This window comes from Streptomyces sp. NPDC001796 (genome assembly GCF_042892355.1).
Classification (GTDB): domain Bacteria; phylum Actinomycetota; class Actinomycetes; order Streptomycetales; family Streptomycetaceae; genus Streptomyces.
Genome location: NZ_JBIAUC010000009.1, coordinates 170,904 through 225,133, shown reverse-complemented (window position 1 = coordinate 225,133; position 54,230 = coordinate 170,904). Strand labels below are relative to the sequence as shown.

Genomic DNA, 54,230 nt, shown 5'->3' with positions numbered 1-54,230 from the left:
TACGTGACGTCGCTGATCGATCCGACGCCGGGGCTGTTCCCGCACCGCTTGCGCGTGCCGATCTTCTGCATGATCGGCGAGTGGACGTTGGTCATCGTGATGTCGCGGTAGTGGACGTCGGAGATCTTCGAGCCGTCCATGGCGACCATGCCGAGGCCGGACTTGTCGGCGCCGTCGATGCGGATGTTCTCGAACCGGTAGTCCGAGAAGTCGCCGCAGGTCTCGGAGCCGAACATCAGGGCGTTGCAGCACTTGGCCCCGAGGGTCGAATCACTCACCTGCACATGCCCGTTGGCCAGCTTGGCACCGAGCGCGTAGTCGCTCTTGAAGACCAGGGCGTCGTCGTTGGCGTGGATGGTGGCGTTGGTGATCGTGACGTTGGTGGTGGAGATGACGTTCCAGCCGTCGCGGTCGCTCGCGGTGTCGATGGTGAGGTGGTCGGAGGTCACGTTCTTGCAGCCGTTGATGAGGGCCGCGAAGTGGCCGCCCCGGCGCAGGGTGAGGCCGTCGCCGATGCGCAGGCCGTCGCACCTGGTCAGCGAGATGATCTTGTCGGCTTCGCCGGACTTGGGGTTGCCGGTGATCAGGTTGCCCGCGCCGTCGATGACGCCCTGGCCGACGAAGCCGATGTCGGTCAGCTTGTCGCCGTGGATCATCGCGTCGTGGAAGTGGCTGTGCCCGTAGTCCTGGTAGGAGTCGTACGGGTTGGACTCGGCCTTGTCGTAGGTGTCGGCACTGGAGCCCTGGAGTGTGGCGCCCTTGTCGAGTCGGAGCGTCACATGGCTCTTCATGTGGATGGTGTTCTTGGACTTGTAGGTGCCGGAGGGGAAGCGGACGGTACCGCCGCCCGCCGAGTTGGCCGCCGTGATCGCCTTGTCGATGGCCGGGGAGTCGTTGGCGGAGCCGTCGCCCTTGGCGCCGTAGTCGCGCACGTCGTACTCGGTGGCGGCGCGGGCGGTGGTGTGCGGGGCGGCGAGGGCCGCGGGATGGGTGAGTCCGAGGACGACGGCCACGACGAAGAGGACGACGGCCGCCGCTCGGCTGCGTCGACCGGTGGGGGGTTTCACGTGACGGCTCCTCACACCAGCTGGTACCCACGGAGGTCGGTGAGCAGGAGGTAGGTGTCCTGCAGGGACCCGGAGGTGTCGCCGAGGGAGCGGTAGATGCCCCACTTCGGGCGCACCCGGTCGGCCAGGAAGGTGTCGACGCCTGTCTTCGACGCGTCGATCACGGTGGAGCCGCCGGACTTGAGGATCCAGCGGACCGAACCCGCCGAGCCGTTGCCGACCTTGATCTGGAAGTCGACGTCGGTCCACTTGTCGTGGAGCGGGTCCAGGTCGGTCCGGCCGACGAGGATGTCGTCGACGGCGAGCTTCAACTCGATGGTCTGCTTGCCGTTCACCCGCCGCAGCGACTGCACGACGATCGGCGAGGTGCCGTTGCCCGGCTGCTTCATCTGCATGATGTGGGTGAAGGTGGTGGTCGCCTTCAGCGAGCTCGGGATGTACATCGAGTACGTGACCCGCCAGGTCTGTCCCTCGGTCCACTTGAGGTAGCTGCTGCTGCTCGTGCGCAGGCCGGTGACCTCCTGGCGCTGGCGGTCGGTCGAGGTGTCGCGGTCGACCATGTGCATGTTGAAGCGCCAGCTGTCGCCGGTGGCGAAGATGTGCGGATGCCCGGCGGGGTGCGAGTCGGCACGGTCGTCCTCGATCGTCTCGAAGGCGCCGAGGCCGTCGCTGCTCGCGGAGGGCGCCCACTTCTGCCGCCAGGAGGCGGCGTCGGCCGTGGCAGCGGTCGGCAGGCCGGCCGCGACCGCCGCCGCACCACCGAGGGCGGCGCCCAGCAGCGCCCTTCTGGACGTGCTCATGACACTAATCACCTCGCAGTTGTTCGTTCATGATCAGGAAGGCACCCAGGCCGTGGAAGTCGTTGGTGGCCCGGGTGCGGCCGACGTAGTACGCGTAGTCGCCGACGTTGGTGCCGATGGAGATGTCGGCGAGATTCGTGCGGCCGTCGGAGCCGACCGAGAGCTTCGCCAGCACGCCCTGGTAGCCGCGGCGCGCGACGGCGGCGTAGTGCGGGTCGATGTAGCCCTGTCGGGCGCCGCGCGACAGGGCGTAGGTGAACATGCTGGAGCAGGAGGTCTCGGTCCAGTCGTCGGGCCGGCTCCCCTTGTCCATCACCTGGAACCAGCGCCCGGTCGCCGGGTCCTGGTACTTCTCCAGGCCCGCGGCCAGCTTGCGGAAGATCGACACCAGTCGGGGGCGGCGGGGCTGGTTCGCGGGGATGGCGTCCAGCACGTCGACGATCGCCATGGAGTACCAGCCGACGGCCCGGCACCAGTGCTCGGGGGCGAGCCCGGTCTGCGGATCGGCCCAACCCGCGCTCCTGGACTCGTCATAGGCGTGCCTGAGCAGGCCGTCGGCGACCTGCAGATGGCTGCCGTAGACGGAGAGCTGCTTGGCCGCCTCGTCGTCGGTGTACGCACTGTCGCCGAACTCCTCGCCGTACTCCACGAGGAACGGGTTCACCATGTAGGCGCCGTCCGCCCAGAGCTGGTGCGCCCGGCTGCTGGTGTCGGCGTGCCAGAAACCGCCGTCCGAGGTGCGGGGATAGGTGTTCAGCCGGTCGCGGATCTTCCGGGCGGCGGTGCGGTAGCGGTCCTGACCGGTCTCGTGGTGGAGGAGCACGAGCAATCGGCCGGCCTGCATGCTGTCGAGGCTGTCGAAGCCCTGGCCGATCGAGCCGTCGCTCTTCACGAAACGGTCGACATAGCTCTTGATGTACGTCAGGTAGCGGGCGTCGTGTGTGCGCCGGTAGACGAGGTACTGGCCGTACAGGTACAGGCCGACCGGGTAGGACCAGCCGCCGATCGTGCTCGGCGTGTAACGGGACGTGGTCGAGTCCACGACCGCGACCGACCAGTCCGGGGCGGCGACGGGGCGCGTGGCGTGGGGTGCCGGAGCCGGGGCGGCCGGTGCGGTGGCCGCCGGCCCGGTCAGTCCGGCGGTGGCGAGCGCGCCCGCCGTCAGTGCGGTTCGCAGGCGTCGTCTCATGACGCTTCCTTTCGATGGGCGCAGGGATGGGCTCGGGACGGGCGCGGGATGGGCGTACGGGTGCGGCGGGTGACGGCGGCCTCGGGCCGGGAGCGGAGGGTGGCGTGTGAGCAGGCCCCGCCCGGCCGCACGCCGCCCTCCGCGAACTCCGCGCGCGCCGTCGACTGCCGTGGAACGGCGAACAGTTCGCGTCACCGGGTCGCCGGCGCACCGGTGGTCCGGTCAGTCGGGGACCTGACCGGCCACGTCCTCCGATGTTTCCCGAATGCTCTGCTCCAGTTGGCAGGCCCGGTGGGCCTTCTCGTTCATGGCTGCGTACCTGCTTTCCAGCGAGTGGGGGGTGGGGTGGGCCCAGTCAGGGCCAGGCAGGCGCGTGGTTCACATAGATGCACCAGGTTCAGCGATGCGTTCGGTGCCGCGATACAGAGTTGCGGGATGGCGTGACTCGGTCAATGGTCCGGACCGATAAGGTCGGATCCATTTCCGGCCATTCTGTGGTTGTCGTCGAGACTTCGCGGGGAACCCGGGGCTCAGGAATGCACGTAGGGTGGTGATCGTTGACGATAGGAGCACCACCCGACGACTGAAGGATCGAGAGCTCGTGAGCAGCAAGGTCCCCCCGATCATCCTGAACAACGGCGTCGAGATGCCCCAGCTCGGCTTCGGCGTCTGGCAGGTGCCGGACGACGAGGCGGAGAGCGCGGTCACCACCGCGCTTCAGGCCGGTTATCGCAGCATCGACACAGCGGCGATCTACGGCAACGAGGAGGGCGTCGGCGAGGCCGTCGCCGCCTCCGGCATCCCCCGCGAGGACCTCTTCATCACCACCAAGCTCTGGAACAGCGACCATGGGTACGACGCCACGCTGCGCGCCTTCGACGCGTCGCTGGACAAGCTCGGCCTGGAGTACGTGGACCTGTACCTGATCCACTGGCCGCTGCCGTCCCGAGGCACGTTCGTCGAGACGTACAAGGCCTTCGAGAAGCTCCACGCGGACGGCCGCGCCCGGGCGATCGGTGTCTCCAACTTCCTTCCGGAGCACCTTCAGACGCTGATCGACGCCACGTCCGTCATCCCGGCGGTCAACCAGATCGAGCTGCACCCGCACCTGCAGCAGCACGCCGCCCGCGAGTACCACGCGGAGCAGGGCATCGCGACCGAGGCCTGGTCGCCGCTCGGCCAGGGCAAGGGCCTCCTCGAGGTGCCGGCGATCGTGGCCATCGCACAGAAGCACGGCCGCACCCCGGCCCAGATCGTGCTGCGCTGGCACGTCCAGCTCGGCAACATCGTGATCCCGAAGTCCGTGACCCCGGCCCGGATCAGGGAGAACATCGAGGTCTTCGACTTCTCGCTGGACACCGAGGACATGGCGGCGATCAGCGCGCTGAACGAGGACCGTCGCCTGGGTCCCGACCCGGCGACGTTCGACCTGGGCTGACCGGCGACCGAACGACGCGCCCCGGACCTCCGCCACAGCGGTTCCGGGGCGCGTCGCCGTGGTCCCGGGGCGCATCGTGGTGCGCGTCCCCGCGTGCCGTCACATAGGCGCTGACCAGGATCAGCGCGCAACCGACCCCCTGCATCGGCGTCGGCCGCTCCCCCAGCACCAGGGCGCCGAGGACGAGCGCGCCCACCGGGGTGAGCAGGAGCAGGACCGCTCCGGTGTGGCTCGGCAGCCGTGGCGAGTTGACGGCCACCAGCAGCCAGCCGACGACCTGGCTGCTCAGCGCGACCAGCGCCAGCCAGCCCAGCGCGGTCCAGGACGGCGTGAGGTCCAGGACGCCCCATGCCGCGCCGCCGACCGCCGAGACGACGGTCGCCGCGCAGATCACCACGGTGTACGTGGTCCGGACATGCCCCCGGAAGCCCCCGCGGCGCAGCAGGAAGAGAAAGCCCGAGTAGCTCAGCGCGGCGAGGACCGCGTGGACCGTGCCCGCGGTGGGATCGCTGCCACCGGCGCCCTTCTCGAACAGCCCGCCGGTCAGTACGACCCCCACGACCAGCACCGGCAGCCAGCTCAGGAACCGGCGGGGCACGTACTCCCGGTCCACCGCCCAGGCAAGCAGCGGCACCACCACGACCTGCACATTGACCAGCACGGTGGACAGCCCGGCGCCGACCTCGGTGATCGACTTGGCCCACAGCAGGGTGTCCCCGGCGAACAGCACCCCACCGGCCAGCCCGTAGCAGAGCTGTCGCCGGGGCGGTGGGCCTTCGCGGCGCCACTCGGGGAGGGCCAGCAGCACCAGGAACGGCAGAGAGATCAGGCAGCGGTACGCCGAGGCGGTGCCCGCCCCGGCGCGGCTGAGCGCGATGAAGACAGGTGACGCGGACAGCGACAGGGCACCGGCCGCCTGACCCCAGCGAGGTCCGCGCGGGACCCGCGGGGCGCGTCGACGCGTGGCGGCGATGTCCGTTCGCGTCACTCGGCGGACTCCTCACGGCAGGCGTGAAAACGTGCTTCGAGTACCCGCCGGCCGATCGGCCATGCGCGGCCTCGCTCACGCGGCCGAGCTGCGGCTTTCGCCGTCGGCGCCCAACCGGGGCCGCTTCTCCGGGCGTTGCAGGGCTTGACGCGAGCATGCAGACGGGTCCACCTTGTAGCGCACTCGGTAAGGAAACTTTCCTAACAGAAGGGTCCCCCACAGTGCGCACTCGACCACTGACCCTCGCCGCGGCCGCCGGCGCCGCACTCCTCGCCACCGCCGTGCTCCCCGCGAACGCCTCCGGAGCCGCCCCCAGGTCCGCCCAGGAAGGCTCGGTCAGCGCGGCCGACCTCCTCGCCAAGGTGACGTCCTGTTCGCAGATATCGAACGGCAAGTACAAGACCGACGAGGAGACCTCGGCCACCGTCCCCGTGTGCGGCAAGAACGGCGCGGTGTTCTGGAAGGCCGACATGGACGTCGACTGCGACGGTCAGGTCACCGGCAAGTGCAACAGCAACACCGACCCCTGGTTCCAGGACGACACCGCGTTCCACCAGTCCGACGGCAAGCCGCTGCGCGCCGACTCGCTGCCGTACGTCGTCGTGCCGAGCGCCAGCAGCATCTGGAAGTACTCCAGCTCCGGCATCAAGGGCGGTGGCGTGGTCGCCGTGATCTACAACAACAAGGTCGAGTACGCGGTCGTCGGCGACACCGGCCCCACGAAGATCATCGGCGAGGCGTCCTACGCCACCGCGAAGGCGCTCGGCATCGACCCCGACCCGGCGACCGGCGGCGCGGACTCCGGCGTGACGTACATCCTGTTCAAGAACTCGCAGGTGTCGCCGATCGAGAGCCACAGCGCGGCGGTCTCCCTCGGTGAGTCGCTGGCCAAGCAGTTCATTCGCAACAACTGACCCCGTGATGCCGGGCGCCCGGTGCCGGGCGCCCGGCACACGTCAGTCGGGCCGGCCGATCGGTCGGGGAGCGCTCTCCGGGTCAGGCCTTGACGGCCGTGTGCATCGTGTGCGCCTGCAGCACGTAGACATCGGGGCGGTGGTACAGGCTCACCTTGTCGTCCGGGTCCAGGAGGCGGTCCAGGGTCGCGCGGTCCGTCGCGTCCAGGCCGTCCGCGAGCTTGTCGCGACGGCGCCGGAACTCGGCGACGACACAGGTGCGGGCCTCGTCGGAGAGCGGGGCGGGCAGCTCGAACAGGAAGGTGCGGGTCACCGGCGCGCGCAGCCCGACGGAGGTCATGAGCCCGGCCCAGTCCTCGGTCTCCGTGACCGCGTCGGGCAGCTCCGCGCGCATCGCGGTGAACCGCTCGGTCTCCACCGCGTCCAGCCGGGCCTCCAGACCCGGGCGTCCGATGCCGATGTCACGCGGGAGCGAGCGCGGGGGCAGGCCGCCCTCCAGCAGGGCCAGGACCCCGCCGGGAGCGAGACGATCCGCGAAAGCGGCCAGCGCCGCGCGCTGGTCACCGAGGTGATGCAGGCTGCGACTCGCCCACAGCAGGTCCGCAGGGTACTCCAACTCCGCGAGTGCACCCGGGAGTTCACCGGCCACAGTGCTGAAGCGGTCGGTCAGCCCCAGCCGGGCGGCCCTCATACGGGCGCGTTCCAGCAGCGGCTCGGAGCCGTCGGCCGCCACGACCCGGGCGTCCGGGAAGGCCTCGGCGAGGACGCAGGTGACGGCTCCCGGTCCGCTGCCGGCGTCGACGATCAGCCCCGGCCGCGCACCGCGCTCGCCCAGCCAGTTCGCGATCCGCCGGTACATGGGGGTGAGCAGTTCGGCCTCCGACTCCAGCAGCGGGGCCATCGCGGCCCAGTCGACGTCGGCGTGCGCGTGATGGTGGTGGTGCTCGTGCGCCATGGTGGTCACCCTCTCTTCTCGGTGCCGTCAGCCTGCGCCGACGCACCGTGAGCGAGCAACTTCCGTTGCCGTTACCGCAAAAACGAGGTGCGCCACCGCCGGCCGGTCGCCGACGATGGCCCCATGGACGACCGAATGGTGGAGCGCTTTCTCGAGGACGGGTTCGTGCGGATCGAGGGCGCCGTGCCGCGGCGGGTCGCGGAGGACTGCGCGCGGCTGCTGTGGCGGGAGACGGGGTACGACCCGGAGGACCCTGGCACCTGGAAGGATCCGGTGGTCTGGGTGGGCGGCATGGCCCAGGGCCCGTTCGCGGCAGCGGCCAACTCCCCGGTTCTGCACGAGGCGTTCGATCTGCTGGTGGGCGAGGACCGTTGGGTGCCCCGGTACTCGCTGGGCAGCTTCCCGCTGCGGTTCCCGCACGAGCGGGAGCCGGACGACGCGGGCTGGCACATCGAGGGCAGCTACCTGCCCGAGGGAGCGAGCTGGCACTACGCCAACCTGCGCTCGAAGGACCGAGCGCTGCTGATGCTGTTCCTTTTCAGCGAGGTGACCGAGGACGACGCCCCGACCCGCATCCGGGTCGGCTCCCACCTGGACGTACCGCCGCTGCTGGAGCCGTACGGCGAGCAGGGCGTCTCAGGGCTGGAGATCGCGCCGAAGCTGGTGGCGGCGACGGAGCGCCGCCCCCTGGCGTACGCCACCGGCCGCCCCGGTGACGTGTACCTCTGCCACCCCTTCCTCGTCCACGCCGCCCAGCCCCACCACGGCACCCGGCCCCGCTTCATGGCGCAGCCGCCGCTGTACCCCGCGGTGCCGTACGAGCTGGACCGGCCCGACGGCGACTACTCGGCGGTGGAGTTCGCGATCCGCCGGGGCCTGGCCCGGGAGGACTGACCCCGGCGGATCGCCTCGGCTCACGGCAGAGGCGGGTAGGCGTTCTGCATCAGCTGCTGGAACTGGGCCGAGAACCAGTGCCCGGACAGCGGTGCGTTCGGCAGGGCGCCCGACATGTTGTTGTTGTTCCGCGGGTTGCCCGTGTACGTCGGGTCGCACATCCGGTCGAAGCCCTTGCCCTCGTCGTTCGGGATCGCGGAGCTGGAGCCGTCGGACTCCCCCGGCGGCTTCATCCACACATAGGCGTCGATCCCGGCGGCCGGGTTGGCCTGCGGACGCTCACCGAGGCCGGCGCCCGCCTGGTTGCACCAGTTGCCGGTGTTGATGCGCCGGTCGTAGCGACCGCCGTTGACGTACGCGTCCACGTCCGTCCTGGGGCCGGGGCCGGTGGGCCGTGCCGAGCCGCCCCAGCCGTTCCTGGAGGTGTCGACCAGCATCCCGATGTTCGAGTTGAAGCCGACCGAGACGAGCTTGTCCCGGAAGGCCTGCGCGTACGACAGCTCGTCGACGTACCGGTTCCAGTCCACCCACTTGGACTGGCGCACCGACGTGCCGTTCACGGTGTCGTTGACGGTGAAGTTGTCCTCCTTCAGGGCGCTGTAGTTCGCCGTGTTGGTGATGAAGCCCGCCACGTCGTCGACCGTCGCGCCCTCGCTGGTGGCCGCCTGCTTGAGCAGGTCGGCCGTCGGGGCGAAGTTGTCGTCCCAGCCGAGCCAGCCGTGGTGCCCGGCGTCCACGTAGTTGTAGACGTTCGGGATGGCGCCGAGTTTGGCGAGGGCGTAACCGACGCCTTTCACGTAGTTGCCGTTGGCCTTCATCGTGTCGCACAGCGGGACGGCCGTGGCGCGGCTGCCGGTGTTGGTGATGAGGTTCGGCAGCGAGTCGAGCTCCACGGTGGTGACGATCCTGAGGGAGGCGTACTTGGGGTCGGAGAGGATCGCCGCGATCGGGTCGATGAACTGCGTCTTGTACTTGTCGATCTCGGTGGGGCCCAGTTCACCGTTGGAGGCGAGGGCCGAGCAGTCCCGTCCCGGCAGGTCGTACACGACGAGCTGGACGACCTCCTCGCCGGTGCCCTTCTGCTTGAGCGCCTCGTCGAGGTGGGCGCGCAGGCCCATGCCGCCGTTCACGCCGTTGATCGCGGCGATGCGGTCGAGCCAGACGCCGGTTGGCTGGTCGGAGACGCGGGTGCCTCCCGGCTCGGCGGCGGCCTTCGCGGACCACTCGGGGTTCACGTACACCTTGGCGCCGGCGTACGGGTTGTCGACACGGCTGCCCGAGCCGCTGCCGCCGCCGCTGCCGCTGCCGCCACCGGCGTCGACGTTGCAGGTGACGCCGTCGAGCGTGAAGGTGGCCGGGACCGCGTTGGTGCCGCTGTAGGTGCCGTTGAACCCGAAGCTGACCGAACCGCCCGTCGTCAGTGAGCCGTTGTAGCTCTCGTTGGCGGCGGTGACGGCGGCCCCGCTCTGGCTGATCTTCGCGTTCCAGCCGCTGGTGACCTTCTGGTTGCCGGCGTACGACCACTTCACCGACCAACTGGACTTGGCGGCGGAGTTGTTGGTGACGGTGACGGCGGCGGTGAAGCCGGTGTCCCACTGGTTCTGCACCTTGTAGTCGACGGTGCAGGGGACGGCGGCGTGCGCGGGGGTGGAGACGGCCGCGGTGCCGATGCCGCCCGCGACGAGGGCCAGGGCGGCCAGTAACGACGTTCTGGTACGACTCATGAGTGCGGGTCCCTGTCTGGTCGTGAACTGTGTGGACTGCGAACTGTCTGGTCTGCGAACTGTGTGGACTATCCGTTGAGGGCGCGCAGGTGGTCGCGCAGCCCGATGCCGTACGACGTGGGCGTTCCGTCGTAGTTGGAGATCAGGGACGGCCCCGACGAGCAGTCCCAGGTGTTCCAGGTCCAGCCGAGGTAGGACAGGTTGCGGTCGTCGAACCACTTCATGACCTGGTCGACGAACCCGTGCGAGCAGGTGTTCTCACCGATCTCCCCGGCCACCAGCGGCACCTGGGCCGCGACCGGGGCGAGCGTGGAGTTCCAGCAGCTCTCGCTCGAGCAGGTGTTGAAGTTGTAGACGTGGTAGGCCGCGACGAGATTGCCCGCCGGGTCGCTGGGCCTGTACGTCAGCCACTGGCTCAGGTCGTTGGAGTACGCGAGCCCGCCGGCCAGGATCACGTTCTTGGCGCCGGTGGAACGCACCGCGTCGACAAGGTCCTGCATGCCGGCGACCTCGTAGGAGATGCCGGGGCAGGTGCCGCCGTCCCTCCAGCACTTCCAGGCGTCCGTGACGCTGGAGGTCGCCCGGTCCGGGTACGGCTCGTTGAACAGGTCGAACGCCACCGCCTGGTCGTCCTTGAACGTGCTCGCGACCGACGACCAGAACGACGGGGCGTACTGGGCGTCCGGCATGGGCTTCTGGCAGGTCGCGTGCACGTCGGAGCAGCCCGCCGAGTTGCCGGTGTACTGGCCGTAGGTCCAGTGCAGCTCGACGACCGGTGTCATGCCGTGCGCCTCGACGCGGGCCACCAGGTCCTTGACGGCCTTGATGTAGTTGGCGCCCGCGTACTCCGGCTTGACGTCGGAAAGACCCAGCCAGCATGCCTCGTTGAGCGGAATGCGGACCGCGTTCGCCTTCCAGTCGGCGATCGCCTTGATCGCCGCGTCGTCCACCGGGCCGTCGAAGACGCCGTAGCCCTGGACGCACATGAACTCGCCGCCGGACCGGTTGACGCCGAGCAGGCGGCGGGCCTTGCCGGTGGCGTCCGCGAGCTTGTTGCCCAAGACGTGCAGGGCCGGTGCCGAGCCGCTCGCCGGGGGCTCGGTCGGGGGCGGCGTAGGCGCCGGCCCGGAGTCGACGTTGCATGTGGTCCCGTTGAGCTTGAACGCCGTCGGGACGGCGTTGCTCCCCGACCAGGAGGCGAGGAACCCGGCGCTGACGCTCGCACCGGTGGCCAGCGAGCCGTTCCAGCTCTCGTTGGTCGCGGTCACCGTCGTACCGGACTGGGACCACTTGGCGTTCCAGCCCTGGGTGACCTTCTGACCGCCCGCGAAATCGAAGGCCGACGTCCAACTGCTCACGGAGGCACCGTTGTTGGTGATCCTCACGGCGCCCTGGAAGCCGCTGTCCCACTGGCTCGTGACGGAGTACTCCACCGTGCACGCGGGTGCGGCGCCCGAGGCCGTGACCATCGGGACGACCACGCTGCCGACGACGGCGACCGCGCCGGCCATGAGTAAGAGTGCTGAACGAGGAGGGTGTCGCATGAGCGAGTCCTTGCAGCTCGGGCGCGCCCGCGACGGACGCGTCGACTGATGGAGTCGCTCCCACTGGTGCCGGTGAAGGTAGCGCCAAGTGACGGCGAAGAACAGAGGAGTAGCTGACTTTCCTTCAGTGCACCGTGTCGAATCTTTTCGACTCTTCAAGCACCTTGACCCCTCTTGCCCCCCTCCCCAATATGGGAGCGCTCCCACTGGTTCAAGGCTTGTTGCTCCTCCCCCCACCTCTGCTCCGAGCCGCAAGGAGGAACCAGCACATGGCACCCAGACGGAGACGCCGCGCCGCGCGCCGACTCTGGACCGCTGTCGTGGCGGCCCTCGCACTCCCCCTGACGATGCTGGCGAACGGCACGAGTCCCGCCCATGCGGCGGCGGTTCAGTGCAGCGTCGACTACAAGACCGACGACTGGGGCTCCGGCTTCACCACCGACCTCACGATCACCAACCGCGGCGCCGACGCCATCGACGGCTGGACGCTGACGTACGACTACTCGGGCAATCAGACGCTGACGAGCGGCTGGAGCGGCACCTGGTCCCAGTCCGGCAAGTCGATCACGGTGAGGAACGCGTCCTGGAACGGCACGATCGCCGCCGGGGCCGCCGTGAACACGGGAGCCCAGTTCACGTACAGCGGCACGAACGCCGCGCCCACGAACTTCGCAGTCAACGGCACGATGTGCACGGGCGCGCACCAGCCGCCGGTCACCGTGCTGACCAGCCCGGCCGCCGGCGCGGTCTACACCCAGGGTGACGCGGTCCCGCTCGCGGCCACCGCGGCCGCCGCCGACAACACGACGATCAGCAAGGTCGAGTTCTACGACGACACGACGCTCCTGGGTACCGACACGAGCGCGCCTTACTCGCTCTCGGTCTCCAGCTTGACCGTGGGCAGTCATTCCCTGGTGGCGAAGGCGTACGACAGCCTGGGGGCGTCGGCGGAGTCCACGCCGGTCGGCATCACGGTCGCCTCGGGTCCCGCCGTGGTGGCCTCGCCGACCCAACTCGGCGTCCAGCAGGGCAAGACGGGCACATTCGGTGTCACGTTGTCGAAGCAGCCGAGCGCGAACGTGACGGTGTCGGTCGCCCGCACGTCCGGCAACTCGGGCCTGACCGTCACCGGCGGATCCTCGCTCACCTTCACGCCGTCCAACTGGAACACGGCCCAGACGGTGACCATCACGGCGGACGCCTCCGGTACCGGCTCGGCCACCTTCACGGCCTCCGCGACCGGCTACGCCAAGGCCACGGTGACCGTCACGGAGCTGGCTGCCACGAAGGCGTACGACGCCCGATTCCTGGACCTCTACGGCAAGATCACCAACCCGGCGAACGGCTACTTCTCCCCCGAGGGGATCCCCTACCACTCGGTGGAGACACTGATCGTCGAGGCGCCGGACCAGGGCCATGAGACGACGTCGGAGGCGTACAGCTACCTGCTGTGGCTGCAGGCCATGTACGGGAAGGTGACGGGCGACTGGTCGAAGTTCAACGGCGCCTGGGGTCTCATGGAGAAGTACATGATCCCGACCCACGCCGACCAGCCGGCCAACTCCTTCTACAACGCCTCGAAGCCCGCGACCTACGCGCCCGAGCTGGACACCCCGAACGAGTACCCGGCCAAGCTCGACTCGTCCGTCCCGGTCGGCTCGGACCCGATCGCCGGCGAGCTGAAGAGCGCGTACGGCACGGACGACGTCTACGGCATGCACTGGCTGCAGGACGTGGACAACGTGTACGGGTACGGCAACGAGCCCGGCAAGTGCGAGGCGGGCCCGACGGCCACCGGACCGTCGTACATCAACACCTTCCAGCGCGGACCGCAGGAGTCGGTGTGGGAGACGGTGCCACAGCCGACCTGCGACTCCTTCAAGTACGGCGGCAGGAACGGCTACCTGGACCTGTTCACCGGCGACTCGTCGTACGCCAGGCAGTGGAAGTTGCGGCGCTCGAGGACTACACCGACCGGCACCACCTGGGCATCGCCGAGACGGCACGCATGTTCGCCGCGGTGAACACGGCGGCGGCCGACGCCGTCATCACCGCCTGGGACGCCAAGCTCCGGTACGGACGCTGGCGGCCCATCACCGCCGTGCAGCTGGCCGACACCGACGGCAACCCCGGGACCCAGGCCGACCCGCAGTGGCAGCCGCTTCTCGTCACGCCACCGCACCCGGACTACCTCAGCGGCCACACCACGGTCACCGGCGCGGTGACGCAGACCCTCAGCGGAATCCTCGGCACCACACGGCTGGACCTGAACATCCCGTCGGAGATCACCGGCACCACCCGGCACTACGCATACGCCGACCAGCTCAACCAGGACATGATCGACGCGCGTGTGTGGGCCGGAATCCACTTCCGTTCGGCGGACGTGGCCGGGGCCCAGACCGGCAAGCGGATCGGCGGCTGGGCGGTGACCCACTACTTCCGACCTCTGCGCCCGCACCGCTGATCCGAGGGGCGCGCGCCTGGCCGGCGCGCGCCCCGTTCGCATCCGCCCTCCCGTCTGCACGTCATCCCTGTGCATCAGGCACCTTTCAGTCGCAGTGCAGGCACCGTGCAAGGGGCGGACCATTCGCGCTGTCCGGCCTTGCGCCGCTGGTAGTGGCGGGCGACGCGCACCCGGTTGCCGCATCGGGCGGCGGAGCACCAGCGGCGGCGCGGATGGGCGGGCAGGAAGAGCATCACGCAGCCGTCGGCCTCGCACTCCCGGACCCGGGCGACCGCCGGATCCGCCAGCAGTTCGGCGGCGGCCTCCGCGAGGCTTGCGGCCAGCCGCAGGCCCGGTGCGCCGTCGCGTCGGCGGGCGGCGACCACGGCATTAGACATGCTCGCTCCAGTCGGATCTCGTACTACCACTCCAACGTCGAGTGCTACGACCACTGGCACGCGTGGCTGCGCCGGCACACCCCGCCCACCCTCATCACCTGGGGAAGCAACGACCCCTTCTTCCCCGAGTCCGGGGCCCGCGCCTACCTCCGCGACCTGCCCGACGCCGAACTCCACCTCTTCGACACCGGCCACTTCGCCCTCGAGACCCATCTGCCGGAGATCGCCCCACTCAGCGCCGACTTCCTCGACCGCGTCTGGAAGTGATCGGATCAGGGTGACCCACGGGGCCGTTGGCGGCCGGTGACATCTCATGCCTTGCGGACCGAGCCGAGCCCCTGGAGGCTCCGGGGGTCGCCGTGCCTCAGTCGCCGTCGCCCGCGCCGGGGCCGCCGTATCTTTCGGCCAGCTCGGACACCGTCCGGGCGATCCGCCGACGCAAATCCTCGGGTTCCAGCACCTCGATGTCGGCGCCCAGACCCAGGAACTCCCCGTGCGCGTGCTCGACGGACTCGATCGGTACGGTGGCCAGAGTCCAGCCGTCGTCCATCTCACGGCCGTTGGCTTCGGCCGCCTTCCCCGCCGGTCCGGTGAGCCGCGCACCCGGGGCCAGCCGGACGACCGCCTCGCCGCGGTACAGCCGGTCGTGGAAGCCCCGCTGGTACGCCGCCCAGTAGGTGGCCAGGTCGAAGTCCTCGGGGACGGTGAAGTCCTCGTCGCTCGAGCTGAGTTCGAGAATCTGGTCGACGCGGAAGGTGCGCGGTCCCGGCCCGGCGACGACGTACCAGCGCCCCGCCTTCAGCACGAGTCCGTACGGCTCCAGACGGCGCTCCACATCGGTGGGTTCCCGCCAGCGCCGGTACAGGACGTGCAGCACGCGGCTGTTCCAGACGGCGTCCGCGACGGCATTCAGGAACGGGGCCTCGTCGGCGTCCGCGTACCAGCCGGGGGCGTCCAGATGGAAGCGGCCGCTGATCCGGTCGGCGTGCACGCGAAGTTCGGGCGGCAGCGCGGCGCGGACCTTGAGCTGGGCGGCGGCGAGGACGGAGCCCAGTCCGAGCGCCGCGGCCGGTCCCGGCGCGCCGGACAGGAACAGCGCCTCGGTCTCGCCCGCCGTCAGTCCGGTGAGCCGGGTGCGGTAGCCGTCGAGCAGTCGGTAGCCGCCCGCGTGCCCGGCGTCGCCGTAGAGCGGAACGCCCGCGGCGTGCAGCGCCTCGACGTCCCGGTAGACGGTGCGCACCGAGACCTCCAGCTCTGCGGCCAGCCGGGCGGCGGTCATCCGACCGCGCGTCTGGAGCAGCAGCAGGATGGAGACGAGCCGACTGGACTTCACTGACACAGGATGTCAGGGAACCGGCCCTAGCGTCCCTGGCATGGCTTTCAGGGAGAAACTCCTCACCGTGCCGCCGCCGATCGAGGTGGCGGGCCGGTGGGTCAAGCGCTACCACGTCACCGCCGACCCGGCCGGCATCGCGCCCGACGTCGAGAAGGCGGCGTACGCGATACTGCCCCAACTGCTGCCCGAGCCGGACGCCACGCCGCCCGCGACGTTCGTCGTGCTGCACCGGGGTGATGACGACGGCGCCTATCTGAACGCGTACAGCTGGGTGTGGGACAACGTCCTGCACTTCCGTGGCGCGGCGGCCGGCCAGCCTGTGGTCGGCTGCCCGGACCGGGACGCCGCTCACTTCGTCCTGACCGAGCGGCCGTGGATCGGCTGTGTCTGGGAACTGCCGCCGGTTCTGCACGAACGGGACGCCTGGGTACGGCATCTGCTCGCACCCGACGTCCCCGATCTCGACGCCTACCTGACCGATTCCCTGCCCGAGGGCACCACAGGAGACCGCTGATGAGCAGCCCGCACGACTTCGACTTCCTCCACGGCGAGTGGCAGATCCTCAACCGCCGCCGGACCGACTTCCTCGACCCCGGCAGCCACTGGGAGGAGTTCACGGCGACGAGCCGTTGCCGGCCGCTGTTCGACGGGGCGGCGAACATCGACGAGATCGACATGCCGCACCTGGGGTCGAAGGGGCTCACCCTGAGGCTGTTCGACCGGGAGACCGAGCAGTGGTCGCTGAACTGGTCCTCCAGCACCAGTGGAAAGCTGTTCCCGCCCGTGATCGGGCAGTTCGACGGCGACCGGGGCGAGTTCCACGGCGACGACACCGTCCCCCAAGTTCTCGACTCCGCTCGAACAGGGGGGACCCCCGTCGGCAGGGACGTGCGGGTCCGGTTCGTGTGGTCCGGGATCTCACCCACCGCCGCCCGCTGGGAGCAGGCGTTCTCGGTGGACGGCGGGGAGACCTGGGTGACCAACTGGGTCATGGAGCTCAGCAGGCCCGTCTGAGGCCACCAGGTCCCCCTCGTCAGAGCCCCACCTTGCGGAACGCCCGCAGGGTGAACACCGGGTCGGGGCGCGGCCGGTCCTGGTCCGGGAGTGCCGCGAGTTCGCCGGCGATCCGCTCGGTGAGCGGGTCGCCGGGGGCCAGGGTGACGAACCAGCCGCGGCGCAGGTCCGCCAGGGTGCGGCGGGGGCTGCGGCCCTGGCCGGTCCCGGTGAAGCGCGCCCCGCCGGCCGGGACCAGGCCGCAGGCGTCGGCGTGCGCCGCGACCGCCTCTGCGGCGTCGTCCGCAGGCCTGCGCGGGCGGAGGGCGAGCACGGCGTCGATGTCGCTGCCCACATTGTGGGAGGCGGCCTTGTCGACGGTGGTGATGTAGACACCGCCCGGCCGCAGTACCCGGGCGCACTCGGCCAGCACGGCCCGTACCGCATCGGGGCCGTCCAGGAGATGCAGCAGCCACACGCTGGTGACCGCGTCGAACGCCCCGTCCGCGAACGGCAGTCGGCGGCTGTCGGCGAGGACTACGGCCCCGGGGAGCCGGGCGGCGGCCCGGCACGCCATCCCGTACGCCAGGTCCGCGCCCACGACCCGCAGCCCGGGCCGCGCGGCCGCGAGCCGCCGCGTGACGATGCCCGTGCCGCAGGCCACGTCGAGCAGCCGGCCGGTACCCTCGGGCATCAGTGTGAGCACGGCGTCGGCCGCCGCGGCGGCCCGGGGTTCCCCGCCGCGCAGGGCGTCGTACTCCGCGGCCTCCTCGTCGTAGTCGAGCACGCGTGCCGTCCGCTCAGTGCGCCCCGTGGCCGGGCGCCAGTTCCTCGACCCTGCGGGCCAGTTCGAAGTCGAGGTCGGTGACCGCGCCGCCCGCGCTGTGCGTGTTCACCGTGAGGGAGACGGTGTTGTAGCCGAGGGTGAGGTCGGAGTGGTGGTCCAGTTCCTCCTGCACCTGGGCGATGTGCACGACCATCGCGGTCGCCGCGAAGTGCGTGCCGAGCCGGTAGGAGCGGGCGATCCGGTCGCCCTCGAGGGACCAGCCGGGCAGCTCCGCCAGCCGGTCCTCGATCTCCTTCTGCGACAGCGGTTCGACGGGCATGACCTGGCTCCTTCCGTACGGCGTGACGCGGGGACGGCCCCACCCTGTCACATCCCCTCCGTGCGGCCCCGTACGCGCGGCCGTGGCCCTCAGGCCCTGTGTGCCACGGGCTCTCAGCGCCGTACGCACTCCGCGGCGAAGTCGTCCGCCAGGACTGTCGTCTCGGCCCGTCCCTCGACGCGCTCCAGCCACTCGTGCGGCAGCCCGTGGTCGCCGTGGTGGGCGCCGAGGAGGTTGCCGCAGATGGCGCCGGTGGAGTCGCTGTCGCCGGAGTGGTTGACGGACAGCAGCAGCGCCTGCCGGACGTCGGGCTCGGCCAGGGCGCAGTACACGGCGATGGCCAGGGCCTCCTCGCCGATCCAGCCCCCGCCGAGCGTCTCCACCTTCTCCGCGGTCGGCGCGCCCTCGGCGGCCAGGTCGAGGGCGCGCCGCAGCGCGGCCGTGGTCTCCTCGTGGCCGGGGTGACGGGCGAGCAGGCGCAGGGCGCGCAGTACGGCGCCTTCCAGGGAGTCGCCCTCCACCAGGTACGCGACGATCGCGGCGAAAGCGCCCGCGGAGTAGTAACCGGTGGGGTGGCCGTGGGTGGTCTGGGCGCACAGCGCGGCCATCAGGAACGCCGTGTCGCCGGGCACCCGGGCGAGCCCGAAGGGCGCGGAGCGCATGACCGCGCCGCAGCCCTTGGAGTCGGAGTTGACCGGGCCGGGGCGGCCCAGTGCGGCGCCGGGGTCGGGTACGAAGTCCTGGGCGAGGCCGGAGAGGCAGGCGTTGCCGGGGGCGCGGCGCGCGTACAGCCACCCCTGCGCGGCGAGTCCGGCGGCGCCGGCGGGCGGGGCGGGCAGGTGCTGGGTGTCGAGCCAGCGGCCGTACGCGTCCCGTACCAGCCGGGACCAGCCGCCGCCGATGCCCTTGTGGCGCTCGCGCGCGTGCGCCTGCCCCAGGCCCTCCACCGTGAACAGGGTCATCTGCGTGTCGTCGGTGACGCGGCCCACGGTGCCCTGCCCGTCGGGAACGAGACCCGTGACGCCCTCGGCGCCGTGGGTGGAGCGGATACGGTCCAGGGAGGCGAACTCGATCGGGTAACCGAGGGCGTCGCCGATCGCGCCGCCGAGGAGCGATCCGCGCACCCTGGCGCGGTAGATCGCGGTCGCCTCCCAGGACGGGTTCAGCCGGTCGTCCATGCACCACTCCTCGACTACGGTCATCCGTATGACCATTGTCGCGTCCTCATCCGCCGCCCCCTCCCCCGCCCCCTCGGAGCAGGGGATCGGCCCGCTGCTGCGTGGGTGGCGGGAACGGCGGCGGGTCAGTCAGCTGGAACTGGCGCTGCGGGCGGGCTCGTCGGCGCGGCACATCAGCTTCATCGAGACGGGCCGGTCACGGCCCAGCGAGGAGATGGTGCTGCGGCTCGCCGAACATCTGGAGGTGCCGGTGCGGGAACGCAACGCGCTGCTGCTGGCGGCGGGTTACGCACCGCACTATCCGGAGACGCCGCTGGACGACCCGTCGATGGAGGCGCTGCGGGCGGGCGTGGAGCGGCTGTTGCAGGGCTACGAGCCCTACCCGGCGCTGGTGGTGGACGCGACGTACGAGGTGGTCGCGGCGAACCGGGGCATCGCGATGTTCCTGGAGGGCGTCCCGGACCGCCTGCTCACCCCGCCCCTGAACGCGATGCGCCTGACGCTGCATCCGGAGGGTCTGGCGCCACGCATCCGCAACCTGGCCGAGTGGCGCGGCCACCTGCTCGCGCAGATGGAGCGGCAGATCGCGCTGCAGCGCTCGCCGGCTCTGCGTGCGCTGTACGAGGAGGTGGCGGCGTACCCGGTCCGGGCCCGGAGCGAGTCCGCGTCCGGACCGGGCGAGGAGAGCGAACAGGTCCCGTACTTCGCGCTGCCGATGCGCATCGAACACGAGGGCCGGGTGCTGTCCTTCGTGTCGTCCATCTCGACCTTCAACACCCCGATGGACGTGACGGTCGCGGAACTGGCCATCGAGACGTTCCTGCCCGCGGACCCGGCGACGGTGAAGTACCTCCAGTCCCGCGGAACGTGATGGGTCGCCGGCGGTGACCGGCGGTACGCGGCCGTCCGCACACCGAGTGTTCTCCGACCCCGTGAGACTCACCCGGGAACATGTCACACTGCTCGCGTACTTCGGCGCGTGGGGAGGCGTGGCGTGAGTGAGCGGCGGGCTGCGCCGACCGTCGGGCAGGTGGTGCTCGGTCGGCGGCTCCAGGAGTTGCGGGAGGCCGCCGGACTTAAGCGCGAGGAGGCGGCGAAGGTGCTGCGCGTCGCCCCGGCGACCGTGCGGCGCATGGAGGCCGCCGAGGTCGCGCTGAAGATCCCGTACGTGCAGGTGCTGCTGACGACGTACGGCGTGCCCGAGGAGGAGATCGCCTCCTTCGTGCGGCTCGCCGAGGAGGCCAACCAGCCCGGCTGGTGGCAGCGGTACCACGACGTGCTGCCGGACTGGTTCAGCCTGCACGTCAGCCTGGAGGGCGCCGCCCGCCTCATCCGGTCCTACGAGCCGCACTTCGTGCCCGGGCTGCTGCAGACCGAGGAGTACGCACGTGCCGTGCTGGAGACCGGGACGATCGGGCAGGGGCGCCCCGAGGACATCGAACGGCATGTGGCGCTGCGGCTGGCCAGGCAGAGGCTGCTCACCGGGGAGAACCCGCCCCATCTGTGGGTGATCATGGACGAGACGGTGCTGCGGCGCCCGGTCAGCATCCGCTCGAAGGTGATGCGTGACCAGCTCGACCGCCTCCTGGAGGCCTCGGAGAACCCCGCGATCACGCTGCAGGTGGCGGAGTACGCCTCGGGCCCGCACCCGGGGACGTACACGCCGTTCGTGCTGTTCCGCTTCGCCGAGCCGGAGCTGCCCGACATGGTCTACAGCGAGTACCTGACCGGCGCCCTCTACCTCGACTCGCGCACCGAGGTCGCCCTGCACCTGGAGGTCCTGGACCACATGTCGGCGAAGGCGGCCTCCGTGACGCGCACGCGGGAGATCCTGCGGGAGTACCGCGACAGGTTCTGAGGCGCCCGAACCCCGCCCGACGGCCCGGTCACGGTAGTTCGTCCGCCCACATGTCCAGCAGGTCCGCGTCCGGATCGGGCGCCGTCCGCGCGGGGGTCCCGTCGGCTCCGGGGAGCGCCTGTTCGGCCCAGATGACCTTGCCCTGGGGCGTGTACCGGGTGCCCCAGCGCTCGGTCATCCGGGACACCAGGAACAGGCCCCGGCCTCCCTCGTCGGTCGTCGCCGCGTACCGCAGGTGCGGTGAGGTGCTGCTGCCGTCGGACACCTCGCAGACCAGCGTCCTGTCGTCGTGGATCAGCCGCACATGGATCGGCGGGGAGCCGTAGCGGATGGCGTTGGTGACGAGTTCGCTCAGGACGAGTTCCATGCCGAAGCCGAGTTCGGCGAGGCCCCACTCGTCGAGCTTGCGGGACAGGGCGACGCGCATCCCGGCGACGGCGGACGGGTCGGGCGGCACGTCCCAGTCGGCGACCCGGTCGGCCGGCAGCGCCCGGGTGCGGGCGATGAGCAGGGCGACGTCGTCCTTGGGCCGTCCGGGCAGCATCTGGTCCAGCACGGCCTGGCAGCTCTCCTCGGGCGAGCGGTCGGGGTGGCCGGCGAGCACGGCGCCCAGCATCTCCATGCCCACGTCCAGGTCGCGGGTGCGGTCCTCGATGAGGCCGTCGGTGTAGAGCACGATCTGGCTGCCCTCGGGGAGGTCGAGCTCGGCCGTCTGGAAGGGCATGCCGCCGAGGCCGAGCGGCGGTCCGGCCGGCAGGTCGGGGAAGGTGACGCCACCGTCGGGGTGGACCAGCGCGGGTGCCAGGTGTCCGGCGCGTGCCATGGCGACGCGGCGCGTGACGGGGTCGTAGACGGCGTAGAGGCAGGTGGCGCCCACGATGCCCGCGGCCGTGTCGCTGCCCGCCTCGTCCTGGTCGATGCGGCCGACGAGGTCGTCGAGATGGCTGAGCAGCTCGTCGGGCGGCAGGTCGAGGGAGGAGAAGTTGTGCACCGCGGTCCGCAGCCGTCCCATGGTCGCGGCGGCGTGCAGTCCGTGGCCGACCACGTCGCCCACGGCCAGCGCCACCCGGCTCCCCGGCAGCGGGATCACGTCGAACCAGTCTCCGCTCACGCCGGACTGGGCGGGCACGTACCGGTAGCCGACATCGAGGGCGCTCTGCTCGGGCAGGGCCCGCGGCAGCAGGCTGCGCTGGAGGGTGACCGCCAGGGTGTGCTCGCGGGTGTAGCGGCGGGCGTTGTCGATGCTGACCGCGGCGCGGGCCACCAGCTCCTCCGCCAGTGACAGGTCCTCCTCGTCGAAGGGCTTCTGCTGGGTGGAGCGCCAGAAGTTGGCCATGCCGAGCACGACACCGCGGGCCTGGATCGGGGCGGCGATGAGCGAGTGGATGCCGTAGTCCACGACCTCCTTGGTGCGCTCCGGGTCCTGCGCGTGCCAGCCCGCGGCGGTCGCCAGGTCGGTCACCAGCTCGGCGCGGCCGGTGCCGTAGCCGCGTGCCTGCGGCGTGGAGGGCACGAAGTCGAGCAGCCGGCCCCTCTCGTAGAGCGGGTGGTCGTCCCGGACGCCGCGCACGGCGGTGCGCCGCATGTCCGTGGCCGTGGGGCCGGGCTCCTCGCCGTGCAGCACGGCGTCGGCGAGGTCCACGGTGACGAAGTCGGCGAAGCGGGGGACGGCGACCTGGGCCAGCTCGTCGGCGGTGCGGACCACGTCGAGTGTGGTGCCGACGCCCAGTCCGGCGTCGTAGAGCAGCTTCAGCCGCTCCCGTGCGACCTCCGCCCTGCCGGACACCGCCTGCAGCTCGGTGGAGTCGCGCAGGGTCACCACCGTGCCCTTGGGGCCTCCGTCACGGTCCGTGGGCCGCTGGTTGACCGCCAGCAGCCGTTCCCCGGCGAAGAGCACCTCGTCTGTCGCCTCGCGCCCGGAGACCAGCAGCGCCACCGTGGCGGGGTCGAGGACCGCCAGCTGCGACACGCGCTGCCCCTCGGCGTCCAGCGGCAGCTCCAGCAGCCGTCTGGCCTCGTCGTTGGCGAGCAGCAGCCGCCCGTCGTCCCCGATGATGAGGACTCCCTCGCGCACCGAGTGCAGCACCGCGTCGTGGTGCTCGTACATGCGGGTCATCTCGTCGGGGGCCAGGCTGTGGGTCTGCCGTCGCAGCCGCCTGCCGACGAGTGCCGTGCCGCCGGTGGACACCACGAGCGCGCCGGCTCCGGCGCCGAAGATGATCGGGAGCTGCCGGTCCACCTCGTTGGTCACGTTCTTGACCTTCAGACCGGCGGAGACGAGGGCCACCACCTTGCCCTGGGGATCGTCGACGGGAACGGTGGCCTGGACTTCCTCGCCGAGCGGGCCGTGGACGCTCTCGGTGTAGACCTTCCCGGCGAGCGACGGTCCGATGGTGCCCACGAACCGGTGGCCGATCCGGCTCGGCAGGGGGTGGGTGTAGCGGATGCCCTTGGTGTTCATGACCACGATGAAGTCGACACCGGCGGACTTGCGCCCCTGCTCGGTGAGGGGCTGGAGCACCTTCGTCGGATCGGGGGTGCGCAGCGCCTGCAGGATGCCCGGAGAGTGCGCGAAGGTCTGCGCGACGGCTATGGAGCGGCGCTTGGCCTCGGAGCCGGTGTCCCGCTGCGACTGGAGCACCAGGGCGACCACGGCGCAGACCACGAGCAGCACGACCAGCGCCACCTGCAGGACGAATACCTGCCCGGCGACGCTTCGTGGACTTCTGCCGATCAAGGACCGCATCGATAGGCGCCGAAATCGAGCGTTTCCGCTCGCCATGCGACATTTCTAGCACAGCGTTCCCCCCGGTCCGCCAAGGCGGCAGGTTCACGCCAGATCCTACGCCGCCGTCCAAGGGCCGCTCGGCCCGGTCGCGGAGCGCCCCGACGGGCCCGGGTGACCGCGCCCACCTGCACGAACGGCGCCGCTCGGGCGACCTTCAGGGCCGTCGGGCCCTCGCGGGATCAGCCCCCGGTCCCCCCGAAATCCCCACACCGGTCCGGCCGGAAGACCCTCGCCGCGGATCCGGCCGTGCGGCGCGCGCACGCGAGACCGCCGGAGCGGCAGGTCGCCGGCGCGGGGCGCGCCGGGCTCAGGCAGCGCCCCCCTTGGTGTCCCTGTCCTCGTCGACGATCTCCGCATCCACCACGCCCTCCTCGTCCTGCGGTGACGTGTGCTGCCGGGCGCCTTCCGTGGACGTCTGCGGGGACTGGGCGTACATCGCCTGGCCCATCTTCTGGCTGACCGTGGCGAGCCTGTCCACGCCGCCCCGCAGGGCCGCGGTGTCGGCGCCCTCCTTGAGCAGGTCCTTCAGCTCGGCGACCGCCGCCGTCACCTCGCCCTTCGTGTCCGCCGGCACCCGCTCCCCGTTCTCCCGCAGGAAGTTCTCCGTCTGGTAGACGAGCTGCTCCGCCTGGTTGCGCGCCTCCGCCGCCTCCCGGCGCCTGCGGTCCTCCTCGGCGTACTGCTCCGCGTCCCGCATCATCCGGTCGATCTCGTCCTTGGGGAGCGCCGAGCCGCCGGTCACCGTCATCCTCTGTTCCCGGCCCGTCGCCAGGTCCTTGGCCGAGACGTGCATGATCCCGTTGGCGTCGATGTCGAAGGTCACCTCGATCTGCGGCACCCCGCGCGGCGCCGGCGGCAGCCCGGTCAGGTCGAAGACGCCGAGCTTCTTGTTGTACGCGGCGATCTCCCGCTCGCCCTGGTAGACCTGGATGCCGACCGACGGCTGGTTGTCCTCGGCGGTGGAGAAGATCTCCGAACGCTTCGTGGGGATCGTCGTGTTGCGTTCGATCAGCTTGGTCATGATGCCGCCCTTGGTCTCGATGCCGAGGGACAGCGGGGTCACGTCGAGCAGCAGCACGTCCTTGACGTCTCCGCGCAGGACACCGGCCTGGAGTGCCGCGCCGACGGCCACGACCTCGTCCGGGTTGACGCCCTTGTGCGGGTCCTTGCCGGTGAGTTCCCGCACCAGGTCGGTGACCGCGGGCATCCGGGTGGAGCCGCCGACCAGGATCACGTGGTCGATCGCGGAGAGCTCCACGCCGGCATCCCCGACCGCCTGGTGGAAGGGTGTCCGGCAGCGGTCCAGCAGATCGGCCGTGAGCTCCTGGAACCGGGCGCGGGTCAGCCTCTCCTCCAGGTGCAGCGGACCCTCGGCGGAGGCGGTGATGTAGGGCAGGTTGACGGTCGTCTCGGTGGAGCTGGACAGCTCGATCTTGGCCTTCTCCGCGGCCTCCCGCAGCCTCTGCACCGCCATCTTGTCGGCGCCGAGGTCGATGCCGTACTGGCCCTTGAACCGCTGCACCAGATGGTCGACGACCCGCTGGTCCCAGTCGTCGCCGCCGAGGTGGGTGTCACCGTTGGTGGCCTTGACCTCGATCACTCCGTCGCCGATCTCCAGCAGGGAGACGTCGAAGGTGCCGCCACCGAGGTCGAAGACGAGGACGGTCTGCTCCTCGCCGCGGTCGAGCCCGTACGCGAGGGCCGCCGCCGTCGGCTCGTTGATGATCCGCAGGACCTTCAGCCCCGCGATCTCCCCGGCCTCCTTGGTGGCCTGCCGCTGGGCGTCGTCGAAGTACGCGGGCACGGTGATCACGGCGTCCGTGACGTCCTCGCCCAGATACGCCTCGGCGTCCCGCTTCAATTTCTGCAGGACGCGCGCGGACAGCTCCTGCGCCCGGAAGCGGGTGCCGTCCACGGAGCCGTGCTCCGGGAAACGCCAGTGCGCGTCGCCCATGTGGCGCTTCACCGAGCGCGCGGTGCGCTCGACGTTCGTCACGGCCTGCCGCTTGGCGACCTCGCCGACGAGCACGTCGCCGTTCTTGGCGAAGGCCACGACCGACGGTGTGGTCCGCGCGCCCTCGGCGTTGCTGATGACGGTGGGCTCACCACCCTCCAGGACGGCCACCACCGAGTTCGTCGTCCCCAGATCGATCCCGACCGCACGTGTCATCGCCGTCCCCTTCCGCCAGGGCGCTGCCCGCACTCCATCACAAATCTTGAGTGGCCCCATGTCAATGCGCGCGACGGGGGCTCCCGATGCGATGCCGGGTACCCGGAAACGAGAGTGCCGCGCCCCCCTCGGCGGGAAGCGCGGCACCTCCGGGTACGCGGGGTGTCAGGCGAGCTTGGCGTCCAGCGTGATCGTCGTACCGGCCAGCGCCTGGCTGACCGGGCAGTTCTTCTTCGCGTCCTCGGCGGCGGCGACGAACGCGTCGTTGTCGATTCCGGGGACGGTGCCCTCGACGGTGAGGTGGATGCCCGTGATGCCCTCACCCGGCTGGAAGGTGACGTCGGCCTTCGTCTCGAGCTTGGTGGGCGGGGTGCCGGCGCCGGCCAGGCCGTGCGACAGCGCCATGGAGAAGCAGCTGGAGTGGGCGGCGGCGATCAGCTCCTCGGGGCTGGTCTTGCCGTTCGCGTCCTGGGAGCGCGAGGCCCACGTGACCGGCTGCTGGGCGATGCCGGATGAGTCGAAGGTGACGACGCCGTTGCCCTCGAGCAGGTTGCCTTCCCAGACGGTGTGAGCGGTGCGCGTGGTTGCCACGGTTCTTCCTTTCGATGGGGTCCCCGTTTCCGGGGTTCCGTCGCTCCCATCCGATCACACCCGGCCCCCGCGGGCCCAGTTCCCCGCCGCGTCGCCGTCCAGCCCGCCGTCAGGCGGCGCGTTCGCCCTCCTCGGCGGCGGGACGCGGCACTTGGGGGCCCTCGCACTCGCCCAGCCAGCGGCGGAAGACCTCGTGGACCTGCTCGGCGCCGACCAGTTCGGCGCCCTCCTCGACCGGTGCGGACAACTCCACCGGCCACAGCAGGAAGGGCCGGCCCTGGGCGCCGCCGAGCCCGCCGTGCGAACCGATCTGCTCCTCGAAGGCCAGGACCTCTCCCTCGGCCGGGTCGTACCAGGAGTTGACCATGATGTCGGCGGCGTGCGGGAAGGAGTGCGTGCGGCGCACGGCGTGGGCGGCACCCGGTCCGAAGCCCGTGAGCGGACCGGTCTCGTCGGCGAGCCGGTCCACCGGGATCTCGGCGCCGAACGCGCCCAGCACCACCCCGCCGTGCTCCTCGCTGCGGACGAGGACGAAACCGACGCCGGGATGGTTGGCGAGCGTCGACAGCAGCGCGGGGTACCGGCGGTCGATCTCCTCCTTGCTCATCCGGTGCGGCACATCGGGGAAGGAGACGAGCCCGAGGTTCCCGGAGGCGAGCACGATGGGCTCCGAGTGGCGGCGGGCGACCCTGTGGTGCTCGGCCTTCTCCTCGACGGGCCGGCGCAGCGCGGCGCGTACGGCGGCACGCGCCTCGGCCCCGCTGTGAGTACGCTCCACCTTGCGCGGCACGTGCAGCCCGCAGCCGGCCCGCACCAGGTTGGCGAGGCTGAGCCCGTACCGGGTGCGGAAGGTCTCGCCCGGGCTCTGCCCGTGGTCGGACAGGACGACGATCCGGTACGGGCGCGGGGCGTGCTCGGCGACCTGCGCGAGCAGCGCGAGCGAGCGGTCGAGCCGGTGCAGGACCTTCTCGGCGTCGCGGCTGTGCGGCCCCGAGTGGTGGGCCACCTCGTCGTAGGCCACCAGGTCCGCGTAGATCGCGCTGCGCCCGGCGAGCATGTCGCCGATCACCGCGGCGACGACCACGTCCCGTTCGACGACGGTGGCGAAGGCGCGCACGAAGGGGTACAGGCCACCGCGGCCCACACGCGGCCGCTGCCGCTTCAACCTGGCCCGGGTGGACTGGCCGATCTCGCGGGCGACCTCGGCGGCGAACGACATGGCGGTGCGGACGGCGTTGGCCGGGTCGCTGAAGTACGCGAAGTAGCCGACGCGTGAGCGGTTCTCCCTGCCCCGCCGGGCGGAGACGGACAGCACCAGCGCGAGTTGGTCGGCGCCGCCGCTGAACAGGTTGCCGCGGCTCGCGCCGTCGACGGTGAGCAGACCGCCGTCGCCGGTCCGCTCGATGGCGCGGCGCTGGAGTTCCGCGGCGCTCGTCGGGCGGTTGCACACGACGACCTCGCGGGTCTCCTTCTCGTACCAGCGGAACGCGGGAACGTCGTGGTTGGAGCCGTGCAGGATGCCGAGCTGGCTGGCGCCGGTCTGGCTGGACCAGTCGGTGCGCCAGGCGGTGAGCCGATGGCTGGGGCCGCCGTCGCGCGGGGCGAGCCAGGAAGCGACGGTCGGCATCAGGCCCTTGGCCACGGCCTCCCGCAGCACGTCGTGTCCGACGCCGTCGAGCTGGACGAAGACCGCGCCGGGGGTGACACGGCCGGAGCGGCCGTCGCCGCGTCTGCGGCGGCGGTCGGCGAGCCGGTACAGCCTTCTGCGGTACGCGTCGTCGTCCCGTACGGCGATGGCGGCACCGGTGGCCGAGGCGACGGCGGACATCGCGGCGGCGACCACCACGGCGGTCTCGGGGGCGGCCTCGGCGTCGCCGGAAGGGGTGACGCGGAGGGCGACGAGCAGGAGGGAGCCGTTGAGGAAGAAGACGAGCAGGCCGAGGACGAGGGCGGGGACGAGCAGCAGAAGCCGTACCAGCAGGGGCCACACCAGGGACGACAGCAGACCGAAGACACCGGCGCCGGCAGCGGCCGTGACCGCTATGCGGGTCGCGCTGTCGCCGCCGGGGGACTCGAGCCGGAAGTCGGGCAGGACGCCGGCGAGGACGAGCATGGTGGCGGTGGAGGCGGCCCACACGGCGATGCTGCGACCCACACCGCTGAGCAGCTTCCGCCAACGCCCGTGCCCCACGCCCAGCTCACCTCACGTCATGGCCCTGCCGCCCTCTCGGATGCGCCCCCACCTTGTCACAACGCCGGGAGGCCCCGGTCAGCGGCCGTCGTAACCCGCCGTCGGCAGCGACAGGCGGCGGTGGATCCGGGCTTTCATCCCGGCGTCGTACGACGGTTCCGCGCGGCCGACCGTCTCGACGCGGACGCCTCGCCGGGCGCACTCCGCGGTGAACTCGTCCACCGAGGTCAGGGCCCGCTCCAGAACGCGGCGGCTGGGGGCCACGAACAGGTCGACCAGCCCCGCCTCCACATCCGTCCACAACGCGCAGTGGTCGGGGCGCAGGCCGCGGACGAGGAGTTCCCGCGTCACCACGTAGCCGCGCTCCGCCGCCCAGCGCGCGCACATCGCGTGCTGGCTGCGGGAGTCGACGAGGAAGGGTTCCGCGTCCAGCTCCTCGAGCGGCGTCAGGCTGGCGATCGCCGTGACCCGGACCGTGCCCGGCCGGACGCGGGCGTCGCGTGCGCCGGCGGTGCCGTGCGCCTCTCCCATGGGGTCCCCCCCTCACCTCAGGGTTTCCCCGCCGACCCTACCCCTGCCCGTAGGCTCGGGGGGAGTCGCGCGAAGGAGGCAATGGAGTGCCGGTGGAGGTCACGTGGTGGGGTCACGCCACCTGCACGGTCGAGGACTCCGGAGTACGGGTGCTCACCGATCCCCTGTTCGCGCGCCGCCTCGCGCATCTGCGGCGGCGCCGCGGTGCCCCGCCGCCGCCCGAGGCCGCGGTCGCGGACGTGACGCTGGTGTCGCATCTGCACGCCGACCATCTGCATGTCCCGTCGCTGGCCCGGCTGGCCCCGGGCAGCCGGGTACTGGTGCCGAGCGGCGCCACGGCCCAGGTGCCGGGGTTGCGCAGGCTGGGCCGTCTGCGGCTCACGGAGGTGGCGCCCGGGGACCGGGTGCGGGTCGGTGACCTGGTCGTACGGGTGGTGCCCGCACGGCACGACGGGCGCCGGCTGCCGGTGGGGCCGCACCGCTCCCCCGCGCTGGGGTTCGTCGTCGAGGGGGACGCGCGGACGTACTTCGCCGGTGACACCGGGCTGTTCGAGTCGATGGCCGACGAGGTGGGCCCGGTCGACGTGGCGCTGCTGCCGGTCGGCGGCTGGGGGCCCTACCTCGGCGAGGGGCACCTGGACGCGGGGCGCGCGGCGCAGGCGCTCGCAAAGTTGATGCCGCGCAGCGCGGTGCCCGTGCACTACGGCACGTACTGGCCGATCGGGATGGACGCCGTGCGCCCCCACGAATTCCACGCGCCGGGCGCCGAGTTCGCCCGCCTCGCCGCGCGGTACGCGCCGGACGTCAGGGTGCACCTGGTGTCCCACGGTGAGAGCGCCCGCCCGGAGGTCGCCCGGTGATGCACCTCGCCGCCACGACCACCCTCGTGCCCACGGAGTCCACCCAGCAGGCCGTCGGCTATCCGTCGTTGTTCCTGCTGGTGCTGATCGGGGCGCTGGTGCCGGTGGTGCCGACAGGGGCGCTGGTCAGTTCCGCGGCGGTCGTGGCCTTCCACCGGACCGCGCCCTACTCGCTCGCCCTGGTCTTCGTCGTCGCGGCGCTCGCGGCCTTCCTCGGGGACGTCGCGCTGTACTGGCTCGGCCGGCGCGGCATGCGGTCGAAGAACGGTTCACGCTGGCTGGAGAACCTCCGCGGCCGCGCCCCCGAGGACCGGCTCGCCCAGGCCCAGGAGAAGCTGAACGAGCACGGGATCGCGGTGCTCACCCTCTCCCGGCTGGTCCCGGCGGGCCGCATTCCGGTGATGCTCGCGTGCCTGCTGGCCCGTATGCCGCTGCGGGAGTTCGCCCGTGGCGACGCCCCGGCCTGCCTGGCATGGGCCGCGACGTACCAGCTGATCGGCATACTCGGCGGCTCGCTCTTCCCGAAGCCGTGGGAGGGTGTGGTGGCGGCGATCGTGCTGACGGTCGTGATCAGCGCGGCACCCGGCCTGTGGCGCCGGATGCGCAGGGCCGCCACCTCGTAAGTTCCGGGCTCCGGCTTCACTGAAGGACCCGTGACGCCCCCACCGGCAGGTCCCACAGGTCCTCGCGGGCCAGCCCGGCCTTCTCCCAGGCCGCCCGCACCCGGGTCAGCGGTTCCAGGACCGGCTCCGCCGACAGCACGAACGTGGCCCAGTGCATGGGCGCCATCCGCCGTGCGCCCAGGTCGAGCGTCGCCCGGACCGCCTCCTCCGGGTCGCAGTGGACGTCGCTGAGCCACCAGCGCGGGTCGTACGCACCGATCGGCATGAGGGTCAGGTCGATCCCCGGATAGCGCTGACCGATCCGTTCGAACCAGTGCCCGTATCCGGTGTCGCCCGCGAAGTGGACCCGCTGCCCGTCGGGCGCCGTCAGCACCCAGCCGCCCCACAGCGAACGGCACGTGTCGGTCAGGGTGCGCTTGGACCAGTGGTGGGCGGGCACGAAGTCGAACCGGACGCCCTTGACCTCGGCGGCCTCCCACCAGTCCAGCTCGGTGACGCAACGGAACCGCCGGCGGCGGAACCACGCGGCGAGCCCGGCCGGTGCGAGCACCGGGGTGTCGCGCGGAAGGCGGCGCAGCGTCGGGGCGTCGAGGTGGTCGTAGTGGTTGTGGCTGATGACGACCGCGTCGACGCGCGGCAGGGCGTCCCAGTCGATGCCGACGGGCGTGATCCGGGCGGGTGTGCCGAGGATGCGCCGGGACCAGACGGGGTCGGTGAGGACCGTCAGCCCGCCGATCCGCACCACCCAACTGGCGTGGCCCGCCCAGGAGACGGCGACCGTGCGCGCGTCGACCCGCGGCAGCGGGCCCGGCTCGTACGGCAGCCGGGGAATGTCCTTCAGGCCCTCGGGGGCGGGCCGGACCGCGCCCTCGCGGGCGAAGCGGGCCATGGCCTTGAGGCCGGGCAGCGGTGTGGTCAGCCGGTCGATGAAGGAGCGCGGCCAGATACGGCGCTCTCCGAGGGGGCGGGGCGCTGCGAGCGGCGGCGCCACCAGCGGCGCGGGGTCCTGACTCAGCAGGGGCGTGGACGCGGGCGCACCGGTGTCCTGGTGTGCCGCAACGGTGCTCGTGGTCGACTCTGACTGCTGCGTCATCGAGGAGGCTCCCATCGCTGAGCGTCGTCGCGGAGATCGGCGAAGGCCGATCCCACATGGGTCAACGCGCGTTGTACGTGTGGCAGTTCCAGCGGTTCCGGTGAGGTGAGGCACTGCGCCCGTTCTGCGGCGGTCGCGCCGAGGAGGGGGCCGGTGGACAGACGGACGCGGAGCGCAGCGAGGTCGTCCCCGAAGCGGTGACCGCCGGGCGCGGGCATGCCGAGCCGGGCTGTGAGGAGGTCCTCGAGTTCCTGCGCGTCACCGACGCCGCGCACGTCGAGCGCGGCGCGCAGCGGCTCCAGGTCGGCGTAGAGGTGGCGGCCGGCCTGCGGGGGCAGGACGAGGGCGCCCGCCGCGACGACGGCCCGGCGCACGGCGTCGGCCACGCGCGCGTGGAGCGCGGTGCCGACGGCGAGGCGCTGGGTGACGTCGGCGGGCTCGTCGAGCACGTACACGGCCGCGGCGGCGACCGGGTCGGCGATCCGGGCGCCGAGCGCGGTGAGCACGTCCAGGGCGCGGGCGCGCAGTCCGGCGCCGTCGTCGGTGGCCGGGAAGCGGGCGACGGCCGCGGGCCAGCCGGGCGGCAGGAACGGTCCGGCGAGGTCGGTGACGACGGTGACCCGGTCCGGCAGCATCTCGGCGGGGCTGAGCAGCACGGTGTCGTGCGGCCGGTGCACGGTGTCGCGCCAGGTCTCGTCGCTGACCAGGTGCAGCCCCTCGCCGGCGGCGGCCTCGACGGTCTCGTGCACGAGTTCGGGCGGGGCGACGGTGGCGGTGGGGTCGTCGGCGACGGCGAGCACGAGGAGGCGGGGGTCGCCGCCCTCGGCGCGGATTCTGCGGACGGTCTCCAGGAGGGCGTACGGATCGGGGACGCCGCCGCACTCCATGGGGGTCGGCACATGGAACACGGACCGTCCCAGCGCCCGGACCTGGGGCGCCCACCAGGCCGGGCAGGGCCGCGGGACCAGTACGTCGCCGCCGAGCGCGGCGGTGACGGCGACGAACAGGGCGGGGGCGCCGGGGGCGGCGGCGATGTCGTCGCGCTCGGCGGGCAGTCCGCGCCGCGCGAAGTACCCGCAGGCGGCGTCGAGGAGGGCGAGCAGTCGGGAGGGGCCGGAGTCGTCGTGGTCGGCGGCCTCGGCGAGCGCCGCGGACAGGCCCGGCAGGAGGGGCAGCCCCTGCTCGGGCAGGGGCGGTCCGTAGCGGACGGGGCCGTGCCCTTCCGGTTCCGTCCGCCGCATGCGTGCCTCCGCGCAGTCCCTGGTGCCGTCGCCGGGCCCCCGCGCTCCGGCTCGCTCCACGCCCTCGACCCGCGGCCGCCACCCGCTGTCGCACTCCTGTTCCTCTACGGTGTCGAAGACGCCCTCGGGCTCTGAGTACCCAGGGTTCGGGCCGGTCATGGGCGTCCGGCCGGGTTGCCCGGATCACAAGGTCAGGTGTTCGGATCACGGGTGCGGGTTCAGGCGTGGCCGGACCGTCCGCGCCCCCAGACCCGGTGGAGCGCGGCACCGAACGCGCCCGCGATCAGGAGACCGCCGGCGGCCAGGGCGGGCACCGAGTCGGTGAAGGCGCCGCCTTCCCCGGCGTGCACGCCTTGCTGAGCGCCGACGGGAGGCTGTGCCGCGCTCTGCTTCCCCTGGTCGCCCTGCTGCCTGCCCGTGTCTTGCTTGCCCTGGCTGTCCCCCTGCCCCTGCGGCTTGCCCTGGCCGTCGCCCTGCTGCTTGCCCTGGTTCTCGCCCTGCTGCTTGCCCTGGTTCTCGCCCTGCTGCTTGCCCTGGTTCTCGCCCTGCTGCTTGCCCTGGTTCTCGCCCTGCGACTTGCCCTGGCCGTCGCTCTGCTGCTTGCTCTGCCCGTCCCCCTGCTGCTTCCCAGACCCCTGCCCGTCCCCCTGCTGCCTCCCGGACCCCTGGGACTGACCCTCACCCTGCTGCTTGCTCTGGCCATCCCCCTGCTGCCTCCCAGACCCCTGCCCGTCCCCCTGCTGCCTCCCGGACCCCTGAGACTGACCCTCACCCTGCTGCTTCGCGGACCCCTGGGACTGCCCGTCCCCCTGCTGCTTCCCAGACCCCTGCCCGTCCCCCTGCTGCTTCCCAGACCCCTGCCCGTCCCCCTGCTGCTTCCCAGACCCCTGCCCGTCCCCCTGCTGCTTCCCAGACTGCTCCCTCTGCCCCTCCTCCTGCTGCCTGCCGCTCGGTGAGGCATCACCGTCGTGGTGGTGGCCGTGGCCCTCCCGGCACACGGTGAACGAGACGGTCCACGGTCTCTCACGGCCGCCCGGGCCCCCCGGGCACCGTCCGTCCACGCCCCACGACGCCTCGCGGCCGGCCAGGTCGGCGACGACGTTCACGCTACCGCCGGCCGGGACGCGGGCCGTGCCGCGGTAGCGGACACCGCCCCGGCGTTCGGTCCAGTCATCGTCGTCGTCGCGGTCGACCCGGTGAAGCCGCACCCTGCCCCCCTCGAAGGCCTGGGAGGCGCCCTCGATGGCGTCGGGCAGGCCGGCGCCGACCGCGTCGCAGGACACCGAGACGGTGACCGTGTCGCCGGGCGCGACGGAGCGTGGGGTGATGTCGGCGGACGAGTCGGCTGACGCGTTCGGGGCTGCGGCACCCAGGGCGGCACCGGTCAGAGCGGCGGCGGACAGGACTCGGGCAGTGCAGCGCATGGGGCGGGCTCCTTCGGCCGGGTTCCTCCATGACAGCCCGCCCGGCCGTGGACCGCGCGCGGCCGTGCCCCATTCGCGCGACCTGCACCGCCGTGCGGGTGACGGACAGGCCGCGCGCCGAGGGGTCAGCCGGCCAGCGAGACCAGCTCCCGCTCCAGGCCGCGGCCCCGCTTCTCCACGACGCCCGCGGCGACGTCGGCGAGTTTGCGGTTGGCGCCCTGGGAGATGCGGCGCAGTACCTGGAAGGCCGTCTCGGCGTCGCAGCCGAGGACGTGCATCACGATCCCGCACGCCTGGTCGACGACGGGCCGGGAGCGCAGGGCGGCGCCGAGCTGGTCGAGTTCCGTGAGGGCGGCACGGTAGGAGCGGTCGCGCACCAGGCAGCCCACGGCGAGGTCGCCGAGCACCCGGGCGGGGCCGTGCGGGGCGCCCTTCAGGGTCCCGGGCCGGAAGCTGTAGAGGCTGAGCGTGACGGCCAGCCCGGACCGCCGGAAGGGGATCGTGACGCTGGACCGTACACCGGCGTCGAGGGCGAGGGCGCGGTACTCCGGCCAGCGCTCCTCGCGCAGCAGGTCCAGGGCCTCGACCGGCTCGCCCGACTCCAGCGCCGCGGGGATCGGCCCGTCGCCGCCGCGGAGCTGGACGGTGACGAGCGGGGCGAGATCGGGGTGGGTGACGGCGGCGGGCCGGTCCGTACCGCCCTCGACGCCGCCTTCCACGACCGTGGTGCTGGCGCCGCAGCAGTCGGGGGTGCACCGCGCGGCCTGTTCGACGAGCTCCGACAGTCGGCGCCCAGGGAGGGCGGACTCGGGGGACTCGGCCGCCAGGTGGTGACCCTCCGGGTGGTAACCGAGTTGTCCGGTCTCCGGCATCCTTCACCTCCTCTTCGGGCGGCTGCCCGCTCACCCCGGTGGAAAACGGCGTCCGTGGGGAGGTGGCCGGTTCCGTGCGCAGCCCCCCGGCAAGCAGGGCGTCCGGGTTAGGTTCGTGGCATGACGCAGACGGACGAGTTCGGTGAAGAGCTGGCGGATTTCGTCCGCCGGGTCGCGGCGCTCAAGGCGGCCCGTGCCATACCCACGGACGACCTGCCCTCGGTGCTCGACGCTGCGATCTTCGAACTCGACCATGTCGCAGGTCAGTTGTGGCCGTGGTACCAGCGGCTGTCCACGAGCGCCGGGGCCGCCCCGGCCGGTTCCGGTGACCGCCAGGAGCAGCAACTGCTCAAGACCCTCTTCCAGCGGCTCCCGGTGCCGGTCGCGCTGGTGGACCGCGAGACGGTGGTGCGGCGGCTGAACTTCGCGGCCATCTCCTTCACCGGGGTCCGCGCGGGCTATGCGACGGGCCGCCCGCTGACCGGGCTTCTGGCGCACGCCGACCGGGCGGCGTTCCGTTCGCAGGCGGCCGCGGTGGCGCGCGGAGAGGGCGACCGCAGCATGACGGTACGTCTGCCGCAGCATCCGTCGGTGCCGGTACGGGCGACGCTGGTCGCGGTGCGGCCGAGCGGGGAGCCGCGCACGGCGGTCATGGTGGTGCTGCAGCCCGCGGACACCCGGGTGCCGGCCGGCGAGCACACCCCGCCCGGCGGCATCCCAAACCTGAACCTGACCGAGGCCGCTCGGCACGCGGCGCTGATGGACCTGCTGGACGCGATGACGACGGCCCTGCTGACCGCGCCGGCCGGGGCCGTCCTGGAGCAGGCGGCCCGGGTGCTGCGCGGCCGGTTCGCGGACTGGGTGGTGGCGGACGCGGGAGACGGGCGCCTGACCCGCACGGCGGTACTGGGACCGCCCGGTGAGGACGTGGACGCGCTGGTCGCGCAGGACCCCGCCGGGTGCCCCCTCGTCATCGAGGCGGCACGCGGTGGATCCACGGTCCTGCGGGTGCGGCCGGAGGACCCGGAGGCCTTCGGGCGTGACACCTCGGGTGCCCCCGTCCTCGTCCGCGCGAACGTGACGTCCCTGCTGTGTGTGCCGCTCACCGACGGGAGCACCGTGCGGGGAGTGCTCACACTGTTCCGCAGTGGGGCCCGGCCGGCGTTCTCGATGGCGGAGGCACAGGCGATGGACATGATGTCCCGTCACATGGCGCTGGCCCTGCGGGCCGTCGGCTAGACGGCGTCCCGCATCACCTGCTCGCGCAGCCGGGAGCAGCAGCGGCTGATCAGGCGGGAGACGTGCATCTGCGAGATGCCGAGCTGCTCGGCGATGCTGCTCTGGGTCATGTCGTCGAAGAAGCGCATGTACAGGATGGCGCGTTCGCGCTCCGGGAGGGCCTTGAGGCGGGGCTTGACCGCCTCGCGGTCCACGACGGTGTCGAGCGCCGGGTCGGGCGAGCCGAGCGAGTCGCCGAGCGAGTATCCGTCCTCGCTGCCAGGCAGTTCGGCGTCCAGGGAGAGCGCGGTGAAGCTCTCCAGGGCCTCGAGGCCGACCAGGACGTCCTCCTCGCTCATGTTGGCGTGCTCGGCGATCTCGGCGACGGTGGGCCTGCGGCCCGAGACGGTCTGCGACAGGTCCTGGGCGGCGAAACGGACGCGGTTGCGCAGGTCCTGGACGCGCCGCGGCACGTGCAGGGTCCACATGTGGTCGCGGAAGTGCCGCTTGATCTCACCGGTGACGGTGGGGACGGCATAGCTCTCGAAGGCGTGCCCACGCTCGGGGTCGTACCGGTCCACGGCCTTCACCAGGCCGAGGAACGCGACCTGACGCAGGTCCTCGAAGCTCTCGCCACGGCTGCGGAAGCGGCCCGCGAGCCGTTCGGCCATGGGCAGCCAGGCCTCGACGATCTCATCGCGGAGCGCGTCGCGCTCTGGGCCCTGGGGGAGCGAGGCGAGCCTGCGGAAGGCCTCCGTGGTGTCGGGGGCGTCGTCGTGGGGGTGGTGCTTCACGCTAGCTCGGTTCTGCATGGTGCGTCGCAACTCCCTTGCTGGTGCCTTGCTGGGTGCCTTGGGTGGACGGTCACCGTGGGAGGGGGCGGGAGGGTGCGACAGGGCACACCGTGGCGTGATTCACCGCTCCCACGGACGTGCCTCCTGTCCGAAGCACTGACTCGCGCCTGCCCGGGCGTATTGGCCGCAAACACCGGTCTTCGGAAAGTCTTCGGCCCAGTCCCGGCGCGCTGCGGACGACACATCACACGGGAGCCGTGCCGCCTGCCCCGGCGCCCTGGACGGCTCGCACACCGGGGCCCTGGACTGCTCGCATGCGTGCCGCCCGCCCCCGCGCCGACACCTCGTGGCGTCCGCGCGGCCCCGGGGCTCACCGGTGGGCAGCAGGTTTTCCCCGCACCGGCCGGGTGACTCGACAGGTGCGATCCGTACGCCCCCTCTTCCCACGGGAGGTTCCCGATGGCCACCAAGGTCGCCGACCACGTCCTTGCGCGTTTGCGCGAGTGGGGCGTGGAGCAAGTCTTCGGCTACCCCGGCGACGGCATCAACGGGCTGCTCGCCGCCTGGGGCCGCGCCGAGGACAGGCCGCGGTTCCTGCAGGCGCGGCACGAGGAGATGGCCGCGTTCGAGGCGGTCGGCTACGCCAAGTTCAGCGGCCGTCTCGGTGTGTGCGCGGCCACGTCGGGACCCGGCGCCATCCATCTGCTCAACGGCCTGTACGACGCCAAGCTCGACCATGTGCCCGTGCTCGCGCTGGTCGGCCAGACCCACCGCACGGCGATGGGCGGCTCGTACCAGCAGGAAGTCGACCTGCACACCCTCTTCAAGGACGTCGCCTCGGACTTCGTGGAGACCGTGATGGTCCCCGAGCAGCTGCCGAACGTCCTCGACCGCGCGATCCGCACCGCGTACGCGCGCCGCGCCCCCACGGCGCTGATCATCCCCGGTGACGTGCAGGAACTGGACTACTCGCCGCCGACGCACGAGTTCAAGATGGTCCCCTCGAGCCTCGGCCGCAGCGCCTGGACGGCGGTCCCCTCGCAGGAGTCCCTGGAGAAGGCCGCGGAGGTCCTCAACGCCGGCGACAAGGTGGCCATCCTGATCGGCCAGGGCGCGGCCGGCGCGGTGACCGAGGTGCAGCAGATCGCCGAGCTGCTGGGCGCGGGTGTGGCGAAGGCGCTGCTGGGCAAGGACGTGCTCAGCGACGAGCTGCCGTACGTCACCGGCTCGATCGGTCTGCTGGGCACCCGTCCGTCGTACGAGCTGATGCGCGACTGCGACACCCTGCTCACCATCGGCTCGTCGTTCCCGTACACGCAGTTCATGCCGGAATTCGGCAAGGCGCGGGCCGTGCAGATCGACATCGACCCGCACATGATCGGCATGCGCTACCCGTACGAGGTGAACCTCGTCGGCGACGCCAGGGCGACGCTCCAGCGTCTGATCCCGCTGCTGGACAAGGACCGCGGCCGGGAGTGGTTCGAGACCGTGTGCGCGAACGTGTCGCGCTGGCACGAGGTGATGCAGAAGCGGGCGGAGCTGTCCGCGGACCCGATCAACCCGGAGTACGTGGCCCGTGCCCTGGACCCGATGCTGCCGCACAACGCGATCATCACCTCCGACTCGGGTTCGGTCGCGAACTGGTACGCACGGCACCTGACGATGCGGCCCGGTATGCGCGGGTCGCTGTCCGGGACGCTGGCGACGATGGGCAGCGGGGTCCCGTACGCGATCGGCGCGAAGTTCGCCCACCCCGACCGGCCGGTGATCGCGCTGGTCGGTGACGGCGCGATGCAGATGAACGGCCTCGCGGAGATGATCACGGCGGCGAAGTACAAGGACCGCTGGGAGGACCCGCGGCTGGTGGTGGCCGTGTGGAACAACCACGACCTCAACCAGGTGACGTGGGAGATGCGCGCGATGGAGGGCGCCCCGTCGTTCCTGCCGTCGCAGGAGATCCCGGACGTTCAGTACGCAGCCTTCGCCCGCTCCCTCGGCCTGACCGGCATCCGGGTGGAGAAGCCGGAGGACGTCGAGGCGGGCTGGCGCGCGGGGCTGGAGGCGGACGGCCCGGCGGTCGTCGAGTTCCTGACCGACCCGGCGGTGCCGCCGATCCCGCCGCACGCCAGCTGGGAGCAGATGCAGGCCACGGCGGCCTCGATCCTGAAGGGCGACGCGGACCGCGCCGGGATGATCCGCCAGGGGTTCAAGGCGAAGGTGCAGGAGTTCCTGCCCGGACGCGGCAACAAGGAGTCGTGAGGAGCCGTATCGAGACCCGGACACGGCCGAAAGCGGACGATCGCCTGCGGGGCGGCCGTGTCGACCGGCGCCCCTCGGGTACACGCGGGGCCACGCGACATATGGAGGGACTCATGCAGCGAGGCAGCGACCGGCTGAACGTCCACCGCGACGACGAGATGAAGCACGAACTCCAGGGGCTGCTGCGCTCGGGCCACCCGACGCGGACCGAGGAGTGGCACGACCCCGAGCCGACCGCCGACGACGACCCGGCGGTGTGGGCCGGTCCGGTGATTCCGGGCGGCGCGCGGTCCGTGGCCGATGTGCGCTTCGAGCTGGCGCGGATCCTGGGGCGTACGGCGTTCCCGGGCCGCCCGCCCGAGCTGATCGACGCCCTGCGCCGCCACCATGCCCCGGACGCGCTGGTCGCCCCCCTGGAGCGGCTGCCGCGCTCGTCGCGCTACGCCAACGCGCAGGAACTCGCCGAGGCGATCGTGGGCGGAGAAGGGGCGGGCCGGAGCGCATAGGCGTCCGACGCGCGGGTACTGCGGGCGTCGTCCCGCCGACACATCCGCCCCCTGACGGCCGGGGGAAGCAGGAAAGGACAGCAGGCGATGGCTGATTTCGTCAGGGAGGTCATGACGCAGGGCGTCGTGGCGGTCCTCCCGGACGCCTCACTGGTGGAGGCGGCGCAGCTGATGCGCGCCGAGGACATCGGGGACGTCCTGGTCGCCGAGGACGGGCACGTCGTCGGTGTGCTCACGGACCGTGACATCGCGCTGCGGGCCGTCGCGGACGGCGCCGACCCGCTGACCGTGAGCGCCCGTGCGGTGTGCACCCCCGACCCGGTGGTGGTCGGTCCCGACGATCCCGTGTCCACGGCCGTGGACCTCATGCGCGGGCACGCCGTCCGCCGGCTGCCGGTCGTCGAGGACGGCCGGCCGGTGGGCATGGTGAGCCTGGGCGACCTGGCCGTCGCGCAGGACCCGACGTCGGCGCTCGCGGACATCAGCCAGGCGGAGCCCGGAGGCGGGCGCGGCGGGGTGCCCGCGTGAGCCGCCGGGGCCGGGCCGACCGGGTCAGCGCGTACGGCGCCACCGTGGACGTCGGCGACGCGACGACCCGCTACCTGCTGTACGGGCTGCTGCCGTTCTGGTTCGCGCCGGGCCTCGCCGACTGGCTGATGCACCGGCGCACCGGGATCGAGGACACGTCCGGCACGAAGGAGTCGTTGATCCACGCGCTGATGATGACCGAGGTGGGCGTGCCCATCGCGCTCACCCTGCGCTACGAGGTCAACCCGCTGCTGCTGTGTGTGCAGTTGGCGGGCACCGCGGTGCACGAGGCGACCGCGCTGTGGGACGTGCGCACCGCCGAGGACAGCGACCGTGAGGTCAGGCCGGTGGAGCAGCACATCCACAGCTTCCTGGAGTCGCTGCCGTTCGCGGCGCTCGCCGCGCTCGGGTGTCTGCACTCCGACCAGGTGCGGTCGCTGCTGCGCGGCGGCCGGGGCGACCCGCGCGCCTGGCGGCTGGTGCGGCGGCGCCGGCCGCTGCCCCGGGGCTATGTCATGGGAATCGCGGCGGCGATCGGTGCGTGTGTGGCCCTGCCGTACGGCGAGGAGTTGCTGCGGTGTGTCCGGGCCGCCCGGCGCCGGGCGCGCGACGGGAAGGCGCCGGAGGAGGCGGGCGACGAGGCCGTGTGGCAGGCAGCCGTATGGCACGCACAGGCACAGAAAGGACTGTGAACATCATGCGTATCGCGTTCCTGACCGCGTCCGAGGGCGTGGAGCAGGTGGAACTGACCGAGCCGTGGCAGGCGGTGAAGGACGCCGGCCACCAGCCGGTCCTGGTGTCGACGAAGCCGGGCCAGGTGCAGGCGTTCAATCACCTGGACAAGGCGGACACGTTCCCGGTGGAGGCGGTGGTCGGTGAGGTGCAGGCCGAGTCCTTCGACGGGCTGGTGCTGCCGGGCGGGGTGGCGAACCCCGACTTCCTGCGGATGGACGAGCAGGCGGTGGGGTTCGTCCGTGCGTTCTTCGACCAGGGGCGGCCGGTAGCCGCGATCTGCCACGGCCCGTGGACGCTGATCGAGGCCGACGTCGTACGGGGCCGCACCCTGACGTCGTGGCCGAGTCTGAAGACGGACATCCGCAACGCGGGCGGTACCTGGGTCGACGAGCAGGTGCACATCGACCGCGACGGCAACCTGCTGATCACCAGCCGGAAGCCGGACGATCTGAAGGCGTTCGACGAGGCGATCCTGGCGGAGTTCACCGGCCAGAAGGGCTGAACTACTGAACGATTGAACGACTGAACGAGACCGGCGGAAAGGACCCGCCCCGCGGCCCCCATCGGGCCGCGGGGCGGGTCCTCGCGCAGGCGGTCAGCGGGTCGGTTCGGCTTCCTGGGCCTCTTCACAGGTGCCGCGCTCCCGGGCGCCGTCGCGGGTGCGGCCGGCCGCGGTCGGGCGGCGCGGATGGCGGCGGAGGTATTCGCCCTCCAGTTGCGCCATCCGGTCGTTGTGCGCGCGCAGCGCGTCGTTCGAGCCGTAGAGCAGCGTGTCGTGGCGCGTGCGGTGGATCGTCTCCAGCTCCTTCATGAGCTGCTGGTCGGTCAGCCGGCCCGGGTCGACTCCGGTCATTGCTGGTACCCCGCTCGTCGTGTTCGTCGGTGCGGTCCGGGTACCCGCCCGGAAAAGCAATACCCCGAGCGGCATCCGGGAGGGAGCCATGGATCTCGCCTTTCTCCATCCACTGTACGAACATCCCGGCCCCTGGGCCTCCGTATACGTCGACACCTCCCGGCATACGGAGTCCACGCCTCATGAACGCTCCCTGACCGCTCAGTCCCTGTACCGGGAGCTCGCCGGGCAGGGCGCGGACGAGCCGACGTGCCGGGCCGTGCAGTCCGCGGTCGAGGATCTGGCCCACTCCCCCGAGCCGCACGGCAGGGCCCTGTTCGCCCGATCGGGCGAGGTGGTACTCGATCCGCCGCTGGCCGCGCCGCCGCAGGGCTCATCCGCGCTGTGGGCCACGCTGCCGCACACGGCGCCGCTGCTGGAGCTCGCGAACGAGGAACCGGTGTGCGTGGTGGCGTACATCGACCGCAAGGGCGCCGAGTTCGAGCTGCGCGGGGCGCTGGGCAGCCGGGAGGCCGGGTCGGTGACCGGGAAACAGCATCCGCTGCACCGGACGAGCAGCGCCGACTGGTCGGTGCGCCACTTCCAGCTGCGCGTGGAGAACACCTGGGAGCACAACGCGGCGGAGATCGCGGACGCGCTCGCCGTCTGCCAGGAGGAGACCGGCGCCGACCTGGTGGTCCTGGTCGGCGAGGAACGCGAACGGCGCTCGGTGCACGAGCGGCTGCCGCGCCGGCTCCAGGACCAGGTGGCCGAGACGACGCACGGTGCGGGCAGCCGACTGCTCGACGAGGAGGTGGAGCGGATCCGCACCGAGCATGTGCGGCGCCGCGCCGAACAGGAGCTCGAGCGCTTCCTGGCCGCCCGGGCACCGGACGAGGAGGGTCGTGCGGGCGCGGTCGAGGGCGTGCCGGCGGTGATCGAGGCGGCACGCGAACACCGTATCGACGAACTCCTGATCAACCCGGACGGCCCGGACACCCGCCGTGAGGTGTGGATCGGCGAGGACCCGGACCAGGTCGCGGTGCGCCGCACGGACCTCAAGGCGGTGGGCGAGCGGCACGCCTGGTCGGCCCGCGCGGACGACGCGCTGCTGCGTTCCGCGGTGGAGACGGGCGCGGCGGCCGTCTCGGTGACGGCCGCCAGGAGCCAGGAAGGTCCGGTGGGTGGAGTGGGCGCGCTGCTGCGCTGGGCATAGGCGGCACGCTGGGCGCATGCCGGCATGCGCCGCGCGTACTCCCGGCGCGCGCCTAGCGTGCGCGCTCCACTCTGCGTTCGTCCCACACGGGCTCCGATGTCTCCCGTACCCGTCCGTCGGCGCCGAAGACGAGGTAGCGGTCGAATGAACGGGCGAACCAGCGGTCGTGGGTGACGGCGAGTACCGTGCCCTCGAAGCTGTCGAGCCCGTCCTGGAGCGCCTCGGCGGACTCCAGGTCGAGGTTGTCGGTCGGCTCGTCGAGCAGCAGCGCGGTCGCCCCCTCCAGTTCGAGGAGCAGGATCTGGAACCGGGCCTGCTGGCCGCCCGAGAGCCGGTCGAAGTGCTGCTCGGCCTGGCCCGTCAGCTCGTAGCGCCGCAGCCGGGACATGGCTGCGCCGCGGTCCTGGGCGTGCTCCTTCCAGAGGATGTCGAGGAGGGTGCGCCCCTGGAGCTCCGGATGGGCGTGGGTCTGGGCGAAGTGGCCCGGTACGACCCGTGCGCCGAGCTTCCACTGCCCGGTGTGGGTGACGTCGTCACCGGCGAGGAGGCGCAGGAAGTGCGACTTGCCGGAGCCGTTGGAGCCGAGGACGGCGACCCGTTCGCCGTAGAAGACCTCGAGGTCGAACGGTTTCATCAGCCCGGTGAGTTCGAGGCCCTGACAGGTCACGGCCCGTACGCCGGTACGGCCGCCCTTGAGCCGCATGGTGAGGTTCTGCTCGCGCGGCGGCTCCGGCGGCGGGCCGGCCTCCTCGAACTTCCTCAGCCGGGTCTGGGCGGCCTGATAACGGGACGCCAGCTCATGGCTGACGGTCGCCGCCTGGCGGAGGTTCAGCACCAGCTTCTTCAGCTGGGCGTGCTTCTCGTCCCAGCGGCGGCGCAGCTCCTCGAAGCGGGCGAACCGCTCGCGGCGGGCCTCGTGGTACGTGGCGAAGCCGGCGCCGTGCACCCAGGCGTCGGCGCCGGCCGGCCCGGGCTCCACGGTGACGATCTTCTCGGCGGCGCGGGCGAGGAGTTCACGGTCGTGGGAGACGAACAGGACCGTCTTGCGGGTCTCGGCCAGCCGTTCCTCGAGCCACCGCTTTCCGGGTACGTCGAGGTAGTTGTCCGGCTCGTCGAGGAGCAGGACCTCGTCGCCGCCGCGCAGCAGGGCCTCCAGGACGAGCCGTTTCTGCTCGCCGCCGGAGAGGGTGCGGACCTGGCGCCACTGCGCCCTGTCGTAGGGGACGCCGAGTGCGGCGGTGGTGCAGATGTCCCACAAGGTCTCGGCGTCGTAGCCGCCGGCCTCGCCCCAGTCGGCGAGCGCCTGCGCGTAGCGGAGCTGGGCGGCCTCGTCGTCGACGGTCATGATGGCGTGCTCGGCGGCGTCGACGGCACGGGCCGCTTCGCGGATGCGGGGCGGGGCCACCGAGACGAGGAGGTCGCGCACGGTCGTGTCGTCGCGGACGGACCCGACGAACTGTCGCATGACGCCGAGGCCACCGGTGACGGTGACGGTGCCGGCGTGGGGCTTCAGCTCTCCGGAGAGCAGGCGCAACAGCGTGGTCTTGCCTGCGCCGTTGGGCCCGACGAGTGCGACGACGGTGCCGTCGCCGACACGGAAGGACACGTCGCCGAGCAGGGTCCTCCCGTCGGGGAGGTGGTACTCGAGGTGCGCGGCTTCAAGGTGTCCCATGGGGCGCATTGTCATCGGCGGCGCCGAAGCCGGGCAAAGGGTTTTCGCCCCCGCCCTGCCCTTCCGGTCCCCGGGGGCTGCGTTCCCGGACCCCCGCTGTCGGCCTTGCGGCCTCGCCCTCAAAACCCCGAGCTCTTCGAGGGGGCAGGGGCCCCGGACGGGCTGAAGGAACGCAGACCCCGCCAGGGGCTCCGCTCCTGGAACCCGACGGGGACTGCGTCCCCTGCCCCCTGGCCGGGTTGCGCCCGGGGCCCCTGGCGGGTTGAAGGGCGGAGCCCCCGAAGGTGGGACGGGTAGGGGCGGCGGGGGCGAAAAGCCGTCGTCGGGGTACCCGCAGGGCCATGAGTGCTGATGTCGACCTCACCACCCAGCCACCCGGCCCCCACCCCCTGCGCGACCGCCTCCTCGGCCTCGACTGCCGATTGTTCGAGTCCGTCGCCGCCCGCCACTGGCCCGGCGCCGACCCCCTGCTCCCCCGCCTGAGCCGGGCCGCCAACCACGGCGTGCTGTGGTTCGCCACCGCCGCCGCCCTCGCCGCCACCCGCAGCCCCCGGGCCCGCCGCGCGGCCGCCCGCGGTGTCGCCTCCCTCGCGCTCGCCTCCGCCACCATCAACACCCTCGGCAAGCGCTCGGTCCGCCGCCCCCGTCCCGTTCTCGATCCGGTCCCGGCCGTGCGCCGGCTCAAGCGGCAGCCGATCACCACGTCCTTCCCCTCCGGCCACTCCGCCTCCGCCGCCGCCTTCGCCACCGGTGTCGCCCTGGAGTCGCGTGGCTGGGGTGCCGCCGTCGCGCCGCTCGCCGCCGCCGTCGCCGTCTCGCGCGTCTACACCGGTGCTCACTTCCCGAGCGACGTCCTCGCGGGCGCCGCCCTTGGCGTGGGCGCCGCCTACGCCGTACGGGGCCTCGTCCCGACCCGCGATCAGCTGCCGCCGTCCGACCGCCGGCGCTCCCACGAGGCCGCCGCCTTGCCGGAGCCCGTCGCGCCCGCGCTCGGCGACGGCACGGGGCTCGTGGTCGTCGTGAACAAGGGCGCGGCGACCTGGGACCGGGTGCGGGCGCTCACGGAAGCGCTCCCCGGCGCGGAGACCGTGGAGTGCGAACCGGCCGAGGTGCGCACCGAGTTGGAGAAGGCTGCCGCCCGCGCCCGCGTGCTCGGCGTCTGCGGTGGCGACGGCACGGTGAACACGGCGGCCGGCGTCGCCCTGCGCCACGGCCTCCCGCTCGCGGTGCTCCCCGGCGGCACCCTCAACCACTTCGCGCTGGACCTCGGCGTGGAGGACCCGCGTGACCTGGTGGGCGCCCTCACCCGGGGCGACGCCGTCCGGGTCGACGTGGGCCGGTTCACCTCGGGTGAGACGCAGGGCTGCTTCCTCAACACCTGCAGCCTCGGCGTGTACGCGGAGCTGGTGCGCGAGCGGGAACGCTGGTCCCCCCGGATCGGCGGCTGGCCGGCCGGTGTGCTCGCCGCCTGGCGCGTTCTGCGCGCCGACCGCCACCCCCTGGCCGTACGAATCGGCGACCGCACGCACCCGCTCTGGCTGCTGTTCGCGGGCAACGGCACGTACCACCGTATGGGCCTGGTGCCCGGCCGCCGCTACGACCTGGCCGACGGGCTGCTCGACGTGCGGGTCGTGCACGGCGGGCGCCGGCCCGCCGCCCGTCTGCTGGCGGCCGCGTTCGCGGGCCCGCTCTCGCGCTCACCGTTCCACGCTGCCCTGCGGGTCCGGCGACTGCACCTGGACGGAGTCGCCCCCGGCACCCTCCTCGCCTACGACGGGGAGGTCACCGCCGTCCAGGGCGAAGTGACCCTCGAGACCCTGCCCGAGGCGTTGACCGTCTACCGGCCGCTTCCCGCCGACTGAACCCTGTGCCGCCCGTGTTCAGGGGGCACCCCGGTACCTACCGCGGTCACCAGGCCGCGTCCACATTGCAAGACGGCCGTCTCATCATTCGGCTGGATCGCTTACCGTGACGCGTACCGCCCGCGGCGACGCCCGGGTCCGTACGAGGGGAAGAGGATCGTCATGCCGAAGGAGACGGCCGTCTACACGCACGGCCACCACGAGTCCGTGCTGCGCTCGCACACCTGGCGGACCGCCGCCAACTCCGCTGCGTACCTCCTCGGCTCGCTGAAGCCGCACATGAGGATCCTGGACATCGGCTGCGGGCCGGGCACCATCACCGCGGACCTGGCGGCCCTGGTTCCCGACGGTCATGTCACCGGCGTCGACCGCGCCCCGGAGATCCTGGACCAGGCCCGGGCGGCGGCCGACGCCCGCGGGGTCACCAACGTGGACTTCGCGGTCGCGGACGTGCACGCGCTGGACTACGCGGACGACACGTTCTGCGTGGTCCACGCCCACCAGGTGCTCCAGCACGTGGGTGATCCGGTCCAGGCGCTGCGCGAGATGTACCGGGTCACCCGGCCGGGTGGTTTCATCGCCGCGCGCGACGCCGACTACGGGGCCATGACCTGGTATCCGGCGTCCCAGGGCCTGGACGACTGGCTGGACCTGTACGAGCGCGTCGCCCGCGCCAACGGCGGCGAGCCCGACGCGGGGCGGCGCCTGAAGTCCTGGGCGCTGCGGGCGGGCATCAAGGACGTCACCGCCACCTCCGGCACGTGGACTTTCGCCACCGCCGAGGAGCGGGCCTGGTGGAGCGGGCTGTGGGCGGATCGCACGCTTGCCTCCGCCTACGCCGAACGGGCGACGAGTGGTGACCATGCGACCGTCGAAGACCTGAGGGCCGTTTCGACCGCCTGGCGGGAATGGGGCCGGCACGAGGACGGATGGTTCTCGGTGCTGCACGGAGAAATTCTCTGTCGAAAAGAGGTCTGATTCCCGCTGTTGGGGAAACTTGAATGGCAGGAGGTGTGACTATGGTTCCGATCCTGCTCGTTCTTCTTCTGGCCGTGATTCTCTTCGGCGTCGGATTCGCCGTGAAGGCTCTGTGGTGGATCGCCCTGGCAGTGCTGGTCGTCTGGCTGGTGGGCTTCTTGGCCCGCGGCACTACAGCGGCCGGCGGGCGGGGCCGATGGTATCGCTGGTGAATCAGGTGCCCGGGCGGTGATCCGCCCGGGCACCCGATTCCCGTGATCCTTCGGCGATCACTCCCGCGGAAGCAACGATCCAAGCGGCCCGAGGTCCAGATTCAGGTCCTCGGGCCGCAGTCCGTAGCGCTCCCGCAGCTGGGCCATACGGTCCTCGAGCAGCATGAGGGTGAGCCCGATGCGCTCCTCCTGGTCCTCGGTGAGCTCACCGGTGTCGAACCTGCGCAGCGCCTGTCGCTCCATGAGCTGGCGCAGCAGCTCGACGACGGTCAGCACGAGCTTGACCAGGTCACGCTCCACGGTGTCGGGTTCCAGGTCGAGCCGATTGCGTCCCTCGCTCATGTCACCGCTCCTCCGGCCAGGGGGCCGGCACCTGGGCGCCGACCGAGCTGATCAGCGCGTTGAGGTCGATACGGACGAGGTCCACGTCCGCGATGCGCAGGGTGAGGTCGCCGGTGATGACGACGCCGCCGGCCAGCAGCCGGTCGAGCAGGTCCACCAGGGCGACCTGACGGTGCTGAAGTCCGTCGACGGTCACGGCCCCTCCCGCCCTTCGACGCCGCTGAACGAGTACGCCGCCCAGGGGCCGGTGAGTTCGACCCGCACTCCGGTAATTCCGCTTTTCTCCTGCTCCACTTTTGTCACGAACGCCTCGGACCCGGAACGCGGCACAAGATAGGCGGCGTTGAGCACATTGCGACCGGAAGAACCGGAGAGCGCAGGATTCTGCGGGGCGTGCAGCCGGAAATCCTCGGCGCAACCGGAAAGATTCTCGTGCAGTTGGCGCGCGAACCGTTCGGTGTTCTCCTGCATTTCCTCGTGGGCCTGCCGGCGCACACGGCGCTGGCGCAGGTAGTCACGGCCGGAGACCGGTTTCCGCGGCGGCTGGGAGGCTTTGCCTGCCCCTTCCGCCTCTGCCGGACTCTCCGTTCCTTGCGTCTGTCCTTGCGTCTGTTCCGTCTCCGCGTACACCTTGACGCCCCATTCGACCCGGCCGTCCAGACGGTCGAGGGCGCGGTGGAAGTCGTCCGCGCGCTCCTGGAGCATCGCGCGCACGCCGCTGTCGTCCCTGAACACCGTGGCGAGCCGCAGCGGCAGGGGCGTGGTGACGGTGGTGAGCGCGTCCACGACGCCCTGATGGGCGCGGGCGGTGGCGGCCAGCCAGTCCAGGTCCTCCAGACGGGCGCGCAGCGCCTCCTCGGCGAAGTCCCGCTCCGGGACCGTGCTGACGACGGCGACCAGGCCGTCGTGCGCCAGCTGCCTGGGCGGCACGCCCGCGACGCCCGCCGGGCCGTCCTCGAGCGCCGCGTGAAAGGGGCGGCAGACGGCGTACACGTACCGCAGTCCGTTCACTGTGCCTCCTTCTCGCCGCGCGCGCCCTCCAGTTCGGCCAGCCGGTCGCGCAGCTCGGTGTTCTCGCGGGCCAGTTCGTTGTTGCGGGCGCGCGACGACAGCGCCGGGTCGGTCTCCCACCAGTCGATGCCCATCTCCTTCGCCCGGTCGACGGAGGCGACGACGAGGCGGAGCTTGATGGTGAGCAGCTCGATGTCGAGCAGGTTGATCCGGATGTCGCCGGCGATCACCACGCCCTTGTCGAGGACGCGTTCGAGGATGTCGGCGAGGTTGGCTCCGCTGCCGGCGCCGTACGGCTCGGGAAACCGGCCGGGCGTCGTCATCGACGGCCCCCGCGCGCGACGTCCCCGGGCTCCTCGTCCGCGTACTCGTCGCCCTCCGCGTCCTCGTACCCTTCCGCGTCCGCGTCCTCGTAGGATCCTTCCTCCGCGTCCTCGTCCTCGTAGGATCCTTCCTCCGGGTCCGCGTCGGGTCCTTCTTCCTCCTCCGCGTACCCCTCCGGATCCTCCTCGTCCGCGTAGGGCTCGTCGCCCTCTTCGTCCTCTCCGCCCTCCAACTCGGCGCTCTCGTCCTCGTCGCGGGATTCCTCGTCGCGGGATTCCTCGTCGCGGGATTCCTCGTCGCGGGATTCCTCTGCCTCCTCGTCCGCCACCGCGTCCTCGTGGCTGCGGACCACCTCGCCGTCACGGATCTCGCCGCGCCAGCCGTCCTCCGCCTCACCCTTCAAGGTGATGAACCGGGCGAAGTTCTTCAGATCCAGCCTGACCCGGCGGCCCTGCGCCCGCCACAGATTGCCGGTCTTCTCGAACAGGCCGCTCGGGTAGTACTCCATGACCAGCAGAACCCGGGTGAGGTTCTCGCCCAGGGGGTGGAAGGTCACGACACCCTTCGCGGTGCCCTTGGCGCCCTCCGACGTCCACTGGATGCGCCGGTCGGCGAGCTGCTCGGTGGTGTGCGCTTTCCAGCTGCGGTTGGACCAGAAGATTTTCGCCTGCCAGTCGGAGTGGGTGTCGTCGGCGCTGTTGGCGCTCTTGACGCCCTTGGCGAAGGTGGAGAAGTCCTGGTACTGCGTCCACTGGTCGTAGGCGGTGCGCAGCGGCACGCCGACGTCGACGGATTCCATGATGACGGTGGGCTTCTTGCCGCCCCCGCCCTTCTTCCTGCCCTTGCCGCCCCCCAGGTTGCTGACGGCTTCCTTGACGTTGTCCTTGGCGCGGGAGGCGCCGAGTTCCAGGGCGGAGCGCAGCGGTCCCTTGCCCTCGGCCAGCTTGCGGCCGCCGTCGAGCGCCAGCTTGGCGAAGCCGGGGCTGTTGCCTTCGGCGATGTCGTTGAGCTTGACGGTGGTCTCGCCGAGCTTGCGGCCGAGGCCGGTGAGCAGCTTCGTGGCCCGCGCGGCGAGGTACTCCTGGGCCTCGGCCTTCAGCCGGTCCGCGGCCTCGCTGCGGGCGAGGTGCGTCAAGGGGTTGTCCGTGGCCGCGCCCGTGGCCTTGCCGGCCGCGGAGGTGGCCGATCCGAGGGTGTCGGTCATCGGTCGTCACCGCCCTTCGAGGAGCCCGCGCCGCGGGCGCCGGCGGTCTTCTTCGCGGCCGTCCTGCGGGCCGCGCCGGCCGAGCCGCCCACCGCCTTCTTCGCCGGGGCCTTCTTCGCTGCGGTCTTCTTCGCCGCGGTCTTCTTCGCCGCGGTCTTCTTCGCCGGGGCCTTCTCGGCCGCCTTCCTGCCGGACGGCTCCTCCCGCCGGCTCTCGCGGTCGCTCTCACCGCGCGGCGGGCGGTCGCCTCCGTCCCGTTCGGTGCGGTTGCCGTCCTCCCGCTCATCGCGGTCGTCGTCCCGCGCCGCGCGGTCGTCGTCCTCGTCCCGGTCCTCGCCGGAGCCGCCCTCGGGCAGCTCGTCGCGCATCCGGGCGGTACGGTCGTGCAGCCGGTCGGCGAGCGCGTTCATCTGCCGCTCGACCATGGCCCCGGTGGCGGCCTTGCCGACGCCTCGCAGTTCCTGGCGCAACTGGTCGCCGATCTCCTTGAACTGCGGAGCGTTCATGAGCTGCTGGTTCACCGCGTTCGCGAGCGTCCGCGGGCTGAGGTTGAGCTTCTTGCCCGCCACCAGGGAGCCGACCGCGAGCGCCATTTTCAGCTTCTTGGTGCGTCCCAGAAAGTATCCGGCCCCTACGGCGAGGCCCAGTGCGGTTCGGTTCATGTCACGTCCCGTTGCCTGTGGTGTCGCCGGAGCGCAGCGCGATCTCCAGCCGGTCGAGCAGTTCGTCCTCGCGCCGGTCGAACTCCTCCTCAGTGATCTCGCCCGCCCCCAGTTGCTCCTCGAGGCGGGCGAGTTCGGCCCTCACGGCGGCGGGGTCGTAGTAGATCCGTTCCGCCTCACGGAGCACCTGTCTGATGGCCCAGGCGCTGCCGCGCACGGGGGCGAACGGCAGCATCAGCACCTCACCGATCAGTCCCACGGTGTTCTCCTTCCGCTCGGGCCGAAGGCCCCGCTAATGAGCGCCGGCGTCGATGCCCGCGGTGGTCCCCGCCGGCTCGGCGGGCCCCGGCTCGACGAAGCTGTACGGGGGCAGCGGCCCGTTGACGCGCACGTCGAGGTGGGGGTGCGCCTTGCGGAGCTGTTCGACGGCGGCCAGGAACGAGTCCGCCGTCTCACGCGCCACCAGGAACGACACGTTGGCGAGCCAGCCGGTGGACTCGGGGCCCACGCTGACGGCCTCGGCGGCCGGCTCCAGGGCACGCTGGAGCTCCCTGGCGTCCTCGGCCTCGCGGCTCTGCACCGCGGCCGCCACCATCTCGCCGAGCTTGAGCTTCTCCTCGTAACTTCCGCCGCCGGCCTTGCGGTTGGCCTCCGCCAGAGACCGGACCTCGGGGTTCTCGGCCATCACGTGGTGCAGGACGGCCTCCTCGTCGTGGCTGGCCTTGATGTTGTACTCGACCTTGCCGTCGAGGGTGCCGAGCCGCTCCCGGTAGTGGTCGGCGCGCTCTTCGAGGACGCCGGTGACGGCGTCGTCGTCCGGAGCGAGGCTGCCGAACCGCATGGGCAGGACGGGACCGCCCGCTGCCGCCTCGCTCAGGACGTTCTGGTGGGCGAGCAGGTCACGGCGCTTGGGGCGCAGCCCTTCGGGCGCGTCGCTGACGATCGCCGCCAGTTCGCCGCGCTTCAGGATGCGCACGGTGCGGGCCGGGTCGCCGACCCCGCCCATGCCGTCGGGGAGCGAGGGGTGGTCGGCCGCGGCGATGCCGTAGACGTACGTGCTCACTCCTGCTCCTCCTTCTTCTCGCGCGAGGCCGTCGACTTACGGGTGCGCCGGCTCGGTTCGCCCTGGGCCTCCCCGCGGGCCTGCCGGAAGGCGTCGGAGATGGTCTCGGCGGCGCCGGACAGCGCCCCCTTGGACTTGCCGCGCGCGCCGGACTCGGTCATCTCCCCGACCAGGTCGGGCAGTCCGGGGTCCTTGCGCGGGCCGGCCTCCAGGTCGAGCCGGTTGCACGCCTCGGCGAAGCGCAGATAGGTGTCGACGCTGGCGACGACGACCCGTACGTCGATCTTCAGGATCTCGATGCCGACGAGGGAGACACGGACGAACGCGTCGATGACGAGCCCTCGGTCGAGGACGAGTTCCAGGACGTCGTACAGGCCGCTGGAGCCGCCTCCGGAAGTTTGCTGTGCCGGGACAACGGTCATGCCGACCGGTCCTCCTTGTCTGTGTGTGTCGGTGCGTGCGGCGGGCTAACTGCCGCCGCCCCTGCGTGTGTCGGCCCTCCCGCGCTCGTAGCGGCGAACCTTCCGGTATCCGGTGAGCTCACCGTCGGCGGACACGTCCACCGAATAGCTCGCGAGCAGACTCATGGTGTCGGGGACCCGGGCCAGTTCCAGGACCTCGATCTCGAGAGTCCAGCCGTCCTCGGTGGGTTCGAAGGACGACACGGATTCGGCGGCCAGTCCGGTGAGCTCCGTGAACTGGGCGCGCGCATGGCGGAGCACCTCCATGGGGCTCGGCCGGCCGTCCGCCCGGTCGCCGTCTTCGGGAGAGTTCTGTTTCTGTGTACGTGGTGTGTTCGACATTGCCACCTCGAACACCGGGTGGCCCCAAAGGCATTGGCCAAACCTTCGGATGCCCGGGCCCTCAGCCGCGCAGGTCGTCGAGCCGCCGCCGGGCACGTACGAGGGAACGACCCCGGGGCGGCACGTCCGCCCAGGGGTCGGTGCGGGCCTGGTCCACCGCGTCGGCCACGGTCCAGCGGCGGGCGTTCAGATCCGGGTCGTCCAACTGACCCCAGGACAGCGGCGTGGCGACCGGTGCGCCGGGCAGCGCCCGTACGGTGAAGGGGGCGACCGCGGTCTGCGCGTACGCGTTGCGCTGCACGTCGAGATAGAGGCGGCCGCCGCGATCCTTCTTGCGGGCGGCGGTGGTGAGCAGGTCGGGGTGGGCGGCGGCGAGGACCTCGGCGATGTCCCTCGCGAACCGACGTGCCTCGTCGAAGTCGTGGTCGCCGCTGATCGGGACGACGACGTGCAGGCCCCGCGAGCCGGTGGTCATCAGGCCGGACGGCAGTCGCAGTTCGTCCAGCAGCTCCCCCGCCAGCCGGGCGGCTGTGCGCACTTGGCCGAAGTCGTCGTCCGCCGGGTCGAGGTCGAGCACGATGCGGTCGGGCGACTGGAGCCGGTCGGCGCGCGAGAGCCAGCGGTGCAGGGTGAGGCAGGCCTGGTCGGCGAGGTAGAGGAGGGTGGCGGTGTCGTCGCATACGGTGTGGCAGACGGTGCCGCCCTCCTTGGGCAGTTCGACGCGGTGGATCCACTCCGGGTAGTGCTCCGGGGTGTTCTTCTGCATGAAGCGGGGCCCGGCCACGCCGTCCGGGTGCCGC

55 protein-coding genes and 2 pseudogenes (2 of these 57 cut by a window edge) are annotated in these 54,230 nt (G+C 71.8%); 22 read left to right on the top strand and 35 right to left on the bottom strand.

Annotated elements, in window-relative coordinates; genetic code table 11:
* The 3 genes in view from ACFYZE_RS20695 to ACFYZE_RS20685 are tightly spaced (at most 11 nt apart) and all read right to left on the bottom strand, a layout consistent with a single transcriptional unit that may run on beyond the window.
* Nucleotides 1-1,067: the start of a glycosyl hydrolase family 28 protein gene (locus tag ACFYZE_RS20695; RefSeq protein ID WP_388995838.1), read on the bottom strand. Its footprint begins 2,170 nt before the window's first position; the window shows 1,067 of its 3,237 coding nt (coding positions 1-1,067); it begins with the start codon at nt 1,065-1,067; its stop codon lies off the left edge, out of view.
* Nucleotides 1,068-1,078: 11 nt separating this feature from the next.
* Nucleotides 1,079-1,867 carry a heparin lyase I family protein gene (locus ACFYZE_RS20690; protein ID WP_388995835.1) on the bottom strand — a complete coding sequence of 263 codons (789 nt, stop codon included), beginning with the start codon at nt 1,865-1,867 and terminating at the stop codon, nt 1,079-1,081.
* A 4-nt stretch (nt 1,868-1,871) separates the two neighbouring features.
* The gene (locus tag ACFYZE_RS20685) at nt 1,872-3,056 is read right to left on the bottom strand and encodes a glycoside hydrolase family 105 protein (RefSeq protein WP_388995832.1); all 1,185 of its coding nucleotides are present in this window, start codon (nt 3,054-3,056) and stop codon (nt 1,872-1,874) included.
* Between the two features lie 601 nt (nt 3,057-3,657).
* Between ACFYZE_RS20685 and ACFYZE_RS20680 the strand changes: the two genes are divergently transcribed.
* Nucleotides 3,658-4,494: an aldo/keto reductase gene (locus ACFYZE_RS20680; RefSeq protein WP_388995830.1), complete on the top strand. Its 837-nt coding sequence runs from the start codon at nt 3,658-3,660 to the stop codon at nt 4,492-4,494.
* Here ACFYZE_RS20680 and ACFYZE_RS20675 read toward each other — a convergent pair.
* Entirely contained in the window at nt 4,433-5,482 is a 1,050-nt protein-coding gene (locus ACFYZE_RS20675) for a DMT family transporter (RefSeq protein ID WP_388995827.1), read from the bottom strand. The genes ACFYZE_RS20680 and ACFYZE_RS20675 overlap by 62 nt on opposite strands.
* Before the next feature lie 221 nt (nt 5,483-5,703).
* Here ACFYZE_RS20675 and ACFYZE_RS20670 point away from each other — a divergent pair, with 221 nt between their 5' ends.
* Entirely contained in the window at nt 5,704-6,396 is a 693-nt protein-coding gene (locus ACFYZE_RS20670) for a glycoside hydrolase family 75 protein (protein ID WP_388995824.1), read from the top strand.
* A gap of 82 nt (nt 6,397-6,478) precedes the next feature.
* Here the strand turns inward: ACFYZE_RS20670 and ACFYZE_RS20665 are convergent, their stop codons facing one another.
* Nucleotides 6,479-7,351 (bottom strand): class I SAM-dependent methyltransferase, encoded by an 873-nt coding sequence (locus ACFYZE_RS20665; protein ID WP_388995821.1) that lies wholly within the window; start codon nt 7,349-7,351, stop codon nt 6,479-6,481.
* A 123-nt stretch (nt 7,352-7,474) separates the two neighbouring features.
* On the opposite strand from ACFYZE_RS20665, the gene ACFYZE_RS20660 reads away from it, so the two are divergent.
* Entirely contained in the window at nt 7,475-8,245 is a 771-nt protein-coding gene (locus ACFYZE_RS20660; protein WP_388995818.1) for a phytanoyl-CoA dioxygenase family protein, read from the top strand.
* A 20-nt stretch (nt 8,246-8,265) separates the two neighbouring features.
* On the opposite strand, the gene ACFYZE_RS20655 is transcribed toward ACFYZE_RS20660, so the two are convergent.
* A complete protein-coding gene (locus tag ACFYZE_RS20655) occupies nt 8,266-9,969 on the bottom strand; it encodes a glycoside hydrolase family 6 protein (protein WP_388995815.1) in 1,704 nt (567 codons plus the stop codon).
* A 68-nt stretch (nt 9,970-10,037) separates the two neighbouring features.
* A complete protein-coding gene (locus ACFYZE_RS20650) occupies nt 10,038-11,480 on the bottom strand; it encodes a cellulase family glycosylhydrolase (RefSeq protein WP_388995812.1) in 1,443 nt (480 codons plus the stop codon).
* Between the two features lie 302 nt (nt 11,481-11,782).
* On the opposite strand from ACFYZE_RS20650, the pseudogene ACFYZE_RS20645 reads away from it, so the two are divergent.
* Nucleotides 11,783-13,462 (top strand): annotated as a pseudogene (locus ACFYZE_RS20645) (glycoside hydrolase family 48 protein); the annotation flags it as partial.
* Nucleotides 13,463-13,521: 59 nt separating this feature from the next.
* Nucleotides 13,522-13,977 (top strand): vanadium-dependent haloperoxidase, encoded by a 456-nt coding sequence (locus tag ACFYZE_RS20640; RefSeq protein WP_388995809.1) that lies wholly within the window; start codon nt 13,522-13,524, stop codon nt 13,975-13,977.
* 74 nt (nt 13,978-14,051) lie between these two features.
* Here the strand turns inward: ACFYZE_RS20640 and ACFYZE_RS20635 are convergent, their stop codons facing one another.
* The gene (locus tag ACFYZE_RS20635) at nt 14,052-14,210 is read right to left on the bottom strand and encodes a CGNR zinc finger domain-containing protein (RefSeq protein ID WP_388995806.1); all 159 of its coding nucleotides are present in this window, start codon (nt 14,208-14,210) and stop codon (nt 14,052-14,054) included.
* On the opposite strand from ACFYZE_RS20635, the gene ACFYZE_RS20630 reads away from it, so the two are divergent.
* Nucleotides 14,190-14,621: an alpha/beta fold hydrolase gene (locus tag ACFYZE_RS20630; RefSeq protein WP_388995804.1), complete on the top strand. Its 432-nt coding sequence runs from the start codon at nt 14,190-14,192 to the stop codon at nt 14,619-14,621. The two genes, ACFYZE_RS20635 and ACFYZE_RS20630, sit on opposite strands and share 21 nt — an antisense overlap.
* A 97-nt stretch (nt 14,622-14,718) precedes the next feature.
* On the opposite strand, the gene ACFYZE_RS20625 is transcribed toward ACFYZE_RS20630, so the two are convergent.
* The gene (locus tag ACFYZE_RS20625; protein WP_388995801.1) at nt 14,719-15,687 is read right to left on the bottom strand and encodes a helix-turn-helix transcriptional regulator; all 969 of its coding nucleotides are present in this window, start codon (nt 15,685-15,687) and stop codon (nt 14,719-14,721) included.
* A 40-nt stretch (nt 15,688-15,727) separates the two neighbouring features.
* Between ACFYZE_RS20625 and ACFYZE_RS20620 the strand changes: the two genes are divergently transcribed.
* A complete protein-coding gene (locus tag ACFYZE_RS20620; protein ID WP_388995799.1) occupies nt 15,728-16,204 on the top strand; it encodes a hypothetical protein in 477 nt (158 codons plus the stop codon).
* Entirely contained in the window at nt 16,204-16,704 is a 501-nt protein-coding gene (locus ACFYZE_RS20615) for a hypothetical protein (RefSeq protein WP_388995796.1), read from the top strand. The genes ACFYZE_RS20620 and ACFYZE_RS20615 overlap by 1 nt, the downstream gene beginning before the upstream one ends.
* Before the next feature lie 19 nt (nt 16,705-16,723).
* Here ACFYZE_RS20615 and ACFYZE_RS20610 read toward each other — a convergent pair whose 3' ends face one another.
* The 3 genes from ACFYZE_RS20610 to ACFYZE_RS20600 all read right to left on the bottom strand — a co-directional run bounded on the left by ACFYZE_RS20610 (nt 16,724) and on the right by ACFYZE_RS20600 (nt 18,967).
* The gene (locus ACFYZE_RS20610; protein WP_388995793.1) at nt 16,724-17,470 is read right to left on the bottom strand and encodes a class I SAM-dependent methyltransferase; all 747 of its coding nucleotides are present in this window, start codon (nt 17,468-17,470) and stop codon (nt 16,724-16,726) included.
* 13 nt (nt 17,471-17,483) lie between these two features.
* Nucleotides 17,484-17,789 carry a 4a-hydroxytetrahydrobiopterin dehydratase gene (locus tag ACFYZE_RS20605; protein WP_200417958.1) on the bottom strand — a complete coding sequence of 102 codons (306 nt, stop codon included), beginning with the start codon at nt 17,787-17,789 and terminating at the stop codon, nt 17,484-17,486.
* Nucleotides 17,790-17,902: 113 nt separating this feature from the next.
* On the bottom strand, nt 17,903-18,967 hold the full coding sequence (locus ACFYZE_RS20600; RefSeq protein ID WP_388996072.1) for an ADP-ribosylglycohydrolase family protein: 1,065 nt from the start codon (nt 18,965-18,967) through the stop codon (nt 17,903-17,905).
* Nucleotides 18,968-18,995: 28 nt separating this feature from the next.
* Between ACFYZE_RS20600 and ACFYZE_RS20595 the strand changes: the two genes are divergently transcribed.
* Together ACFYZE_RS20595 and ACFYZE_RS20590 are read left to right on the top strand one after the other, a co-directional pair.
* Complete coding sequence (locus ACFYZE_RS20595) at nt 18,996-19,838, top strand: helix-turn-helix domain-containing protein (RefSeq protein WP_388995790.1); 843 nt, start codon at nt 18,996-18,998, stop codon at nt 19,836-19,838.
* Between the two features lie 123 nt (nt 19,839-19,961).
* Nucleotides 19,962-20,825, top strand: a complete 864-nt coding sequence (locus ACFYZE_RS20590; RefSeq protein WP_388995787.1) for a helix-turn-helix domain-containing protein — start codon at nt 19,962-19,964, stop codon at nt 20,823-20,825.
* Nucleotides 20,826-20,853: 28 nt separating this feature from the next.
* On the opposite strand, the gene ACFYZE_RS20585 is transcribed toward ACFYZE_RS20590, so the two are convergent.
* From ACFYZE_RS20585 to ACFYZE_RS20565, 5 genes are all read right to left on the bottom strand, one after another.
* Nucleotides 20,854-23,571 (bottom strand): SpoIIE family protein phosphatase, encoded by a 2,718-nt coding sequence (locus tag ACFYZE_RS20585; RefSeq protein WP_388995784.1) that lies wholly within the window; start codon nt 23,569-23,571, stop codon nt 20,854-20,856.
* Nucleotides 23,572-23,920: 349 nt separating this feature from the next.
* Complete coding sequence (dnaK, locus tag ACFYZE_RS20580; protein ID WP_388995781.1) at nt 23,921-25,783, bottom strand: molecular chaperone DnaK; 1,863 nt, start codon at nt 25,781-25,783, stop codon at nt 23,921-23,923.
* 165 nt (nt 25,784-25,948) lie between these two features.
* Nucleotides 25,949-26,374, bottom strand: a complete 426-nt coding sequence (locus ACFYZE_RS20575; protein WP_263232982.1) for an OsmC family protein — start codon at nt 26,372-26,374, stop codon at nt 25,949-25,951.
* 109 nt (nt 26,375-26,483) lie between these two features.
* Nucleotides 26,484-28,565, bottom strand: coding sequence for an alkaline phosphatase family protein (locus ACFYZE_RS20570; protein ID WP_388995778.1), 2,082 nt, complete (start codon nt 28,563-28,565; stop codon nt 26,484-26,486).
* 78 nt (nt 28,566-28,643) lie between these two features.
* A complete protein-coding gene (locus ACFYZE_RS20565; protein ID WP_388995775.1) occupies nt 28,644-29,096 on the bottom strand; it encodes a hypothetical protein in 453 nt (150 codons plus the stop codon).
* A gap of 86 nt (nt 29,097-29,182) precedes the next feature.
* Here ACFYZE_RS20565 and ACFYZE_RS20560 point away from each other — a divergent pair, with 86 nt between their 5' ends.
* Together ACFYZE_RS20560 and ACFYZE_RS20555 are read left to right on the top strand one after the other, a co-directional pair.
* Complete coding sequence (locus ACFYZE_RS20560; RefSeq protein ID WP_388995772.1) at nt 29,183-29,956, top strand: MBL fold metallo-hydrolase; 774 nt, start codon at nt 29,183-29,185, stop codon at nt 29,954-29,956.
* Nucleotides 29,956-30,579: a DedA family protein gene (locus ACFYZE_RS20555; RefSeq protein WP_388995769.1), complete on the top strand. Its 624-nt coding sequence runs from the start codon at nt 29,956-29,958 to the stop codon at nt 30,577-30,579. The genes ACFYZE_RS20560 and ACFYZE_RS20555 overlap by 1 nt, the downstream gene beginning before the upstream one ends.
* A 16-nt stretch (nt 30,580-30,595) precedes the next feature.
* On the opposite strand, the gene ACFYZE_RS20550 is transcribed toward ACFYZE_RS20555, so the two are convergent.
* The 4 genes from ACFYZE_RS20550 to ACFYZE_RS20535 all read right to left on the bottom strand — a co-directional run bounded on the left by ACFYZE_RS20550 (nt 30,596) and on the right by ACFYZE_RS20535 (nt 35,209).
* Nucleotides 30,596-31,672: an MBL fold metallo-hydrolase gene (locus tag ACFYZE_RS20550; RefSeq protein WP_388995766.1), complete on the bottom strand. Its 1,077-nt coding sequence runs from the start codon at nt 31,670-31,672 to the stop codon at nt 30,596-30,598.
* A complete protein-coding gene (locus ACFYZE_RS20545) occupies nt 31,669-32,913 on the bottom strand; it encodes an aminotransferase class I/II-fold pyridoxal phosphate-dependent enzyme (protein ID WP_388995763.1) in 1,245 nt (414 codons plus the stop codon). The genes ACFYZE_RS20550 and ACFYZE_RS20545 overlap by 4 nt, the downstream gene beginning before the upstream one ends.
* A gap of 218 nt (nt 32,914-33,131) precedes the next feature.
* Complete coding sequence (locus ACFYZE_RS20540) at nt 33,132-34,337, bottom strand: hypothetical protein (protein WP_388995760.1); 1,206 nt, start codon at nt 34,335-34,337, stop codon at nt 33,132-33,134.
* 125 nt (nt 34,338-34,462) lie between these two features.
* Complete coding sequence (locus tag ACFYZE_RS20535) at nt 34,463-35,209, bottom strand: ANTAR domain-containing response regulator (protein WP_388995757.1); 747 nt, start codon at nt 35,207-35,209, stop codon at nt 34,463-34,465.
* A gap of 120 nt (nt 35,210-35,329) precedes the next feature.
* On the opposite strand from ACFYZE_RS20535, the gene ACFYZE_RS20530 reads away from it, so the two are divergent.
* Entirely contained in the window at nt 35,330-36,448 is a 1,119-nt protein-coding gene (locus ACFYZE_RS20530) for a GAF domain-containing protein (RefSeq protein ID WP_388995754.1), read from the top strand.
* Here the strand turns inward: ACFYZE_RS20530 and ACFYZE_RS20525 are convergent.
* On the bottom strand, nt 36,445-37,239 hold the full coding sequence (locus tag ACFYZE_RS20525) for an RNA polymerase sigma factor SigF (RefSeq protein ID WP_388995751.1): 795 nt from the start codon (nt 37,237-37,239) through the stop codon (nt 36,445-36,447). The genes ACFYZE_RS20530 and ACFYZE_RS20525 overlap by 4 nt on opposite strands.
* 441 nt (nt 37,240-37,680) lie before the next feature.
* Here ACFYZE_RS20525 and ACFYZE_RS20520 point away from each other — a divergent pair, with 441 nt between their 5' ends.
* The 5 genes from ACFYZE_RS20520 to ACFYZE_RS20500 all read left to right on the top strand — a co-directional run bounded on the left by ACFYZE_RS20520 (nt 37,681) and on the right by ACFYZE_RS20500 (nt 41,751).
* Nucleotides 37,681-39,480: a thiamine pyrophosphate-requiring protein gene (locus ACFYZE_RS20520; RefSeq protein ID WP_388995748.1), complete on the top strand. Its 1,800-nt coding sequence runs from the start codon at nt 37,681-37,683 to the stop codon at nt 39,478-39,480.
* A 113-nt stretch (nt 39,481-39,593) separates the two neighbouring features.
* Nucleotides 39,594-39,986 (top strand): DUF2795 domain-containing protein, encoded by a 393-nt coding sequence (locus ACFYZE_RS20515; RefSeq protein WP_103843324.1) that lies wholly within the window; start codon nt 39,594-39,596, stop codon nt 39,984-39,986.
* Between the two features lie 87 nt (nt 39,987-40,073).
* A complete protein-coding gene (locus tag ACFYZE_RS20510; protein ID WP_388995745.1) occupies nt 40,074-40,514 on the top strand; it encodes a CBS domain-containing protein in 441 nt (146 codons plus the stop codon).
* Nucleotides 40,511-41,206 (top strand): diguanylate cyclase, encoded by a 696-nt coding sequence (locus ACFYZE_RS20505; protein WP_388995742.1) that lies wholly within the window; start codon nt 40,511-40,513, stop codon nt 41,204-41,206. The genes ACFYZE_RS20510 and ACFYZE_RS20505 overlap by 4 nt, the downstream gene beginning before the upstream one ends.
* Nucleotides 41,207-41,211: 5 nt before the next feature.
* A complete protein-coding gene (locus ACFYZE_RS20500; protein ID WP_388995739.1) occupies nt 41,212-41,751 on the top strand; it encodes a type 1 glutamine amidotransferase domain-containing protein in 540 nt (179 codons plus the stop codon).
* Nucleotides 41,752-41,844: 93 nt separating this feature from the next.
* On the opposite strand, the pseudogene ACFYZE_RS20495 reads toward ACFYZE_RS20500, so the two are convergent.
* Nucleotides 41,845-42,211 (bottom strand): annotated as a pseudogene (locus ACFYZE_RS20495) (DUF6158 family protein).
* Here ACFYZE_RS20495 and ACFYZE_RS20490 point away from each other — a divergent pair.
* Nucleotides 42,191-43,297: a Vms1/Ankzf1 family peptidyl-tRNA hydrolase gene (locus ACFYZE_RS20490; RefSeq protein WP_388995736.1), complete on the top strand. Its 1,107-nt coding sequence runs from the start codon at nt 42,191-42,193 to the stop codon at nt 43,295-43,297. The pseudogene ACFYZE_RS20495 and the gene ACFYZE_RS20490 sit on opposite strands and share 21 nt — an antisense overlap.
* A 52-nt stretch (nt 43,298-43,349) precedes the next feature.
* On the opposite strand, the gene ACFYZE_RS20485 is transcribed toward ACFYZE_RS20490, so the two are convergent.
* Complete coding sequence (locus tag ACFYZE_RS20485; RefSeq protein WP_388995733.1) at nt 43,350-44,969, bottom strand: ABC-F family ATP-binding cassette domain-containing protein; 1,620 nt, start codon at nt 44,967-44,969, stop codon at nt 43,350-43,352.
* A 341-nt stretch (nt 44,970-45,310) separates the two neighbouring features.
* Between ACFYZE_RS20485 and ACFYZE_RS20480 the strand changes: the two genes are divergently transcribed.
* The 3 genes from ACFYZE_RS20480 to ACFYZE_RS20470 all read left to right on the top strand — a co-directional run bounded on the left by ACFYZE_RS20480 (nt 45,311) and on the right by ACFYZE_RS20470 (nt 48,021).
* The gene (locus tag ACFYZE_RS20480; RefSeq protein ID WP_388995730.1) at nt 45,311-46,831 is read left to right on the top strand and encodes a bifunctional phosphatase PAP2/diacylglycerol kinase family protein; all 1,521 of its coding nucleotides are present in this window, start codon (nt 45,311-45,313) and stop codon (nt 46,829-46,831) included.
* A gap of 162 nt (nt 46,832-46,993) precedes the next feature.
* Nucleotides 46,994-47,809 (top strand): class I SAM-dependent methyltransferase, encoded by an 816-nt coding sequence (locus tag ACFYZE_RS20475; protein WP_388995727.1) that lies wholly within the window; start codon nt 46,994-46,996, stop codon nt 47,807-47,809.
* A gap of 41 nt (nt 47,810-47,850) precedes the next feature.
* Nucleotides 47,851-48,021: a hydrophobic protein gene (locus tag ACFYZE_RS20470; protein WP_200417980.1), complete on the top strand. Its 171-nt coding sequence runs from the start codon at nt 47,851-47,853 to the stop codon at nt 48,019-48,021.
* 57 nt (nt 48,022-48,078) lie between these two features.
* Here the strand turns inward: ACFYZE_RS20470 and ACFYZE_RS20465 are convergent, their stop codons facing one another.
* The 11 genes from ACFYZE_RS20465 to ligD form a co-directional block, all read right to left on the bottom strand.
* Entirely contained in the window at nt 48,079-48,363 is a 285-nt protein-coding gene (locus ACFYZE_RS20465; RefSeq protein ID WP_388995724.1) for a gas vesicle protein K, read from the bottom strand.
* Between the two features lies 1 nt (nt 48,364).
* Nucleotides 48,365-48,559 (bottom strand): gas vesicle protein, encoded by a 195-nt coding sequence (locus ACFYZE_RS20460; protein ID WP_200417982.1) that lies wholly within the window; start codon nt 48,557-48,559, stop codon nt 48,365-48,367.
* A complete protein-coding gene (locus ACFYZE_RS20455) occupies nt 48,556-49,374 on the bottom strand; it encodes a GvpL/GvpF family gas vesicle protein (RefSeq protein WP_388995721.1) in 819 nt (272 codons plus the stop codon). Before ACFYZE_RS20455 ends, ACFYZE_RS20460 begins: the two co-directional genes overlap by 4 nt.
* A complete protein-coding gene (locus ACFYZE_RS20450) occupies nt 49,371-49,697 on the bottom strand; it encodes a gas vesicle protein (protein ID WP_388995718.1) in 327 nt (108 codons plus the stop codon). The genes ACFYZE_RS20455 and ACFYZE_RS20450 overlap by 4 nt, the downstream gene beginning before the upstream one ends.
* Complete coding sequence (locus ACFYZE_RS20445) at nt 49,694-50,902, bottom strand: SRPBCC family protein (protein ID WP_388995715.1); 1,209 nt, start codon at nt 50,900-50,902, stop codon at nt 49,694-49,696. Before ACFYZE_RS20445 ends, ACFYZE_RS20450 begins: the two co-directional genes overlap by 4 nt.
* A complete protein-coding gene (locus ACFYZE_RS20440; RefSeq protein WP_388995712.1) occupies nt 50,899-51,564 on the bottom strand; it encodes a DNA primase in 666 nt (221 codons plus the stop codon). The genes ACFYZE_RS20445 and ACFYZE_RS20440 overlap by 4 nt, the downstream gene beginning before the upstream one ends.
* A 1-nt stretch (nt 51,565) precedes the next feature.
* Nucleotides 51,566-51,823: a gas vesicle protein GvpG gene (locus tag ACFYZE_RS20435; protein ID WP_200417987.1), complete on the bottom strand. Its 258-nt coding sequence runs from the start codon at nt 51,821-51,823 to the stop codon at nt 51,566-51,568.
* Nucleotides 51,824-51,856: 33 nt separating this feature from the next.
* On the bottom strand, nt 51,857-52,627 hold the full coding sequence (locus tag ACFYZE_RS20430; protein WP_388995709.1) for a GvpL/GvpF family gas vesicle protein: 771 nt from the start codon (nt 52,625-52,627) through the stop codon (nt 51,857-51,859).
* Nucleotides 52,624-53,049 (bottom strand): gas vesicle structural protein GvpA, encoded by a 426-nt coding sequence (locus ACFYZE_RS20425; RefSeq protein WP_388995706.1) that lies wholly within the window; start codon nt 53,047-53,049, stop codon nt 52,624-52,626. Before ACFYZE_RS20425 ends, ACFYZE_RS20430 begins: the two co-directional genes overlap by 4 nt.
* Before the next feature lie 45 nt (nt 53,050-53,094).
* Nucleotides 53,095-53,430, bottom strand: a complete 336-nt coding sequence (locus ACFYZE_RS20420; protein WP_388995703.1) for a gas vesicle protein — start codon at nt 53,428-53,430, stop codon at nt 53,095-53,097.
* 61 nt (nt 53,431-53,491) lie between these two features.
* Nucleotides 53,492-54,230, bottom strand: partial view of a non-homologous end-joining DNA ligase gene (gene ligD / locus ACFYZE_RS20415; RefSeq protein ID WP_388995700.1) — the 3' portion only. The gene runs 182 nt beyond the window's last position; only the last 739 of its 921 coding nucleotides appear in the window; its start codon lies beyond the right edge, outside the window — the gene reads right to left on this strand; the stop codon is at nt 53,492-53,494.

What these genes read in the sequence shown, in the direction of transcription:
- ACFYZE_RS20690 (WP_388995835.1), bottom strand. Translation starts at nt 1,867, where the DNA reads ATGAGCACGTCCAGAAGGGCGCTGCTGGGCGCCGCCCTCGGTGGTGCG.
- ACFYZE_RS20685 (WP_388995832.1), bottom strand. Translation starts at nt 3,056, where the DNA reads ATGAGACGACGCCTGCGAACCGCACTGACGGCGGGCGCGCTCGCCACC.
- ACFYZE_RS20665 (WP_388995821.1), bottom strand. Translation starts at nt 7,351, where the DNA reads ATGGCGCACGAGCACCACCACCATCACGCGCACGCCGACGTCGACTGG.
- ACFYZE_RS20660 (WP_388995818.1), top strand. Translation starts at nt 7,475, where the DNA reads ATGGACGACCGAATGGTGGAGCGCTTTCTCGAGGACGGGTTCGTGCGG.
- ACFYZE_RS20655 (WP_388995815.1), bottom strand. Translation starts at nt 9,969, where the DNA reads ATGAGTCGTACCAGAACGTCGTTACTGGCCGCCCTGGCCCTCGTCGCG.
- ACFYZE_RS20650 (WP_388995812.1), bottom strand. Translation starts at nt 11,480, where the DNA reads ATGGCCGGCGCGGTCGCCGTCGTCGGCAGCGTGGTCGTCCCGATGGTC.
- ACFYZE_RS20640 (WP_388995809.1), top strand. Translation starts at nt 13,522, where the DNA reads ATGTTCGCCGCGGTGAACACGGCGGCGGCCGACGCCGTCATCACCGCC.
- ACFYZE_RS20630 (WP_388995804.1), top strand. Translation starts at nt 14,190, where the DNA reads ATGGGCGGGCAGGAAGAGCATCACGCAGCCGTCGGCCTCGCACTCCCG.
- ACFYZE_RS20635 (WP_388995806.1), bottom strand. Translation starts at nt 14,210, where the DNA reads ATGCTCTTCCTGCCCGCCCATCCGCGCCGCCGCTGGTGCTCCGCCGCC.
- ACFYZE_RS20620 (WP_388995799.1), top strand. Translation starts at nt 15,728, where the DNA reads ATGGCTTTCAGGGAGAAACTCCTCACCGTGCCGCCGCCGATCGAGGTG.
- ACFYZE_RS20615 (WP_388995796.1), top strand. Translation starts at nt 16,204, where the DNA reads ATGAGCAGCCCGCACGACTTCGACTTCCTCCACGGCGAGTGGCAGATC.
- ACFYZE_RS20605 (WP_200417958.1), bottom strand. Translation starts at nt 17,789, where the DNA reads ATGCCCGTCGAACCGCTGTCGCAGAAGGAGATCGAGGACCGGCTGGCG.
- ACFYZE_RS20600 (WP_388996072.1), bottom strand. Translation starts at nt 18,967, where the DNA reads ATGGACGACCGGCTGAACCCGTCCTGGGAGGCGACCGCGATCTACCGC.
- ACFYZE_RS20595 (WP_388995790.1), top strand. Translation starts at nt 18,996, where the DNA reads ATGACCATTGTCGCGTCCTCATCCGCCGCCCCCTCCCCCGCCCCCTCG.
- ACFYZE_RS20585 (WP_388995784.1), bottom strand. Translation starts at nt 23,571, where the DNA reads ATGCGGTCCTTGATCGGCAGAAGTCCACGAAGCGTCGCCGGGCAGGTA.
- dnaK (WP_388995781.1), bottom strand. Translation starts at nt 25,783, where the DNA reads ATGACACGTGCGGTCGGGATCGATCTGGGGACGACGAACTCGGTGGTG.
- ACFYZE_RS20565 (WP_388995775.1), bottom strand. Translation starts at nt 29,096, where the DNA reads ATGGGAGAGGCGCACGGCACCGCCGGCGCACGCGACGCCCGCGTCCGG.
- ACFYZE_RS20555 (WP_388995769.1), top strand. Translation starts at nt 29,956, where the DNA reads ATGCACCTCGCCGCCACGACCACCCTCGTGCCCACGGAGTCCACCCAG.
- ACFYZE_RS20550 (WP_388995766.1), bottom strand. Translation starts at nt 31,672, where the DNA reads ATGACGCAGCAGTCAGAGTCGACCACGAGCACCGTTGCGGCACACCAG.
- ACFYZE_RS20545 (WP_388995763.1), bottom strand. Translation starts at nt 32,913, where the DNA reads ATGCGGCGGACGGAACCGGAAGGGCACGGCCCCGTCCGCTACGGACCG.
- ACFYZE_RS20540 (WP_388995760.1), bottom strand. Translation starts at nt 34,337, where the DNA reads ATGCGCTGCACTGCCCGAGTCCTGTCCGCCGCCGCTCTGACCGGTGCC.
- ACFYZE_RS20535 (WP_388995757.1), bottom strand. Translation starts at nt 35,209, where the DNA reads ATGCCGGAGACCGGACAACTCGGTTACCACCCGGAGGGTCACCACCTG.
- ACFYZE_RS20530 (WP_388995754.1), top strand. Translation starts at nt 35,330, where the DNA reads ATGACGCAGACGGACGAGTTCGGTGAAGAGCTGGCGGATTTCGTCCGC.
- ACFYZE_RS20525 (WP_388995751.1), bottom strand. Translation starts at nt 37,239, where the DNA reads ATGCAGAACCGAGCTAGCGTGAAGCACCACCCCCACGACGACGCCCCC.
- ACFYZE_RS20520 (WP_388995748.1), top strand. Translation starts at nt 37,681, where the DNA reads ATGGCCACCAAGGTCGCCGACCACGTCCTTGCGCGTTTGCGCGAGTGG.
- ACFYZE_RS20515 (WP_103843324.1), top strand. Translation starts at nt 39,594, where the DNA reads ATGCAGCGAGGCAGCGACCGGCTGAACGTCCACCGCGACGACGAGATG.
- ACFYZE_RS20510 (WP_388995745.1), top strand. Translation starts at nt 40,074, where the DNA reads ATGGCTGATTTCGTCAGGGAGGTCATGACGCAGGGCGTCGTGGCGGTC.
- ACFYZE_RS20500 (WP_388995739.1), top strand. Translation starts at nt 41,212, where the DNA reads ATGCGTATCGCGTTCCTGACCGCGTCCGAGGGCGTGGAGCAGGTGGAA.
- ACFYZE_RS20490 (WP_388995736.1), top strand. Translation starts at nt 42,191, where the DNA reads ATGGATCTCGCCTTTCTCCATCCACTGTACGAACATCCCGGCCCCTGG.
- ACFYZE_RS20485 (WP_388995733.1), bottom strand. Translation starts at nt 44,969, where the DNA reads ATGGGACACCTTGAAGCCGCGCACCTCGAGTACCACCTCCCCGACGGG.
- ACFYZE_RS20480 (WP_388995730.1), top strand. Translation starts at nt 45,311, where the DNA reads ATGAGTGCTGATGTCGACCTCACCACCCAGCCACCCGGCCCCCACCCC.
- ACFYZE_RS20475 (WP_388995727.1), top strand. Translation starts at nt 46,994, where the DNA reads ATGCCGAAGGAGACGGCCGTCTACACGCACGGCCACCACGAGTCCGTG.
- ACFYZE_RS20470 (WP_200417980.1), top strand. Translation starts at nt 47,851, where the DNA reads ATGGTTCCGATCCTGCTCGTTCTTCTTCTGGCCGTGATTCTCTTCGGC.
- ACFYZE_RS20465 (WP_388995724.1), bottom strand. Translation starts at nt 48,363, where the DNA reads ATGAGCGAGGGACGCAATCGGCTCGACCTGGAACCCGACACCGTGGAG.
- ACFYZE_RS20450 (WP_388995718.1), bottom strand. Translation starts at nt 49,697, where the DNA reads ATGACGACGCCCGGCCGGTTTCCCGAGCCGTACGGCGCCGGCAGCGGA.
- ACFYZE_RS20445 (WP_388995715.1), bottom strand. Translation starts at nt 50,902, where the DNA reads ATGACCGACACCCTCGGATCGGCCACCTCCGCGGCCGGCAAGGCCACG.
- ACFYZE_RS20440 (WP_388995712.1), bottom strand. Translation starts at nt 51,564, where the DNA reads ATGAACCGAACCGCACTGGGCCTCGCCGTAGGGGCCGGATACTTTCTG.
- ACFYZE_RS20425 (WP_388995706.1), bottom strand. Translation starts at nt 53,049, where the DNA reads ATGACCGTTGTCCCGGCACAGCAAACTTCCGGAGGCGGCTCCAGCGGC.
- ACFYZE_RS20420 (WP_388995703.1), bottom strand. Translation starts at nt 53,430, where the DNA reads ATGTCGAACACACCACGTACACAGAAACAGAACTCTCCCGAAGACGGC.